Below are 56145 nucleotides of genomic sequence, written 5' to 3' on the forward strand. Positions count from 1 at the left end.
CCGGCAACAACGGCTCCAGACGCGCCCACTCGGCGTCGGTCAGATCGTGACGATCCAGCACCACACCTGCCTACCGCATCCGACACCCAAGATCCACGGGACACGCTCTAGGGTCGCGTGGTTCAGGTCTCGGTGAGCCTGCCCGCGGTCACCACCCAGTGCCGGGTGGCCCGGACGGTGTCGAGCATCCGGCGGTCGTGGGTGACGAGCAGCACGGTCCCGGGGAAGCTGTCCAGTGCCTGCTCGAGCTGTTCGATCGCCGGAAGGTCGAGGTGATTCGTCGGCTCGTCCAGGACGAGCAGGTTGACCTCGCGCGCCTGCAGCAGCGCCAGCGCGGCCCGGGTCCGCTCGCCCGGTGACAGCGACGCTCCTGGTCGTCGGACGTGTGCGGCGGTCAGGCCGAACTTGGCCAGCAGGGTTCGCACCTGCGACTCCGGCCAGTCCGGTACCGCCTCGCCGAACGCGCGGGCCAACGGCACATCGTCGAGGTACAGCCGCCGTGCCTGGTCGATCTCGCCGACCCGCACCCCGGCTCCCAGCCCGGCGCTGCCCTGGTCGACCGGGATACGCCCGAGCAGGGCGCCGAGCAGCGTCGATTTGCCCGCGCCGTTCGCCCCGGTGATGACGACGCGGTCGGCCCAGTCGACCTGCGCGGTGATCGGGCCGAGGGTGAACTCGCCGCGGCGTACCACCGCCGCGTTCAGGCCGGCGGCGACGGTTCCGGAGCGCGGCGCCGCGGCAATGGTCATCCGCAGTTCCCATTCCTTGCGCGGCTCCTCGACGACCGCGAGCCGCTCGATCATCCGCTGCGTCTGGCGGGCCTTGGCGGCTTGCTTCTCGCTGGTCTCGGCGCGTGTCCTGCGGCTGATCTTGTCGTTGTCGGTGGCCTTCCGGCGGGCGTTGCGGACGCCGTGGCTCATCCAGTTGCGCTGCATGACTGCGCGTTTGCGGAGGCTGTCGAGCGTGTCGGCGTACTCCTCGTAGGCCTCGCGCGCGTGCCTGCGCGCGATCTCGCGCTCTGCGCGGTAGCTGTCGTAGCCGCCGTCATAGACACCGACCTGCTGCTGGGCCAGATCCAGCTCGACGACCCGGTTCACCGTGCGGGCCAGGAACTCGCGGTCGTGGCTGACGATCATCGCAGGCGACCGCAGGCCCTGCACGAAGCGCTCGAGCCGGGTGAGGCCGTCGAGGTCGAGGTCGTTGGTGGGCTCGTCGAGCAGCAGCACGTCGTAGCGGGACAGCAGCAGGGCGGCCAACCCCGCCCGGGCGGCCTGGCCGCCGGACAGGGCCATCATCGGGGTGGCCAGGTCGACTCCGAGACCCACCTCGGCAGCCACCTCGTCGGCCCGCTCCTCGAAGTCGGCGCCACCGAGGGCGAGCCAGCGGTCGAGCGCGGCGGCATAGGCGTCGTCGGCCCCGGCGAGACCCGCTGCGAGAGCGGTCGCGGACTTGTCCATCGTGGACTGTGCGGCGGCCACTCCGGTGCGCCGGGCGAGGAACTGCGCGACGCACTCGCCGGGACGCCGGTCGGGCTCCTGCGGCAGGTGCCCGACCGTGGCCGTGGGCGGGCTGACGGCGATCTCCCCGGCCTCCGGAACCAGCTCGCCCGCCAGCAGCCGAAGCAACGTGGACTTGCCGGCTCCGTTGGCTCCGACGAGGCCGACGATGTCGCCGGGGGCGACGACGAGATCGAATCCGGAGAACAGCACGCGTTCGCCGTGGCCCGCGGCGAGGTCGGTGGCCTGGAGGGTGGCGCTCATCTCGGTACAGACCCTAGAGGATCGACCAGATCGACCAGATCGACCAAGGCGAGCGAGGTCGTGGGTAGTGTCGGCATCAATTGCCGCTTGCTGCTCGCGCCCGTCCTCACAGTGCGCGGCGGAACCGATTGCCTCGTCCTGCCCGGGCGTGACGAACGGCAACCGAACCCGTCCGACGGTGACAGGGCGCGGGAAACGATCGGGAGGTCGCCCCGCATGCCCGAGCACTACGCCCCGATGCCCACCGACTGGACCCGCGCGCTCGCCGTCGTCGCCCATCCGGATGACCTGGAGTACGGCGGGTCGGGCGCGGTCGCACGCTGGACCGCCGAGGGGCGCAGCGTCGCCTACCTGCTGGCCACCCGTGGGGAGGCGGGCATCGATGCGATGCCGCCCGAGGAGTGCGGCCCGCTGCGAGAGGCGGAGCAGCGGGCCGCGGCCGCGGAGGTCGGGGTGTCGGTGGTGGAGTTCCTCGACCATCCCGATGGGTTGATCGAGTACGGCGTCCGGTTGCGTCGTGACATCGCCGAGGCGATCCGGCGGCACCGCCCGGAACTCGTGGTGACCAGCAACCACCGGGAGCACTGGCCGAGCGGCGGGCTGAACATGGCGGACCATCGCGCCGTCGGGCTCGCCGTGCTCGACGCCGTGCGCGACGCCGCCAACCGGTGGTTGTTCCCCGAGGTCGGTGAGCCCTGGAGTGGCGTCCGCTGGGTGGCGATCGCGGCGTCCCCACTGGCAGGCCACGCCGTGGATATCACCGCGACGTTCGATCGCGCGGTGGCCTCGCTGCGTGCGCACCGGGCCTATCTCGCCGGATTGAGTGGCGCGATGGCTGACCCCGAGGCGTTCCTGCGGCCGGCGGCTGAGGCCGTCGGCGCTCGGCTGGCTGGGGCCAAGCTGGGTGTGGCGTTCGAGCTGATTGAGCTGTGACCCTTCCGCCGCAGGTCACGAAGCCCCGTGAGTGCGTAACAGTGTTAGAACACTGTTACGCACTCACAGCGGGTTCTAGGCTGCGGGAGTGAACCCCTCGACCGTGCAGGCGACGGTGATCGTCGACGAGCTGGTGCGGACCGGTGTCACCGATGCGGTGCTGTGCCCCGGCTCGCGCAACGCCGCGCTCGCCTTTGCGCTGCACGCCGCCGACGCCGCCGGGCGGTTGCGGCTGCACGTGCGGATCGACGAGCGGACCGGGGGGTTCCTCGCGCTCGGCCTGGCCCTGCGCTCGGGACGACCGGTGCCGGTCTGCACGACGTCGGGCACCGCGGTGGCGAACCTGCATCCGGCGGTGCTGGAGGCGGCGCACGCCCACGTGCCGCTCATCGCGCTCACCGCCGACCGTCCGCCGCAGCTCATCGGGACCGGCGCCAGCCAGACGATCACGCAGCCCGGGATCTTCGGCGCCGCGGTCCGGCTCGCCGCGTCCGCCGCCATGCCGACCCGGTCCATCGGCGACCAGGCGCACTGGCGGTCGGTGGTCGACCGGGTCGTCGCGGCCGCCGCGGGTGCGTTCGGCGGCCCGCCCGGACCGGTGCATCTCAACGTGCCGTTCGCTGAACCGCTCGTGCCGGACGGCGCGCCGGAAGCCCTCGCGGGACGCGCCGACGGCGCCCCGTGGACGGCCGCGGCCCCGGGGCGGCGCAGCGCGCCCGTGCTCCCGCTCGACCCGGCCGCCGCCACGCTGGTGGTGGCCGGGCACGGCGCGCCCCCCGGGCTCGACCTCGGCGGCGCCCCGGTGATCGCTGAGCCGTCCTCGGGCTACTGGGCCGAGGGGTTGCGCGCGGGCCCGTGGTTGCTCGGTGCGCCGGCCGCGGCCCCGCTGCGCCCGGCCCAGGTGGTCGTGCTCGGGCGCCCGACGCTGCACCGTTCGGTCCAGCGCCTGCTGGCCGACCCGACGGTCGAGGTGTTCGCGGTCGATGATCCGGCGGGCGCGCCGTGGACCGACGTCGCCGCCACCCTGCGCGCGACGGGCTCGTTGCCCGCGCTCCGCCCGCCCCGGGAGTGGACCGGTCGCTGGCACGCCGCCGACGCCGCCGCCGCGGCCGCCCTCGACACGCAGTTGGACGGCGCGACGGCGCCGGGTGGGCTGCGGCTGGCCCGGGCGCTGCTCGCGAGTCTGCCCGATGGTGCGGTGCTGGTGCTCGGTTCGTCGAACCCGATCCGCGACGTCGCGCTCGCCGCCGTCCCCCGCACCGGGGTCCGGCTGATGTCCAACCGTGGGGTGGCCGGCATCGACGGCGTCGTGTCGACGGCCGTCGGCGTCGCGCTCGCCGGCCGCGGCCGGGCCTACGCGCTGCTCGGCGACCTCACGCTGCTGCACGACACGACGGGGCTGGTCATCGGGCCCGACGAACCCCGCCCGGACCTCACCCTGGTCGTGCTGAACGACCGCGGTGGGGGCATCTTCAGCCTGCTGGAACAGGGTGCGCCTGAGCACGCCGGCGCCTTCGAGCGGGTCTTCGGCACCCCGCATCCGGTCGATCTCGCGGCCTTCTGCGCCGCGCTGGGCGTCGCTCATACCCACGTCGAGGACCTCGCGGGCCTGCCCGCCGCGGTGGCGCCGGGGCCCGGTCTGCGGATGGTCGAGGTCCGGGCCGACCGGGCCGTCCTGCGGTCAGGACACGCCGCGTTGCGGGCGGCGGTCAACACCGCGGTCGGTCGCGTCGTCGCCGAGGCGGCCTGAGCGAGGGTGGCCACGCCGGGTCCGATAGAGAGGAGTATTTTCCGGTCAATCAGGGTCCGGGAGAGTCGGGACGAGAGGTGCGCGGTGGGAGTTCCGGCCGGGAGCACGCGGGTCGTGCTGCCGTTCGCGCTGATCGGCACCGCGTGCGTGGTCGCGGGCGGTCTGCTGGCCGCGGTGACCGCCTCGGCGCCGTCTCAGCAGGCCTCGTGGGCGTCGGCCTACCTGGTGCTGGTCGGCGGTGTCGCCCAGATCGGGCTGGGCGCCGGTCAGGCGATATTCGCCCCGCGGACCTCGGCGCGGTTCCTGACGGCGCAGGTCATCGGCTGGAACGGGGGCAACGCCGCGGTGCTGCTGGGGACGCTGCTCGGTGTCCTCCCGCTGGTCGACGTCGGCGGCGTCCTGCTGGTGGTGGCCTTGGCCCTGTTCGTGCACCGGGTGCGGGCCGACGCCGTGCCGCGAGCGGCCGGGCTGAACCGATGGCTGCTGCGCGGCTACCGGTTGCTGGTGCTGATCGTGCTGGTGAGCATCCCCATCGGGCTGGTGCTCGCCCGGCTGCGGTCCTGACCGGGCCGCGTGCGGCACGCTGCCGGCGAGCCGATCAGGCCGGGCCGGCCGCCTCCAGCGCTTCGCGCACCGCGAGGAGCTTGGCGGCGGCCTCCCGGACCTCGGTGTCCGGGTCGGAGTCGGCGACGATGCCGCACCCGGCGAACAACCGGGCGGTACAGCCGTCGAGCTGGGCGCAGCGCAGCGCGATACCGAACTCGCCGTCACCGGTGGCGTCGACCCAGCCGACCGGCCCGGCGTAGCGGCCCCGGTCCATGCCCTCCAGCTCGGCGATGAGCGCCAGGGCCCGGTCGCGGGGGGTCCCGCCGACGGCGGCGGTCGGGTGCACCGCCTCGGCCAGCCGCAGCAGCGTGGCAGGGGAGCGCGGGTCGAGCCGGCCGGTGACGTCACTGGCCAGGTGGGAGACGTTGGGCAGGGTGAGGGTCGAGGGCACCTTCGGCGCGACCAGGTCGATGCAGTGCGGGCGCAACGCGTCGGTCAGCGAGTCCACGGCGAGGGCGTGCTCCCACCGATCCTTGGCGGAGGTGAGCAGAGCGCCGTCGAGATCGGCGTCCTCCCCGGGCCAGATCGTGCCGGCCAGCACCCGCGAGGACACGACGTCGCCCGTCCGGCGCAACAGCAGTTCCGGTGTCGCGCCGACCAGGCCGTCGACGGCGAACGCCCAGCAGGTCGGATACCGTCGGGCCAGCCCGCCCAGCAGGAACCGGGCATCGAGTGGCTGCTCGCCGACGGCCAGCAGGTCGTGCGCCAGCGCGGCCTTCTCCAACTCGCCCGCGCGCATCCGGCGCACGGCCTCGGCGACCGCGCCGCGGTAGCGGTCGACCGGCAGCAGCCCGTCGCCGTAGCGCAGGGTGCCGCTCGCCCGCACCGGGACGACCGAACGCACCGGGGGTGTCGCGCCCCCCGTGCCGAACTCGGTGATCCACGCCTGTCCGCCGCGGCGTCCGACGACGATCCTGGGCACCACCAGCACCGACCCGAGCGAGAGGTCGCTGAAGGTGAAGCTCGCGAAGGCGACCGCCCCGGTCCCGGGCCGGCGTACCTCGTCCTGCACCTCGAGCCGGTCGGTGAAGGTGCGCCACCATGCGTCGGCGGCGGCGAACCGCTGCGGCCCCGCGGCGGTGAAGCGGGCGACCTCGCCCCACCCCACGAGACCGTCGGATCCGCGGACCCACGAGAGCGGGCCGCGGTCGTCGGGGAGCAGGTCGAGCAGCCGGCCCGGGTCCTCCACCGTGCGCGTCCGCACGCGCAGCCCAGCCGGCAGCGGGGCGATGGTCACGATTCCGAGGGTAGGGAACCCGCTGGAGGCGCGCGCGTTCACCCCGGTCGGTGCTGGTCACACCCTCGCTAGACTCACCCGCCGTGACCAGCAGCGCCGGTGAGCTGATCGACGAACTCGCAGGGTCGGCCCGGACCGCCCTGCGGGTCCTGCGCTACCGGCTCCCTGAGCTTGTCGTCGGCCTCGGGGTGCTGATCACGGCGCTCGCCGCGCTGGCGCTGGCCGGTTCCGCGCTCGACGACCGTTCGATCGACGCCCACCGCGCGGTCACCACGGCGGAGGTGCTGGAGGGGTCGAGCTTCGGCCGGACCCTCGTGCGGTTCACGTTGCCGAACGGGCAGGCCGTGGTACCCGAGCGCGGGGTGCTGCACCCGCGCGGAGTGCCGGTGGGGGGCTCGATCCTCGTCGAGTACGACGCGGCCAAACCGGACCTGGTCCGGGTCGCGGGCCGCAGCACCCTCGACGGCCTGGGAACGACCGGCGCGGGCTTGCTGGGGGTCTGGGCGGTGCTGGGGACGACGGCGGTGTGGCTGCGCCGCCGCCGAGCCGAACGCGAGCGGTTCGCTCAGCGCGACGGCTCGGACGCCGGTTCAGCCGACTGAGCGCCCCGGCCCGCGGCCAGCGCCACCCCGAGGACGGTGACCGCCATCCCGGTGAGCTCGACCCAGCCCAGTCGCTCGCCGAACAGCCCGAAGGCCATCAGCGCGGTGATCCCGGGGACCAGATAGAAGTAGCTGGTGACCTGGGTTGCCGCGCCCCGGCGCAGCATGAGGAACAGCAGTGAGATCCCGCCGCCGGTGAGCACCAGGATCGACCAGGCGAGCGCCCCGGCCAACTGGGGAGTCCACGTCACCCGGAATGACTCGAACGCGACGACGAACGGCGCGGTCACCGCGATCGACGCGGTGAACTGCACGACCTGGCCGGTACGCAGGTCGAACTCCGGGCAGAACCGCTTCTGGTACAGCGTCCCGGCGGTGATCGCGACGAGTGCCAGCGTGGTCAGCCCGACGGTGAGCACCGACAGCCCGCTGGTGGTCAGCTTGGCCGAGACGACGAGCGCCACGCCGAGAAACCCGAGCACCAGACCGATCACCCGGCGCGCGCCCAGCCGCTCGCCGAGCAGCCACCCGACGACGGCCGTGAGCACCGGTTGCAGGTTCACCACCAGGGCCGCCACGCCGGCGGGCATCCCGGCCGCGATCGCCGCCCACACCCCGCCGAGATAACCGGCCTGGATCCCGATGCCGGCGATCGCCAGATGCCCGGCCTGGCGCCACCCGGGCCAGGTGGCGCGCGCGAGCAGCGCGAGGGCGCCCATCAGGACGACCACGCCCGCGTAGCGCAGCAGCAGGAAACTCAGCGGCTCGGCGTAGGGGGCGGCGACCTTCGCGACGACGAAGCCGGACGCCCAGATGAGGACGAACAGGAACGGCGTTGCCCGGACGGCGACGGTGCCGCGGCCGGGTGCCGTGGATCTGGTGGGGGTCGTCGAGGCCGTGGCGATGGGTCGACCGTAGGCGAGCGACGGCCGGGTCCGCGAGGGCGGGTCCGCTCAGCCGGCGGCCCACCACCCGTGCACCCGCTGCGCCACTCCGGGCGCGGCAACCAGCAGCCCGCCTGCGGGCAGCGGGTCGGGCCTGCCGTCGCGGCCGACGACGACCGCGCCCGCCTCCAGGGCGAGCCCGAGGGCGCCGGCGACGTCCCATTCGTGGTAGCTGTCCAGCACCGTCGCGACGGCGTGGCCGAGGGCAACCTGGGTGATGGCCAGCGCGGCCGACCCGAGAACCCGCACCCCGGCGTGCGCGGCGCCGGCCCGGCGCAGCAGCCCCGCGGTCGCAGGCTCCAGGCACAGCAGCCCACCCGAGGGCGAGGTGCGCGGCGGGACCCGCAGCGTCACGCCGTCGGCCCGGGCCCCGTGCCCGCGGGCGGCCGCGTAGAGCCTGCCCCGGGCCGGATCGGCGACCACGCCGACCACCGGCCCGTGCGGGTCGACCAGAGCCAGGCTGTAGGCGCACCAGGGAAAGCCCGCGACGTAGTTGGCGGTGCCGTCGACGGGGTCGACGACCCAGCGGTACTCGGCGTCGGCGGCGCCGTCGTCCGCGCCGTACTCCTCACCGACCACGGGAATCCCGGGGAACTCCGCGGCCAGGATCCGGCGAGAGTGCCGCTCCAGGGTGCGGTCGGTGTCGGTCACCCAGTCGAACGGGTTCGCCTTGGAGGTGCTCCCGGGCGGCGCCGCACCGGCCCACCGGTCCCGGCCCGACGTCGCCGTGATCACCTCGGTGGCGTCGGAGGCCAGCCGGCTCGCAACATCCAGGGCGCGGGTCACCAACCGTGGGTCCACCGGTGGCGCCGGAGGCATCCGGGATGCGGCGGCATCCGTCGTGGGACTCGAACGAGGCAGGACCGTCATGGCGCCCACCGTCGGTGCACCGCGTGTCCCGGGTAGGACCCGCGGGTGACGGGCGGTGGAGCACCGGGAGACAACTGCGGTCGAGACCCCGCCATCGGGTGGGCGTGCGGAGTTGTTGGGTTCGTGTTTCGTCGGGCGTCGATCGGCTGTCGGTTCCTCGGACCGTGGTTGCGGCACGGTCGGCGATGTGCGCGTGGCGATCGTGTCCGAGTGCTTCCTGCCCGTCGTCAACGGGGTGACCAACTCGGTGCTGCAGGTGCTCACACATCTCACCGCGGCCGGGCACCAGGTGCTGATCATCGCCCCCGGCACGGAGGAGGCAACCTCGTACAACGGGGTTCCGGTGGTCCGGGTGCCCGCGTTCGACCTACCCGTGGTCAACTCGATGCCGGTCGGGGTGCCGACCCGGCGGGTGCTCACCGCGCTGCGCCGCTTCGTCCCCGATGTGGTGCATCTCGCGGCGCCGTTCGTCGTCGGCGCTCGCGGGCTCGCCGCCGCGCGCCGCCTCGGCGTCCCCACGGTCGCGGTGTACCAGACCGATGTCGCCGGGTTCGCCGCGTCCTACGGCCTCGGGCTGACGGCGCGCGCGGCGTGGCGCTGGACGTGCCGGCTGCACTGCCATGCCCACCGCACGCTCGCTCCGTCGAGCTGGGCGGCCGACGCGTTGCGGGCGCGGGGGGTGCCGAGGGTGTACCAGTGGGCGCGCGGGGTCGACACCCGGCGGTTCACCCCGGCGCGCCGCTCGGCGCGGCTGCGTGCCGAGCTCGCTCCCGGTGGGGAGGTGCTCGTCGGGTATGTCGGCAGGCTGGCACCGGAGAAGCAGGTCGAGCGGCTGGCCGCGCTGGCCGGGATGCCGGGGATCCGGATGGTCGTGGTGGGGGCGGGGCCGAGTCAGCAGCGGCTGCGCACGCTGCTGCCCGGTGCGACGTTCCTCGGTTTCCGCGGCGGGGACGAACTGGCCGAGATCTATGCTTCGCTCGACGTGTTCGTGCACACCGGGCCCTCGGAGACGTTCTGTCAGGCCGTGCAGGAGGCGCTGGCGTCGGGGCTACCGGTGGTCGCCCCGGATGCGGGCGGACCCCGGGACCTGGTGCTGCCCGGCCGCACCGGCTGGTTGGTGCCGCCCCGGCCCGACGGCGCCGAGCCCGGCGATCCCACGGCCGAGGCCGCCGACGCGGCGCTGCGCGCGGCGGTGGCGAGCCTGCGCGATCCGGCGCGGCGGGCCCGGTTCGGCGCGGCCGCGCGCCGGTCGGTGCTGCACCGCACCTGGTCCACCGTGTGCGATGAGCTCCTCGGCCACTACGCCGAGGTGATCGGTGCGGCGAGCCGTGCGGCATGAGAATCGTCCAGCTGGCCAACTTCTACGGCCCGCGTTCGGGTGGACTGCGCACCGCGCTGCACCACCTCGGTGCGGGCTACGCCGGACGTGGCCACGAGGTCGTGCTGGTCGTGCCGGGGCCCCGGGCGGCCGACGAACTGCTGCCCAGCGGTGTGCGGCGGGTGACCGTCCCGGCGCCGCTGCTGCCCGGCGCCGGCGGGTACCGCGTGGTCGATCCGTGGCGCGTGCGGCGGCTGCTGACGCGGCTGCGCCCGGACTCGATCGAGGTGTCCGACCGGTTCACCCTGCGCGGGCTGGGGAGGTGGGCGCGCCGGCGCGGGATACCGAGCGTGGTGATCTCCCATGAGCGGCTCGACCGGCTGCTGGCGCAGTTCCTGCTGCCCGCGCGGCGGCGCACCGCGTGGCCGACCTCGCGAACGCCCGGATGGCGGCGGCCTACGACACGGTCGTGTGCACCACCGCGTTCGCCCGCGCGGAGTTCGACCGGGTCGGCGCGGCCAACGTGCGCCAGGTGCCGCTCGGGGTCGACCTCGCGACGTTCGCTCCCGCGCGCCGCGACCTCGGCCTGCGTTCGCAGCTCGCCCGCGGCGCGGACGCGCTGTTGCTGCACTGCGGACGGCTCTCTGCGGAGAAGCACCCGGAACGCAGCATCGACACCGTGGCCGCGCTGCGGGCGTCCGGGGCGCGGATCCGGCTGGTGGTGGTCGGTGACGGCCCGCGGCGGGCGGCGCTGGAGCGCCGCGCGGCCGGGTTGCCGGTGACCTTCGTCGACTTCGTGCCGGACCGGGCCCGGCTCGCGACGCTGCTGGCCTCGGCGGACGTCTCACTGGCGCCGGGGCCGCACGAGACCTTCGGGTTGGCCGCGCTGGAGGCGCTGGCCAGCGGGACGCCGGTGGTGGTGTCGGCGTCCTCGGCGCTGCCCGAGATCGTGGGGGAGCGGGGCGGTGCCAGCGCTGCCGACGACCCCGCCGCGTTCGCCGCCGGGGTCCTCGGGCTGCTGTCCGGGGACCGAGCCGCGCACAGCGCCGCGGCGCGCAGGCGGGCCGAGCAGTTCAGCTGGTCCGCCTCGGTGGACCGGATGCTGGCCGTCCTGTCCCGGGCCTGACGCGCCTGCTGCCGCGGCGGCCGGGTCGAGCGGTAGTCCGTTGTCCTGCCGGCCCGCCCGGCTTTCGACCGGTGCCATCGGGGGCCGGCGGCGGTGCGCGTAGCGTTTCGGCCGGGTGGCGGGTCGCCGCGGGGCAGCGAGCCCGTCCGCCCCGACGACGAGTACGAGGAGACCAGTGAGCCGGGCCGATCTCGACAAGCATCCCGACGACGTCGCCGCGATGTTCGACGGCGTCGCGCGGCGTTACGACCTCACCAACACGGTGCTCACCGGCGGCCAGGACCGGCGCTGGCGGGCGCTGACCCGCAAGGCGCTGCGGCTGCGTCCCGGCGAGCGGGTGCTCGACCTGGCCGCGGGCACCGCGGTTTCGACGGTCGAGCTGGCCCGTTCCGGCGCCTGGTGCGTCGCGGCCGACTTCTCGCTGGGGATGTTGCGGGCCGGAGCGCGCCGCGAGGTCCCGAAGGTCGCGGCCGATGCGCTGCGCCTGCCGTTCCGGGACGGCGTCTTCGACGCGGTGACGATCGCGTTCGGCCTGCGCAACGTCGCCGACCCGGATCTGGCGCTGGCCGAGCTCGCCAGGGTCACCCGGCCCGGGGGGCGGCTCGTGATCTGTGAGTTCGGAACGCCGACCTGGGCCCCGTTCCGCGCCGTCTACCACGATGTGGTGCTCGGTCACCTGCTGCCCGCGGTCGCGCGGTGGGTCTCGTCCAACCCGCAGGCCTACACCTACCTATCCGACTCGATCCGGGACTGGCCCACGCAGCCGGAGCTCGCGGAGCGGATCGCGAAGGCCGGTTGGGTCGATGTCGCCTGGCGCAACCTCACGGGTGGCGCCGTCGCGCTGCACCGCGCCCATCGGCCCTGATCGACCGGTTCCGCACCGATTCCGTGCCGGATGTCACCTCGATCCGCCTACCGGGCGCGCACGGGTGGGACGCGCGTCCTAGACTCGGTGCCGACTTCGTGAATCTGTTCACAAGGAGCCGAATGGCCGCGCCCGAACCCACCAGCGGCTCCGGGACCCGACGCCCGGATGCCGACGCGGATGTCATCGTCGTCGGGGCGGGCCCTGCGGGCTCGACCGCCGCGACGTATCTCGCCCGTGCGGGACTCGACGTCCTGCTGCTCGAGAAGACGCGATTCCCGCGCCCCAAGGTCTGCGGCGACGGGTTCACCCCGCGCGGCATGAAGCAGATCATCGACCTCGGCATCGACTGCTCCGAGCAGAACGGCTGGCTGCACAACCGGGGCCTTCGGGTGCTCGGTGGCGGGGTGAGCCTCGAGCTGGAGTGGCCGACCTTGGCGAGCTTCCCCGACTACGGGGCCGTGCGCCCGCGTCAGGACTTCGACGAGCTGCTGGCCCGCAACGCCGTGAAGGCGGGTGCGCGGCTGCACGAGGAGACCTCGATCACCGAGGCGGTGACCGACGAGCGGACCGGCCGGGTCACGGGCGTCGCCGGATACGTCGGCCGGGGCAAGGACCGCCGTCCGGTCAGCTTTCGTGCCCCGTTGACCCTGGCCTGTGACGGGGTGTCGGCGCGGGTGGCGCTGTCGCTGGGCATCGCCAAGCGTGACGACCGCCCGATGGGGGTCGCGGTGCGCCGCTACTACACCAGCCCGCGCACGAACGACGACTTCCTCGAGTCGCACCTGGAACTGTGGGACCGCTCCGACCCGGCGCACCCGAAGCTGCTGTCCGGCTACGGCTGGATCTTCGGGATGGGTGACGGCACGTCGAACGTCGGGCTCGGCATCCTGTCCACCAGCCGCGCGTTCGGCTCGACCGACTACCGCGCGCTGCTCAAGTCGTGGCTGGACGGGACGCCGCAGGAGTGGGGCTACCGCGACGAGAACGCGGTCGGTCCCGTCGGCGGCGCCGCGTTGCCGATGGGCTTCAACCGGACGCCGCATTACCGGCCGGGCGTGTTGCTCGTCGGTGACGCCGGCGGCACGGTGAACCCCTTCAACGGTGAGGGCATCGCCTACGCGATGGAGTCGGCCCAGATCGCGGCGCGGTGCGCGATCCAGGGGCTGGCTCGTTCGGGCGGCTCGCGGGAGGCGGCGCTGGCGGCCTATCCGGCGCAGCTGAGCCAGGCGCTGGGCGGCTATTACCGGATCGGTAACGTCTTCTCGCGGCTCATCGGCAATCCCACGATCATGCGCTTGGCCACTCGGCACGGCCTGCCGCGCAAGACCCTGATGGCGTTCCTGCTCAAGCTGCTGGCGAATCTGTACGACCCGAAGGAAGGAGACGTGAGCGACCGGGTCATCACCGCGATGACCCGGCTCGCACCGAGTGTGTAGTAAGGCTGTCCTGATCCCGCTGCGGCTGCTGCCCGCGCCTAGGGTCGGCCGCCGTATCGAATCCGAAGAACTGACCGCACTCACGACGAGGGTGTGCCCGAATGCTCGATCCATATCTCCCGCTGGTGCTGTTGTTCGCGCTGGCCGGCGCGTTCGCGCTGTTCTCCGTGACGGCGGCGCCCTATGTGGGGCCGCGTCGGTACAACCGCGCCAAGCTCGACTCCTACGAGTGCGGGATCGAGCCGTCGCCGCAGCCGGTTGTCGGCGCGGGCCGCATGCCGATCGCCTACTACCTGACGGCCATGCTGTTCATCCTCTTCGACATCGAGATGGTCTTCCTCTACCCGTTCGCGGTCAGCGCCGATCTGCTCGGGCTCTTCGGGTTGGTGGAGATCGTGCTGTTCATCGTCGTGGTCGGTTTCGCCTACATCTATGTATGGCGGCGCGGCGGCCTGGACTGGAATTAGAGGAGCGCGCGGATGGGCCTGGAAGAGCACCTGCCCAATGGCGTCCTGTTGACCAGCGTGGAAAAGCTGGTGAACTGGACCCGCAAGTCGTCGCTGTGGCCCGCCACCTTCGGGCTGGCGTGCTGCGCGATCGAGATGATGACGACCGGTGCGCCGCGGTACGACCTGGCGCGCTTCGGCATGGAGGTCTTTCGCGCCTCGCCGCGGCAGGCCGACCTGATGATCGTGGCGGGCCGGGTCAGCAACAAGATGGCCCCGGTCCTGCGCCAGATCTACGACCAGATGCCCGAGCCGAAGTGGGTGCTGGCGATGGGTGTCTGCGCCTCCTCGGGCGGGATGTTCAACAACTACGCGGTGGTCCAGGGCGTTGATCACGTGGTTCCGGTCGATATGTACCTGCCGGGTTGCCCACCGCGGCCGGAAATGCTGATGGACGCCATTCTCAAGATCCACGCCAAGATCATGGACGAGCCGCTCGGCGCGAAGCGGGCCGCGGCACTGGCGGCCAGCGGTCACAAGACCGAGCTCATCCCGTCCTCGATCAAGTACGCGCCGAAGAAGAAGACGGCGGGGATGAAGTAGATGAGCGAGCCAACCGATGGCGGCAACGGCCGGACCGCGCGGCCCGGCGAGATCGAGCGGATCTCGGGCAACGGCGAACTGACGCCCGAACACGGCACCCGCCTCGCCGGACCCGCCGGTCGTGCCCGCTCGGGCATGTTCGGCGTGCCTGACGGCGGGGACACGACCGGGTTCGGTGGGCTGCGGTTGCCCGCCTACTTCCCGGCCCCGGCCCAGCGGCCGTTCGGCGGCTGGTTCGACGACTTCGCCGACGACTTCGCCGACGCGCTCGACGAGCGCGGCATTCCGCGCGCCGCCGTCCAGCAGGTCACGGTCGACCGCGGCGAGATCACCTGTTACGTCGAGCGCGAGCGGATCCGCGACCTGTGCCGGACGCTGCGCGACGAGGAGACGCTGCGCTTCGAGCTGTGCTCGAGCGTGTCCGGTGTCGACTACGGCGTGGACGTGCCGCAGCGCCTGCACGTCGTCTACCACCTGCTGTCGATGACCTACCGGAGGCGGATCCGGCTCGAGGTCGCCGTCGACGTCGAGGACCCGCATGTGCCCAGCGTGGTCGAGGTGTATCCCACGGCCGACTGGCACGAGCGAGAGACATGGGACATGTTCGGGGTGATCTTCGACGGTCACCCGGCGCTGACCCGGATCCTCATGCCCGACGACTGGGACGGTCACCCCCAGCGCAAGGACTATCCGCTCGGCGGGATCCCCGTGGAGTACAAGGGCGCGGAGATCCCACCGCCCGACGAGAGGCGGGCCTACTCATGAGCAGCGATACGTACGACGCCTACGCCCCGGCCCGGGAGACCACCGAGGGCACGGTCTTCACCGTCACCGGTGGCGACTGGGACTCGCTGGTCGACTCCGAGCACGACGACCGGATCGTCATCAACATGGGTCCGCAGCACCCGTCGACGCACGGGGTGCTGCGGCTGGTGCTCGAGCTGGAGGGCGAGAGCGTCACCCAGGCCCGGTCGGTGATCGGCTACCTGCACACCGGTATCGAGAAGAACTGCGAGTACCGGACCTGGACCCAGGGCGTCACCTTCGTGACCCGGGCCGACTACCTGTCGCCGCTGTTCAACGAGGCCGCGTACTGCCTGGGCGTGGAGCGGCTGCTCGGCATCGAGGTACCCCGTCGCGCGCAGGTCGGCCGGGTGCTGCTGATGGAGATCAACCGGATCGGTTCGCATCTGGTGTGCATCGCCACCGGCGGCATGGAGCTGGGCGCGCTGACCGGTATGACCGCCGGCTTCCGGGAGCGCGAGGAGGTGCTCCACCTGCTGGAGTACCTGACCGGTCTGCGGATGAACCACGCGTTCATCCGGCCCGGTGGCCTCGCCCAGGACTTCCCGGAGGACTGGAAGGAGAAGGTCACCGACTTCGTCGCGCTGATGCGCAAGCGATTGCCGGACTATGACAACCTGCTCACCGGTCAGCCGATCTGGAAGCGGCGCCTCGAGGGCGTCGGCTACCTCCCGCTCGATGGCTGCCTCGCGCTCGGCGTGACCGGCCCGATCCTGCGCTCGGCGGGCCTGCCCTGGGACATGCGCAAGGTCGAGCCGTACCTGGGCTACGAGGAGTACGACTTCGAGGTCCCGACGGCGACCGAGGCGGACTGCTACGCCCGCTACCGGCTGCGGGTGGCCGAGATGCACGAGTCGCTCAAGATCATCGAGCAGGCCGTGGCGAAGATGGAGCCGGGCCCGGTGATGGTCGCCGACGGCAAGATCGCCTGGCCCGCGCAGCTGTCGATCGGCTCGGACGGCATGGGCAACACCCTCGAGCACGTTCGCAAGATCATGGGTCAGTCGATGGAGTCGCTGATCCACCACTTCAAGCTGGTCACCGAGGGGTTCCGGGTTCCGCCGGGCCAGGTCTACGCGGCGGTGGAGTCGCCGCGCGGCGAGCTGGGCTGCCACCTCGTCTCCGACGGTGGCACGCGGCCGGTCCGCGTCCATCTGCGCGATCCCAGCTTCGTCAACCTGCAGACCATGCCCGCGATGTGCGAGGGCGGCATGGTCGCCGACGTCATCGCCGCCGTCGCCAGCATCGACCCGGTCATGGGAGGTGTCGATCGATGACGTTGCCCGAGGGCACGCCGGAGACCAACAGCGCCGCGGCCGCGGCACCCGGCGAGCCGACCCGGAAGCCGGTCGCCGAGGCGGGTTCGCCCGGCTCACCGGTGTTCGACGAGCTGACCCGCCAGCGCACCAAGGAGATCATCTCCCGGTATCCGCAGCCGCGTTCGGCGCTGCTGCCCCTGCTGCACCTGGTGCAGTCGGTCCAGGGCCACGTCAGCCAGGACGGGATCCGCTACTGTGCCGAGGCGCTGGAGCTGAGCACCGCGGAGGTCGCGGCCGTCGTGACCTTCTACACGATGTACAAACGCAGCCCGTGCGGCCAGCACCTGGTGAGCGTGTGCACGAACACGCTCTGCGCGGCGCTCGGCGGCGACGCGATCTACCAGCGACTGTCGGAGCGGCTGGGGGTCGGTCACGAGGGGACGGCGGGCGAACCGGGCACGACCGGCTCCATCACCCTGGAACACGCCGAATGCCTCGCGGCCTGCGATCTGGGCCCGGTCGTCCAGGTCAACTACGAGTACTTCGACAACCAGACGACCGAGTCGGCGACCGAGCTGGTCGAGGCCCTGCAGCGGGGCGAGAAGCCGCACCCCACCCGGGGCGCCCCGTTGACCGACTTCAGGACCGCCGAGCTCGAGCTGGCCGGGTTCTACGGCGACCTGGAGCAGTCGGTGGAGGGGCCGTCGGCCGCGGAGGAGACACTGCGCGGCGTGCACCTGGCCGCCGAGTACGGCTGGGCCGCCCCACCACTGCCGGCCGAACCGCCGACCCTGCCGCCCCTGCCGGAGAAGAAGTGAGGTCATGACGACTCCCGATCCGCTCACCCCGGTCCTCACCCGGCGTTGGGGTCTCCCGCGCTCCTGGTCGCTGCAGACCTACGAGGAGCACGACGGGTACACGGCGCTGCGCGCAGCCCTCGCCGCACATCCCGACCAGGTCATCCAGCTCGTCAAGGACGCCGGGCTGCGCGGCCGCGGCGGCGCGGGCTTCCCGACGGGCATGAAGTGGTCGTTCATCCCGCAGGGCCCCGACGGCCCCGGTGCCAAGCCGAAGTACCTGGTGATCAACGCCGACGAGGGCGAGCCGGGTACCTGCAAGGACATCCCGACGATGATGGCCGACCCGCATTCGCTGATCGAGGGCTGCATCATCACCGGCTACGCGATCCGCGCGAACTTCTGCGCGATCTACGTGCGCGGCGAGGCGCTGCACTGCATCCGCCGGGTCCAGGGCGCGGTGAACGAGGCCTACGCCAAGGGTTATCTCGGCCGCAACATCCTCGGCTCCGGATACGACCTGGACATCGTGGTGCACGCCGGGGCGGGTGCCTACATCTGTGGCGAGGAGACCGCGCTGCTGGACTCGCTCGAGGGTCGTCGCGGTCAACCTCGGCTCAAACCTCCCTTCCCGGCCACGTCCGGGTTGTATGCCTCACCCACCGTGGTGAACAACGTCGAGACGATCGCGACGGTTCCCGCGATCGTCGCCGGCGGTTCGGACTGGTTCCGCGCGATGGGCACCGAACGCAGCCCGGGCCCGAAGATCTACTCGATCTCCGGGCACGTCGAGCGGCCCGGCCAGTACGAGGCCCCGCTGGGCATCACGCTGCGCCGGCTACTGGAGATGGCCGGTGGGATGAAGGACGGGGTCCCGCTGAAGTTCTGGACCCCGGGGGGATCGTCCACCCCGCTGTTCACCGCCGAGCACCTCGACGTTCCGCTGGACTTCGAGGGCGCGGCCGCGGCCGGCTCGATGCTGGGCACCACGGCGGTGATGGTCTTCAACGAGACCGTCTCGGTGCCGTGGGCGGTGATGAAGTGGACCGAGTTCTACAAGCACGAGTCCTGCGGCAAGTGCACCCCGTGCCGCGAGGGCACGTACTGGCTCGAGCACATCCTGCACCGGATGCTGGCCGGCCAGGGCACCCCGGAGGACGTGGACACGATGCTCGACGTCTGCGACAACATCCTGGGCCGCGCGTTCTGTGCCCTCGGCGACGGCGCGACCAGCCCGATCACCAGCGGAATCAAGTATTTCCGCCAGGAGTTCCTCGACCTGTGCGCCGCGCAACCGGGAGCGGACGCGGCGCGGCGGGGGACGCTGGCCGAGTTGACCGGAGTGTCCGTATGACCGCCGATGTACTCGTTCCCGCGGAGGCGGCGAGATGACACAGTCTCTCGAGAAGCCCGACGCCCGGCCGGTGCCCGAGGGACATGTCCGGCTGACGATCGACGGGATCGAGGTCGACGCCCCCAAGGGTGAGATCCTCATCCGCACCTGTGAGCGGCTCGGCATCATCGTCCCGCGATTCTGCGACCACCCGCTGCTGGACCCGGCGGGCGCCTGCCGCCAGTGCCTGGTCGAGGTGGAGATGGGCGGACGGCCCATGCCCAAGCCGCAGGCCAGCTGCACGATGACCGTCGCCGACGGGATGGTCGTCAAGACCCAGCACACCTCACCGGTGGCCGACAAGGCGCAGCACGGCGTCATGGAGCTGCTGCTGATCAACCACCCGCTGGACTGCCCCATCTGCGACAAGGGCGGCGAATGCCCGCTGCAGAACCAGGCGATGTCGAACGGGCGGGTGGACTCCCGCTTCGTCGACCCCAAGCGGACCTTCCCCAAGCCGCTGCCGATCTCCACCCAGGTCCTGCTCGACCGCGAGCGTTGCATCCTCTGCCAGCGCTGCACCCGCTTCTCCGAGCAGATCGCCGGTGACCCGTTCATCGACCTGCTCGAGCGCGGCGCGCAACAGCAGATCGGGGTGGCCCAGGACAAGCCGTTCCAGTCCTACTTCTCCGGCAACACCATCCAGATCTGCCCGGTCGGGGCCCTGACCAGCGCGGCCTACCGGTTCCGCGCCCGCCCGTTCGACCTGGTGTCCACCCCGGGGGTGTGCGAGCACTGCGCCTCGGGCTGCGCGCAGCGCAACGACACCCGGCGCGGCACCGTGATGCGCAGGCTCGCGGGTAACGACCCCGAGGTGAACGAGGAGTGGAACTGCGACAAGGGCCGCTTCGCGTTCCGCTACCTGACCTCGAAGGAGCGGATCGTCCGGCCGATGGTCCGCGGCGCCGACGGCAAGCTCGTCGAGACCTCCTGGACCGACGCGATGCGGGTCGCGGCGGAGGGGCTGCTCGCGGCCAGGTCCGCGGGTGGCATCGGGGTGCTGACCGGCGGGCGGCTCACCGTGGAGGACGCCTACGCCTACGCGAAGTTCGCCAGGGTCGCGGCGCACACCAATGACATCGACTTCCGGGCGCGCCCGCATTCGGCCGAGGAGCTCGACTTCCTCGCCGCGCACGTCGCCGGCACCGGGCCGGAGACCCTCGACTACGCCCGCCTCGAGGCCGCGCCCGCGGTGTTGTGCGTGGCGTTCGAGCCGGAGGAGGAGTCGCCGATCGTCTTCCTGCGGCTGCGCAAGGCGGCCCGCAAGCACGGCCAGAAGGTGTTCCACCTCGGCCAGTGGACGACGCCCGCGGTGCGGCGCACGGCCTCCTCGACCGGGGTCGCGGCGCCCGCGGCCCGCGACAACCTGATCCGCGCGGTCCCCGGGGCGGAGGCCGCGGTGCTCGCCGAGCTGGCCGAGACGGCGCCGCACGTCATCGAGGCGCTGTCCGGCGGCGTCGACGGGCCTGCCGCCGACCCGTCGCGCCGCGGCGTCATCCTCGTCGGTGAACGGGCCGCGGAGGTTCCCGGCCTGTACACGGCGGTGGCGGCCCTGGCGCAGCGCACGGGCGCGGCGCTCGGCTGGGTGCCGCGCCGCGCCGGAGACCGCGGCGCGCTCGAGGCCGGTGCGGTGCCGACGCTGCTGCCGGGCGGGCGTCCGGTCACCGACGCCGCCGCGCGGGCCGAGATCGAGCGGGTCTGGGGGCTGGCCCCGGGCACGATCCCGGCCGGCCCGGGGCGCGCCACCGACGACATCCTCGGCGCGGCCGCGATGGGCGACGTGGCGGCGCTCGTGGTCGGCGGGTTCGATCCCGACGACATGACCGATCCGGTCGCCGCGCGCAACGCGCTGCGCGAGGTCGGCTTCCTGGTCAGTCTCGAACTGCACGCCTCGGCCGTCACCGAGGTCGCCGACGTGGTGCTCCCGGTGGCGCCCGACGCGCAGCGCGCGGGCAGCTACCTGAACTGGGAGGGCCGCCGCCGCGAGTTCGGGGTGGCGCTGGACGCCAGCGGCGTGCTGCCCGACTGCCGGGTGCTCGACACGCTGGCCGTGGAGATGGACGTCGAGCGTGTCGACCCCGCTCGTGGGGTGGTCATCGGGCTGGGCACCCAGACTCCGGCCGCCGCGGCGAGCGAGCTCGCCGGGCTCGGCCGGTTCGCCCGGTCGCAGCGGCCCGGCCCGGCGGCGCAGCCGTTGCCGACCCGCAGGCCTGCCTACGGACAGGCGGTGCTCGCCACCTGGCGGCAGCTGGTGGACCTCAGCACCTTCGCGATCGACGAACCCGCGCTGGCCGGCACCGCCCGCCCCGGCTACGTGCGGGTCAACGCCGCGACCGCGGAACGGCTGGGGCTCACCGAGGGGCTGATGGCGACGGTGCGCACCGAGCGCGGTGCGATCACGCTGCCGGTCGGCATCGCCGATCTGCCCGATGGCGTTGTCTGGCTGCCGGCGAACTCCGCAGGTTCGCAGGTGCGGGTCACCCTCGGCGCCGGGCACGGTGATCTGGTGGGTGTCAGTGCCGGGACCGGCGCGGTGGACGGGAACGGAGAGACGGCATGAACGCGGCGCTCGCGCAGGCGGTGCTGGCCCAGGGTGACGGGATGACCCGAACCCAGCAGCTGCTGGCCGACGACCCGATCTGGCTGATCCTGCTCAAGGTCGTCGCATTGTTCGGGATCGGCGTCGTGCTGACCCTGTTCATGATCAACTGGGAGCGCAAGGTCGTGGCCAGGATGCAGCAGCGTCCCGGGCCGAACCGGGTGGGCCCGGGCGGCTGGCTGCAGTCGCTGGCCGACGGACTGAAGCTGGCCTTCAAAGAGGACATCATGCCGGCCCACGCCGACAAGAAGGTCTACTTCATCGCCCCGGTGATCTCGACGATCCCCGCGTTCGTCGCACTGTCGGTGATCCCGTTCGGCGGTGAGGTCTCGATCTTCGGTGAGCGCACGGTGCTGCAGCTCGTCGACCTGCCGGTCGGGGTGCTGGTCGTGCTCGCGTGCAGCTCGATCGGGGTCTACGGCATCGTGCTCGGTGGCTGGGCCTCCGGATCGCCGTACTCGCTGCTCGGTGCGCTGCGCTCGGCGGCACAGGTGATCTCCTACGAGATCGCGCTCGGCCTCTCGATCGTCGCGGTGATCCTGTTCACCGGGACGATGTCGACCGCCGACATCGTCGGGGCGCAGCTGTCCGGTTGGTTCGCCTGGATCCTCGTCCCGAGTTTCGTCGTCTTCGTGATCTCGATGGTCGGTGAGACCAACCGCGCCCCGTTCGACCTCCCCGAGGCGGAGTCCGAGCTGGTCGGCGGTTTCCACACCGAGTACTCGTCGCTGAAGTTCGCGCTGTTCTTCCTGGCCGAGTACGTGAACATGGTGACGGTCTCGGCGATGGCCACGACACTGTTCCTCGGGGGCGGGCTGTGGCCGTGGCCGCTGTCGTTCCTCAACGGCAACGGCTGGCTGCAGATGGTGGCCTTCCTGATCAAGACCCTGGTCTTCCTGTTCATCTTCATCTGGCTGCGCGGCACCCTGCCCCGGTTCCGCTACGACCAGTTCATGAGGCTGGGCTGGAAGGTGCTGGTACCGATCAGCCTGCTGTGGATCCTGGCGATCTTCGCGATCCGCACCTACCGCACGAGCGCGGGCGGCGACCTCACCACGCTGCTGGTCACCCTCGGCATCCTGCTCGCCGTCGTGGTCGTGATCGCGTTCCTGGTACCGGAGAGACGCCAGGCCGAGACCGAGGTCGAGTTGGCGTCGGACTATCCGGTGCCCCCGCTCGACCTGGCCGTGCCGACCCCCCCGCGGCACCGGCTGCGGCGTCGCACGGCCGAGCCCGTCGGGCGCGAACCGGCCGGCGCGCTCAGCGGCCCCCGGAAGGAGACCGAGGATGTTTGATTTCTTCAAGGGCTTCGGTGTCACCTTCTCGACGATGTTCCGCAAGGTCGTCACCGAGGAGTACCCCGAGGACTTCCCGCCCGCCGCGCCCCGCTACCACGGCCGCCACCAGCTCAACCGGCATCCGGACGGGCTGGAGAAGTGCGTCGGATGTGAGCTGTGCGCCTGGGCCTGTCCCGCCGACGCGATCTACGTCGAGGGCGGCGACAACACCGAAGCGGAGCGCTACTCCCCGGGGGAGCGCTACGGCGCGATCTACCAGATCAACTACCTGCGCTGCATCGGCTGCGGGCTGTGCATCGAGGCCTGTCCGACCCGCTCGCTCACGATGACCAACTTCTACGAGCTCGCCGACGACAACCGCCAGGACCTGATCTACACCAAGGAACAGCTGCTGGCGCCGCTGCTGCCGGGCATGGAGGCCCCGCCGCACCCGATGCGCCTCGGCGACGACGAGCAGGACTACTACGTGCTCGGCCCTGAGCTCGCCCGGGCCTCCGCGGCGGGCGAGCGGGCCGAGCAGGATCCGGTCCGGGAGCAGGTTCGATGATCGCCACGCTGGCTCAGGCCGTGACGGACGGCGCCGGCGCCGTCACCACCGGCGAGGCCGTCGCCTTCTGGATCCTCGGCCCGATCGCACTGGCCGGGGCGCTGGGCATGGTGCTTGCCCGCAACGCGGTGCATTCGGCGCTGTTCCTGGCGTCCACGATGCTCAGCCTCGGCATCCTCTACGTCGTGCAGCAGGCGCCGTTCCTCGGCTTCGTGCAGATCATCGTCTACACCGGCGCCGTGATGATGCTGTTCCTGTTCGTGCTCATGCTGGTGGGCCGGGACAGCTCGGACTCGATCGTCGAGGTCCTGCGCGGCCAGCGGTTCGCCGCGATGCTGCTGGGCATCGGCCTGGCCGGCCTGCTCGTCGGCGCGATCGGCAGGGCGTTCCTCGACGTCACCCCGGTCGGGCTGGCCCGCGACGCCGCGGGGAGCAACGGCAACATGCCCGGCCTGGGCAGGCTGATCTTCACCGACTACCTGTTGCCGTTCGAGCTCACCTCCGCGCTGCTCATCACCGCGGCGCTCGCGGCGATCGTGCTGACCCACGCGCAGTCCACCGCGCACGCCAAGCGCGGCCAGCGGGCGACGGTGATCGACCGGCTGCGCGGCGAGCACGCCCGGATCTCCCCGCTGCCCGGGCCGGGGGTCTTCGCCACCGGCGACTCGGTGGCCGTGCCCGCGGTGCTGCCGGACGGCTCCATCGCCCCGGAGTCGCTGTCGGAGATCATCGAGTCCACCCCGATTCGGGAGGTCGAGCCACCCCGGCCCGACCCGCATGCGCTCACCGGCGGCACACCCAGGCAGGACGGTAACCAGTGAGTCCCACGTACTACCTGCTCTTGTCGGCGCTGCTGTTCTCCATCGGAGCGGTCGGCGTCCTGGTCCGACGCAACGCGATCGTCGTGTTCATGTGCATCGAGTTGATGCTCAACGCCGTCAACCTCTCCCTGGTCACGTTCTCGCGGATCAACGGTGCGCTGGACGGCCAGGTGATGGCGTTCTTCGTGATGGTCGTTGCCGCCGCTGAGGTGGTTGTCGGGCTTGCCATCATCATGTCGATCTTCCGCACCCGTCGGTCCGCCTCGGTGGACGACGCGAACCTGCTCAAGTACTAGGAGCGCCCCCCGTGCCTACCGAGCTCCCCGCCACGGGTGCCGTTGGTCCAGTGACCGGCGTCGCGTCGCTGGCCTGGCTGCTGTTCGCGCTGCCCGCGGCGAGCGCTGTGATCCTCTTCGTCGCCGGACGGCGGGCGAACCGCTGGGGCCACTGGCTCGGCGTGCTGTCCGTCACCGCCGCCTTCGTCATCGGCGCGTTGATCTTCGTGCAGACCCTCGGGCTGGATCCCGCGCAGCGCACCCGCGAGATCTCGCTCTACGAGTGGATGCCGGTCGCCGGGCTGAACGTCGACTTCGGGTTCCGGCTCGATCCGCTGTCGCTGACGTTCGTGATGCTGATCACCGGGGTCGGCGGGCTGATCCACCTCTACTCGGTCGGATACATGGCCCCGCACAGCGGTGGCTCGGACGACTCGAGCAGGCGCCGGTTCTTCGCCCAGCTGAACCTGTTCATCGCGGCCATGTTGCTGCTGGTCCTCGGCAACAACTTCGTGCTGCTGTACCTGGGCTGGGAGGGCGTCGGCCTGGCGTCCTACCTGCTGATCGGCTTCTACCAGGACCGCCCGTCCGCGGCGACCGCCGCGAAGAAGGCGTTCCTGATGAACCGGGTCGGTGACGTCGGGCTCGCGCTGGCGATCTTCCTGATCTGGATGGAGCTGGGCACCGTCGGCTACACCGAGGTGTTCGCCCGGATCGGCGAGGTGTCCGGCGGCACCCTCCTCGCCATCACCCTCCTGCTGCTGCTCGGGGCGTGCGGCAAGTCCGGCCAGTTCCCGCTCCAGGCGTGGTTGCCCGACGCGATGGAGGGTCCGACCCCGGTCTCGGCGCTGATCCACGCGGCGACGATGGTCACCGCCGGTGTCTTCCTCGTCGCCCGCACGAACCCGATCTACAACATCACCGAGACCGGGCGCCTCGTCGTCGCGATCATCGGCGTGATCACGCTGCTCATCGGCGCGATCATCGGCTGTGCCTACGACGACATCAAGAAGGTGCTCGCGTACTCGACGGTCAGCCAGATCGGTTACATGATCCTCGCGGTCGGGCTCGGTCCGGCCGGCTACGCGCTGGGCATCGCACACCTGCTGGCCCACGGGTTCTTCAAGGCCGGGCTCTTCCTGGGCGCCGGATCGGTCATGCACGCCATGCACGACGAGGTGGACATGCGCCGGTTCGGTGGCCTGGCGCGGTACATGCCGATCACCACGGTGACGTTCGGGCTCGGCTACCTCGCGATCATCGGGTTCCCGTTCCTGTCCGGGTACTACACCAAGGACGCGATCATCGCGGCCACCTTCGGACAAGGCGGCTGGCAGGGCGCCGTGTTCGGCGGGGTGGCGGTGCTCGCGGCGGGGCTCACCGCCTTCTACATGACCCGGCTGGTGCTCATGACGTTCTTCGGCGAGAAACGCTGGCAGAAGCTGCGCGTCGGGGACACCCCGGACGGCGCGCAGTACCATCCGCACGAGTCCCCCGCGGTGATGACCATCCCGATGATCGTCCTTGCGTTCGGGTCGGTGGCGGCGGGATTCCTGCTGACCTGGGACGACACTCTCGCACGCTGGCTGCAACCCTCGCTCGGCCCGCTCGAGGAGAGCGTGGCGGGGCCGTTGTCGCACGGCGCCGTTGCGGTCCTGACCGTGGCCGTCTCCGCGTTCGGCGCGCTCGTCGCCTACCTGGTGGTCGGGCGCAGGCCGGTGCCGGTGGAGCGGCCGGAGCCGGTCTCGTTCCCGGTGCGCGCCGCGCGCCGCGACCTCTACGCCAACGCGATCAACGAGGCGCTCATCGCCCGGCCGGGGATCTGGTTGTCCCGCGCGCTGGTCTACATCGACAACCGCGGGGTGGATGGGCTGGTCAACGGCACCGCCGCCCTGCTCGGTGGCACATCGGGCCGGCTGCGCAGGCTGCAGACCGGATTCGTCCGGTCCTATGCGCTGAGCATGCTCGGTGGGTCGGTCCTGGTCATCGCCGCATTACTGGCGGTGAGGTTCGCGTGAGCCGCGCCGTCCCGGTCGAGGTATCGCCATGAACACTGGGGGCTCCGTGCTTCTCCTCGTCCTACTCCTGGTGCCGTTGGTCGGCTCCCTGGTGGTCGCGCCGCTGCGCGGCGACGACCGCGCGGCGCGGCGCGTTGCGATCGGGATCGCGCTGGTCGAGCTCGTCCTGGCCGGCGTGGCCTGGGCGATGTACTCGGTGGCCGACGCGGCCGGCGGGACCCGGTTCCAGCTCGAGTTCAGCTATCCGTGGATCCCGGCCTTCGGCACGAGTTTCGCCCTGGGCGTCGACGGCATCGCACTGGTCATGATCGCGCTGACCGCCGTGCTGGTGCCGATCGTGATGGGGTTCTCCTGGGAGGAGAAGCTCCCCGAGGGCCGCAGCGCCGCAAGCTTCTTCTCGCTGCTGCTGGCCACCGAGGCCCTGTTGATCGGCGTCTTCGCGGCGACCGACGTCTTCCTGTTCTACGTGTTCTTCGAGGCCATGCTGGTCCCCATGTACTTCCTGATCGGCCGGTTCGGTGGGCCGCGCAGGCAGTACGCCGCGGTCAAGTTCTTCCTGTACTCGCTGCTCGGCGGCCTGGTGATGCTCGCATCGGTGATCGGGCTGTTCGTCGTCAGCAGCGAGAAGCTGGGAACGGGCACCTTCACGTGGGCCGAGCTGCAACGGATCGCGTCCGGGGTGCCCGAGTCCACCCAGATCTGGCTGTTCCTCGGCTTCTTCCTCGCCTTCGCGATCAAGGCGCCGCTGGTGCCGTTCCACACCTGGCTGCCCGACGCCGGTGCCGAGGCCCCCATCGGGGTCGGCGTGTTGCTCGTCGGCGTGCTCGACAAGGTCGGGACGTTCGGGTTCCTGCGCTACTGCCTGCCGCTGTTCCCGGCGGCGTCCAAGGCCCTCGCGCCACTGGTGCTGATCCTCGCGGTGATCGGAGTGCTCTACGGCGCGCTGCTCGCCGCCGCCCAGAGCGACCTGAAGCGGTTCGTCTCCTACACCTCGATCGCCCACTTCGGGTACATCGCGCTGGGCATCTTCGCGTTCTCCACGCAGGCGTTCGCCGGGTCCGTGCTCTACATGGTCAACCACGGGATCACCACCGGGATGCTGTTCATCGTGGTCGGCATGCTGATCGTCCGCGGTGGTTCGAGGCTGATCGGCGACTACGGTGGGGTCTCGAAACTCGCTCCGCTGCTGGCGGGGACGTTCCTGCTCGCAGGCATGGCCTCGCTGGCGCTGCCGGGCACGAACTCGTTCGTCAGCGAGTTCCTGGTGCTGATCGGTTCGTTCCCGCGCGAGCCCGTCTACACGATCCTGGCCACGGTCGGGATCATCTTCGCGGCGCTCTACATCCTGTGGGTGTACCAGCGGACCATGCAGGGGCCGGTGCGCGGCACCGCCGTGCTGGCCGCCCTCGGTGCTCCGGGCGACGGGCCCGGCACCATGCTCGACCCGGCCGTCGCGGTGAAACGCGGCGCGACCGGCTTCCCCGACCTGTCCAAACGGGAGATCGCGGTGCTGACGCCGCTGATCGTGTTGATCGTGCTGCTCGGGTTCTTCCCCGGCCCCGTGCTCGACGTGATCAACCCGTCGGTGGCCGCCACGATGTCGGAGGTCGGCTTGACCAACCTGGTTGGAGGGGTGTCGCAGTGACCGCGGTTCTCTTGGCCCAGGCGCCCGCGATCCAGGCACCGCCGATCGACTACGCGGCGATCGCACCGGTGCTCATCGTGCTCGGCGGGGCGTGCGTGTCGGTGTTGGTCGAGGCGTTCCTGCCGCGCCACCAGCGGTGGCCGGTGCAGGTCCTGCTCACCCTGGTGGTGCTGGCCTGCGCGGGGATCACGCTCGGCGTGTACGCGGGCGGTAATCCGGCCGGGATCACCACCCTCGGCGACACGCTGGCCGTCGACCGGCCCACGCTGTTCCTGTGGGGCACGCTGCTGTTCCTCGGTCTGGGCAGCGTGCTGGTGCTGGCCGACCGGTCCGTCGAGCCGGGCGGGGCGTTCCTCGCCACGGCGGTGGCCCGGGCGCGGGCGGCGGTCGGGGGCGGCGCCACCGGCGGCCCTGGCGGGGCCGGTGGCGAGGGTGGTCCCGAGGACCGCGACTACGGCCGTCCCGGCGAGGCACCCACCATGCAGACCGAGATCTTCGCCTTCGCGCTGTTCGCGCTCGGCGGAATGATGGTCTTCTGCGCGGCGAACGACCTGCTGACGATGTTCATCGCGCTCGAGGTGCTCTCGCTGCCGCTGTACATCATGTGTGGACTCGGCCGGCGCCGTCGGCTGCTCTCCCAGGAGGCGGCCGTCAAGTACTTCCTGCTGGGTGCGTTCGCCTCGGCGTTCTTCCTCTACGGGCTGGCGCTGCTGTACGGCTATGCGGGCTCGGTGCGCCTGTCCGCGATCGCCGAGGTCGCCGCCGGTTCGAACCGGTCCGACGCGTTGCTGTTCGGCGGGCTTGCGCTGCTCGTGGTCGGCCTGATGTTCAAGGGCTCGGTCGCCCCGTTCCACACCTGGACCCCCGACGTGTACCAGGGCGCGCCGACCCCGGTCACCGCGTTCATGGCGACCTGCACCAAGGTCGCCGCGTTCGGCGCCATCATGCGGGTGCTCTACGTGGCCTTCGGCAGCACCCGCTGGGAGTGGCGCGGGGTGCTGTGGGCCATCGTGATCGTGTCGATGGTCGTCGGTGCGGTGCTCGGTCTGACCCAGACCGACATCAAGCGGATGATCGCCTACTCCTCGATCGCACACGCGGGCTTCCTGCTGCTCGGGGCGATAACGATCACCGAGGCCGGTACCGCGGGCACGCTGTTCTACCTGCTCGCCTACGGGTTCACCACACTGGCGGTGTTCGCCGTGATCTCGCTGGTGCGCACCGCCGACGGGGAGGCGGGGCACCTGTCGCAGTGGGCCGGCCTTGCGCGGCGCTCGCCGCTGCTGGCCGGGGTCATGACGTTCCTGCTGCTCGCCCTGGCCGGCATCCCGTTGACCAGCGGGTTCACCGCGAAGTTCGCGGTGTTCTCGGCGGCCCTGGACGACGGGATGGCGCCGCTGGTCGTGATCGCGCTGATCGCGAGCGCCGTCGCCGCGTTCTACTACGTCCGCGTGATCGTGCTGATGTACTTCAGCGATCCGGCCCCGGACGGACCGACCGTGACGGTGCCGGGGGCCTTCACGACCGTGGCGATCACCCTCGGCGTCCTCATCACGCTGCTGCTCGGCATCGTTCCGTCGCTGGCCTTGGACTGGGCCGGCGGAGGCACCTTCGTAGGCTGATCGAGTGGACACGTACAGCGTCGCCGGTGTGGAGCTCGGCGACCCCGATCTGGCGGCGGCGACCACCGACGCCCTCAAACGCGTCGAGGATCTGCTGCACCGCGAGGTGCACAGCGACTACCGGTTCGTCACCGAGACCTCGTTGCATCTCATCGACGCGGGCGGCAAGCGGTTCCGGCCGCTGTTCACGCTGCTCGGGGCGAGTATCGGGCCGCGGCCCGATACCGACGACGTGGTCACCGCGGCGGCGGTTGTCGAGCTGATTCACCTCGCGACGCTGTACCACGACGACGTCATGGACTCTGCGACGATGCGCCGTGGTGCGGAGAGCGCCAACACCCGGTGGGACAACACCGTCGCGATCCTGACCGGGGACTTCCTGTTCGCGCACGCGTCACGGCTCGTGGCCGACCTCGGGCCGGAGGCGGTGCGGATCATCGCCGAGACCTTCGCCGAGCTGGTCACCGGACAGATGCGTGAGACCCGCGGCCCCGGGCCGGACGACGACCCGGTGGAGCACTATCTCACCGTCGTCGCGGAGAAGACCGGCTCGCTCATCGCGACCGCCGGTCGTTACGGCGGCATGTTCTCCGGCTGCACCGCGGACCAGGTGGACTCGCTGCGTCGGTTCGGCGCGACGATCGGGACCGCGTTCCAGATCTCCGACGACATCATCGATATCGCCTCGCCGTCGGACAGCTCCGGAAAGACGCCCGGCACCGACCTGCGCGAGGGTGTGCACACCCTGCCGATGCTCTACGCGCTGCAGGGGAGCGGTCCCGACGCCGATCGGCTGCGGGTGCTGCTGGCCCGTCCGATCACCGACGACGCCGAGGTCGAGGAAGCTCTCGGACTGCTGCACGCCGGTTCTGGGCTGGTCCGCGCCCGGCAGACGCTGGCCGATTTCGCGGCCGTGGCGAGAGCCGAGCTGGCGAAGCTGCCCGGCTGCCCGGCCACGTCCGCGCTGGCGGCGCTGACGTCCTACGTGGTCGACCGCACCGGCTGACGCCAGGAAAGGTGGCCGCCCGCCGCGTCATGCGGCCGGGTGGGCCTCCCGATAGGCAGCGACAATTCTGGCGGGGATGCGGCCCCGGTCGGAAACCTCGTGACCCATCCGGATCGCCCACTCCCGGATTTCGGCGCTGCGCCTTCGGTCGCTGCTGGCCCGCCGGGGAGTGGTCCGCCGGGCGTTGCCGGGTACGCGGCGGCCGGATTTCACGAACGGTTCGAGTGCATTGCGCAGGCGCGCCGCGTTCGTACTCGACAGGTCGATCTCGTATACCTTGCCATCGATCGCGAAGCCGATCGTTTCCGACGCCTTCTCGCCATCGAGATCGTCAATGAGGATGACCTCTTCAATGCGTGCCATACGGCCACCGCCTTTCACTCGCGAATAGACGCTGGAAAGGCCACGATAGGCGATATTGCACGCTCAGGCGAACAGAAACGCTGTGGCGGTGCGAACTACGGCAACAGCGACGTAGTTTCTGGGACCAACGGCCCTACCGCAGCGCGGTCCACGATGACGCGAGCGCCCGCGATACTCGGACTCCGAGCATCGCGGGCGCGGCCGATCGCGGAAATACCCCGACTCGGTCGCGGAAATACCGCGACTCGCGGGGTGAGGCGGGGCTCAGCCCGCAATCGTCCAGGTGTCGCGACCATTGAGCAGGGCCTGCAGGTCGGCGGCGGTGTTCCGCTTCGCCTCGTCCACCTGGTGGCGAGCGGCGTCGTCGTAGGTGGTCCGGGTGGTGTTGCGGAAGATCCCGGTGACCGTGTGGTTGAGGTCCTGGTCGGACAGCCGCGACAGGGCGAAGGCCAGATTGTGGTCGGTCTGGTCGTGAACCACGATCTGCGCCGGGTCGATCTCGTCGGTCTTGGCCACGGCCAGCCCGAACCCGTCCTGGACCACGGCATAGGAGCCGAGCCCGTCCTCGGCGGCCGGGCCGAAGCGGATCGGCTGGCCGTGGGTCAGCGCGATGAGCCGCTGGTCCTTGGTCTCGGGCTTGCGGAGCAGGTCGAAGCTGCCGTCGTTGAAGATCGGGCAGTCCTGGAAGATCTCGACCAGGGCGGCGCCGCGGTGCTGGGCGGCCGCGGTGAGCACCTCGGTGAGGTGGCGGCGGTCGGAGTCCAGCGCCCGGCCGACGAACGTGGCCTCGGCGCCCAGCGCGAGGGAGACGGGGTTGAAGGGCTGGTCGATCGAGCCCACCGGAGTGGACTTTGTGATTTTCCCGACCTCGCTGGTGGGGGAGTACTGGCCCTTGGTCAACCCATAGATCCGGTTGTTGAACAGCAGGATCTTGAGGTTGATGTTGCGGCGCAGCGCATGGATGAGGTGGTTTCCGCCGATCGAGAGCGAGTCGCCGTCCCCGGTGACCACCCACACCGACAGGTCCGGGCGGGTGATCGCGAGCCCGGTGGCGATGGTCGGGGCGCGCCCGTGGATGGAGTGCATCCCGTAGGTGTTGAGGTAGTACGGGAACCGCGAGGAACAGCCGATTCCGGAGACGAAGACCGTGTTCTCCCGGCGGATGCCCAGGGAGGGCAGGAACGACCGGACGGCGGCGAGCACCGCATAGTCACCGCAGCCGGGGCACCACCGCACCTCCTGGTCGCTGGTGTAGTCCTTGGCGGTCTGCCGTTCTTCGGTGGTCGGGACGCCGTCGAGCCCGCCGAGGTGGGGCAGGCCCAGATCGAGGGCGCTCACGATTCCTCCTCCACGATTACAGATGCGTCGCTCACGATGCCGTGTGGGCGGGAGAATGTGCGTCGGTGGCTCATGCCGGCACTTCCTGCTTGCCGTTGACGCTGCCGAACCGGGCCGGGGTGTGGCCGTCGAGGTGGCTCAGGATCACCTGCTGCAACTCCTCGGCCCTGAACGGGAGCCCGGCGACCTTGGTGTAGGACGCGGCGTCGACGAGATAGCGGGCGCGCAGCAGCATCGCCAGCTGCCCCAGGTTCATCTCCGGAACCAGCACGCGCCGGTAGCGCGTCAGCACCGCACCGAGGTTGGCGGGCATCGGGTTGAGATGGCGCAGATTCGCGGTCGCGACCCGCCGGCCCAGGCCGCGCACGCGGCGGGCGGCGGCACCGATCGGCCCGTAGGTCGACCCCCAGCCGATCACCAGCAGCTCGGCGTCCCCGGTCGGATCATCGACCTCGAGGTCGGGCACCGGGATGTGGTCGATCTTGGCTTGGCGGAGCCGGACCATCCGGTCGTGGTTGTCGGGGTCGTAGGAGATCGTGCCGCGGCCGTCGGCCTTCTCCAGGCCACCGAGCCGGTGTTCGAGTCCGGGGGTGCCGGGCAGCGCCCACGGCCGGGCGTGCGTCTCGGGATCGCGCAGGTACGGCCAGAACTCGCCGGAGCCGTCGGGGGCGTTGGGCTCGGTCGCGAAGCCCGGGTCCACCGTGGGCAGCGTGGCTGCGTCGGGGACCTTCCACGGCTCCGACCCGTTGGCCAGCGAGCCATCCGAGAGCAGGATCACCGGCGTTCGGTAGGTCACCGCGATCCGGGCCGCCTCCAGCACGGCGTCGAAGCAGTCTCCGGGCGAGCGCGGGGCGATGACCGGCACCGGGGCCTCGCCGTTGCGCCCATACATGGCCTGCAGCAGGTCCGCCTGCTCGGTCTTGGTCGGCAACCCGGTGGACGGGCCGCCGCGCTGCACGTCGATCACCAGCAACGGCAGCTCCAGGGCGACGGCCAGGCCGATCGTCTCCGACTTCAGGCTGATGCCGGGGCCGCTGGTGGTGGTCACCCCGAGCGCCCCGCCGAAGGCCGCACCCAGCGCGGCGCCCACGCCGGCGATCTCGTCCTCGGCCTGGAAGGTGGTCACACCGAAGGCCTTGTGCCTGGCCAGCTCGTGCAGGATGTCGCTGGCCGGGGTGATTGGGTAGGAGCCGAGGAACACCGGCAGCCCGGTGCTGTGCCCGGCCGCCACGATCCCGTAGGCCAACGCGGTGTTCCCGGTGATCTGCCGGTAGGTACCGACCTCCAGCTTGGCCGGGGCCACCTCGTAGGTGGCCGCGAAGCTCTCGGTGGTCTCCCCGTAGGCATGCCCGGCCCGGAAGGCCAGGATGTTGGCCTCGGCCAGCTCCGGGCGCCGCGCGAACTTCTCCCGCAGGAACCGCTCGGTGCTCTCGCCCGGCCGGTGGTACATCCAGGACAGCAGCCCGAGGGCGAACATGTTCTTCGCCCGTTCGGCGTCCTTCTTGGTCAACCCGGTCTCGGCCAGCGCCCCGCGGGCGAGGGTTGCCATCGGGACCGAATGCACCTGGTACTCGGTCAGCGAGCCGTCCTCCAACGGGTTGGACTCGTAGCCGACCTTGGCCAGGTTCCGCTTGGTGAACTCGTCGGTGTTGGCGATCAGCACCCCGCCCGCGGCGAGATCGGCGATGTTCGCCTTCAATGCCGCCGGGTTCATCGCCACCAGTACGTCCGGGCGGTCACCGGGGGTGAGGATGTCGTAGTCCGCGAAGTGCAGCTGGAACGACGACACCCCGGGTAACGTGCCGGCAGGCGCCCTGATCTCGGCGGGAAAGCTCGGCAGCGTCGACAGATCGTTGCCGAACGCCGCCGTCTCCGCAGTGAACCTGTCTCCCGTGAGCTGCATCCCGTCGCCGGAGTCGCCGGCGAACCGGATGACCACCCTGTCGCGCTTCTGGACCGTCCGCCCCGTGGCGGGGGTACCCGCCGCTGAATGATCGACGGCGGTGTCGCTAGAGGTCATGTCGAGGTCAGTCCCTCGGTTCCACAGTAGGAAGGAGCCAACATGGCGAGGTTAACTCCCGGTGTCTTGTAGTGTCTTCGTACCCTGCCAGAGGTCACAGCGAACCGTTCGGCCCAACGGAACGTCATCGCCTGCTGATCTGCTTCTGCAGCTCGGCGACCCGTTCTTGGAAGGCCGCCGACCGGACGGACGCGGCCTGCGCGCGCACCTCGAGTTCGGTGGCGTCGGCGTGGGCGGACATCGCGGCGGTGATCCGCATGCTCGCCTTCGTCGCCATGATCAGGTCTCGCGGCGCCGCGGCGGCGCGGGCGGCCAGGGTCAGCGCGCCGGTCCGCAGCGCTTCGTCGTCGGCGAAGGCGCGCCAGACCAGGCCCACCCGTTCGGCCTCCGCCGCGTCGAGGACGTCACAGAACAGGGTCATCGCGGCGGCCCCCTGCGGACCGAGCACCCGGTCGATCATCCAGGTGTAGCCGCCGCCCGGGTGCAAGCCGAGCTGCATGAACCGCGTATCGAACCGGGCGGACGGCCCGGCGAGCCGAATGTCGCAGGCCAGCGCGAGGTTGAGCCCGGCACCGACGGCAGGCCCGTTCACCGCGGCGATCGTGGGCAGCGGGAAGTTCGCGACCTCGAGGAAACCCGCGTACACCGACTTGAGCTCGGCGGGGCCGGCGTTCTGCAGTTCGGACAGGTCACCACCCGCGCAGAAGGCCGGCGGCTCCCCGGTGAGGACGACCGCGCCGACGCCGTCGTCGGTGGCGGCGGCCTGCAGTGCGGCGACGAGCATCGCCGACAGCTCCAGGTCCATCGCGTTTCGTCGCTGCGGGTTCGACAGGGTCACCAGCGCGACGCCGTCGCTGATCTCGGTGTGGACCTCGGCGCTCATGAGGCGCCCCCGGGGAGCAGGTCTGCAGTGGCCATGCGGTCATCCTGCCCGCTCGACTACCGTCGGCCGGGTGTCAGGTTCGATCTCACAGGCCGCGGCTGCGGCGTCTCTCGACGGTGCCCGGCCGGTCCCGCATCCCGATGCGCCAGCACCCGGCACGGCGCTCGGCCAGCACTATGCCCGCTGCTTCGGTTGCGGCGACCTCGAACACGGCCTGCGGATGCGTTTCGTCGTCGGTGAGGATCTGAGCCTGACCGGCACCTTCACGGTCGAGCCGGAGCACCAGGGCGCCCCGGGCCTGGCCCACGGTGGCCTGCTCACCACGGCGTTCGACGAGGCGCTCGGCGCGTTGCAGGTGTTCTTCCGGGAGCCCGCGGTGACCGCGGAGCTGCGGACGCAGTTCCGCCGCCCGGTACCCGTCGGGTCGACGCTGCACATCGCGGCGCGGGTGGATCGCAAGGAGGGGCGCAAGCTCTGGGGGAGCGCGACCGGCAGGCTCGACGCCCTCGACGGTCCGCTCGCGGCGGAGTCCAGCGCGCTGTTCGTCGTCGTGCCCGCCGAGCATTTCGTCCGCCACGGCCGGGCTGCGGAGGTGGCGGCCGCGATGGCGAACCCGGCGCTGGCAGGCAACCCCTACGTCGAGGTCAACCCCTGACCAGGAACACCGGCCGCTGGTGACTCGTTCACCCGATGGGACCGAGGGTGGGTCCCGGAAGGACGGAGTCTCCGGTGCACAGGCACGTGAACGGGCTGAAGACGGCCCTGCTGCTCGGCGGAATGAGTGCGCTGGTGGTGGGGATCGGGTCGCTGTTCGGCCGGAGCGGATTGATCATTGCGGTGGTCGTCGCGCTGGGTATGAACGGCTACGCCTACTTCAACTCGGCGAAACTCGCGCTGCGCGCGATGCGCGCGCGGCCGATCACCGAGGCCGAGCACCCGGGGATGTACCGGGTGGTGCGTGAGCTGAGCCAGGCGGCTCGCCAGCCGATGCCGCAGCTCTACATCAGCCCCACCAACGCGCCCAACGCGTTCGCCACCGGTCGCAACCCGCGCAACGCCGCGGTCTGTGCGACCACCGGCTTGCTGGACATCCTCGACGAGCGCGAGCTGCGCGCCGTGCTCGGACACGAGCTCAGCCACGTCTACAACCGCGACATCCTGATCTCCTCCGTGGCCGGCGCGATGGCCACGATGGTGAGTTTCCTGGCCAACATGGCGATGTTCGCCGGACTGTTCGGGGGCGGCGACGAGGAGCGGCCCAATCCGATCGCCCTGCTCCTGATCGCGTTGCTCGGGCCGATCGCGGCCGGCGTGGTGCAGATGGCGGTCAGCCGTTCGCGGGAGTACCAGGCCGACGCCTCGGGTGCCCGGCTCACCGGCGACCCGCTCGCGCTCGCCTCGGCGCTGCGCAAGCTGCAGCGCGGTACGCGGCTTGCGCCGCTTCCGCCGGAACCGCAGCTGGTGTCGCAGTCGCATCTGATGATCGCCAACCCGTTCCGGCCCGGCGAGCAGATGGCGCGGTTGTTCTCCACGCACCCGCCGATCGAGGAGCGGATCCGCCGCCTGGAACACATGGCCTGATCGTCGGTGCGCTGCGCGATCCTGTCAGCGTGCAGATGACGCCGACGACCAGCGAGTACGGCCTTCTCGGCGGGCGGGATCCCGGCCACCGGCTCGACCGGTTCGCTCCAGCGGCCGACCTCGCGCCGTTGGTCGAGCGGCATTGGCTGGTCAGCTGGGAGCTGCCCGAGGGACGGACCGGTTCGGTCACGGTGCTGCCGCACCCCTGCGTGAACCTGGTGCTCGACCGGGGACGCCTTGCGGTCGCCGGTGTCGGGCTCGACCGGTTCACCTACTCCTGCCGGGGCAGCGGTTGGGTGTTCGGCACGAAGTTCCGGCCCGGATCCTTCCGGGGGTTCCTCGCCGCGCCGGTCGCCGGGCTGACGGGGACGGTGCTGCCTGCCGAGCAGCTGTGGGGGCCGCCGGCCGCCGCGCTGGCGGCGTCGATGAACGGGCCGGTCGAGGACCTGATCGCGCGGGTCGAGGCGTTTCTGCGGGCCCGCATGCCCCCGCCGGATCCGAACGTGGAGCTGGTCGGCCGCATCGTCGCGGCGTTGCTGTACGACCGCACGATCACCCGCGTGGACGAGGTGACGGCGCGTTTCGGGATGGCCCCGCGGACCCTGCAGCGGCTGTTCGCGCGCTACGTCGGAGTCAGCCCGAAATGGGTGCTTCGCCGGTACCGGTTGCACGAGGCGGCGGCCCGGCTGGCCGAGGAGCACGACCGGCCCTGGGCCGAGGTCGCCGCCGAGCTGGGCTACTTCGACCAGCCGCATTTCATCCGGGACTTCACCGCCGCCGTCGGGCTCACCCCGGCCGCCTATGCGCAGCGGTGCCGCCGGGAACACGCGCCGGTGCGGGCCTGAACGCGCCCCCCGGTTGCGGCAGGGGCGAGCCCGGGGCCGAGGGAGCCGGGGGCCTGTCCGCTCGGCGCTGCGGTTCCTGCCTGGTCAGCGGTAGTTGACGAACTGCAGCGCGATCCCGAAGTCCTTGCTCTTGAGCAGGGCGATGACCGCCTGCAGGTCGTCCTTCTTCTTCCCCGAGACGCGCAGCTGGTCCCCCTGGATCTGGGCCTGCACGCCCTTGAGCTTCTCGTCGCGAATGACCTTGCTGATCTCCTTGGCCTTGTCCGAGGCGATTCCCTGCACGATCGTGCCGCTGACCTTGTAGGTCTTGCCCGAGATCGTGGGGTCACCCGCCTCGAAGGCCTTCAGCGAGATGCCCCGCTTGATCAACTTCTCCTTGAAGACGTCGACGGCCGCCTTCGCCCGCTCCTCGGTCCCGGACTCGATCGTGATCGCCGCCTCGCCGGACCAGGAGATGGAGGTGTCGGTGCCGCGGAAGTCGAAGCGCTGCGAGAGCTCCTTCGACGCCTGGTTGAGGGCATTGTCGACCTCCTGCCGATCGACCTTGCTCACCACGTCGAACGACGGGTCGGCCATGTTCTCCTCCTCTGACCGGGCCCCGAGTGAGCCCGGATCCTCGGCTGTCGTATCCTTGCTCCCGCGCCAAGCGCACCCCGGCAGGTTGCCCGAGTGGCCAAAGGGAGCGGACTGTAAATCCGTCGGCTTAGCCTACGAAGGTTCGAATCCTTCACCTGCCACACCCAGGGAGAACGGCCCCTGAACTGCGGAAACGCGGTCCAGGGGCCGTTTTCGCCTCGTCTGGTTGTGTCCGGCTCCAGACCGCTGATCATGGGTGTTCACGGACCATGCACGGACCGATCTTGGGCGGGCCCACCGAGCTGCCTGAGCGAAGCGCGTCCTCGACCCGGCGCCGGGCGGCGTCCTCTTGGCCGGCGAGCCCGGCTTGCCGCGCACGCAGCTCGAGAACCAGGAACGCCAAGACCCTGCCATTCAGCCAGGCAGCACACCGACCAGCACGAGCGGTGCGGACCTGCTGGCACCATGCACGGATGCTCGACGACGCCCAGGACTACGACGCCGTAGCCGCCCTGTTGCTGCACCCGCCGAAGCTCTGGACGCGCGCCGAGGTGCTCGTCCGTCCGACGCCCGTCCCCGCCGAACCCGGCATCTACGGCTGGCATTTCACCACCGCGCCCAGTCCCGAACTCGACGCCGGGCGACTGCTCTACGTCGGCATCGCCCCGAAGCACATGAGTAACCGCACCAGCAAGACCCACCTGCGCCAGCGCGTCCGCTACCACTTCAACGGCAACGCCGAAGGCTCCACACTGCGGCTCACGCTCGGCTGTCTGCTCGGCCTGCAACTGCGCCGCGTCGGCAGCGGCAAACGCATGACCTTCGGCCCTCACGGGGAAAAGCAGCTCAACGATTGGATGCAGGACAACGCCCGCGTCTGCTGGCAGCCCTGCCCCGAACCCTGGATCGTCGAGTCCGCGGTCATCGGCAAGACCGACCTTCCGCTCAACCTCGACCAGAACCGAGACCATCCCTTCCGCGCTCGGCTCGCCACACTGCGCCGCCAGGCCAAGCAACGAGCCCGCGAACTCCCGATCCTGACCTGAGCCTGGACCAGAAGGGCAAGAAACGACGCGGGGGCTCCGCCCCCACACCCCCGGCGCCGCTCGGAGATCAAGGGAAAGTGCGGAACGGTGGTGTTCTCCTCACGGACGCGCCCAACGGCAGCCAGACCGCCCGCACCAGGTCCAGGACAACACCGCTGCGCGGTGCCTTCGGCATCCTGGACCCGGCACGAACGGCCCGGCAGGGACAAGCCCGCATCCGCGAGGAGATCACCACCGGGACCCCGGCGTGCGAGGACAACAATGACCCGCGCGGACTATGCACGGACGCGAGGCGGGGGAGCAGGGTATCGGCATAGGTCAGAGCAAAGATGCCAGCCCACTGTAAATCCGTGTGGTCCGGCTGTGTCCAGCTCCCGACCGCTGATCATGGGTGTTCACGGACCATGCACGGACACGATCATGAACCGCCATCGCCGAGCGCTTCCTCGATCCGACGGCGGGCAACGTCGTTCTGGCCGGCGATGCACTTCGCGTAGACCCGGAACAGGACGTCGACGCTGTGGCCGGCGCGGCCGGCCACCCGGGCCAGTCCCAAGTGGGACACAAGTCCTCTGAGCACGATCGGGCGTTTCGGATCTCGATCGCCCGTGACGCCGGTAGTGTCCGCCTTCCGAAGCGGCTAAAGGCAGCCCTGCTGCGAGCGCAGGCCGACGTCAGCTCATGACAACCGCGGGGTGGCTGGCTCACGCTGTGGCGACCACCGTAAACCGGACCGCTGCTGATGTCTGGCGGCTCGCGCGGGCCCAGCTCCCCGGCACGACAGATCGCGCCGATCACCGCTCGCGAGGCTACGGCACATATACGGCGTGAGCGCGACGAGAAGCACCTCGCATCGAGGCCGGGGTTGGGTGGAGCCACATATCCGCGTAGCGAGATCCTGACTGCTCCGGCCCTCGGCAGCGTGGGCCCGACCAGGATCCGCATGGTGGTTACGGGCGCGGCCGGCGGGCGACGACGAAGATTCGCCGACTATGGACGAGGTAGTCCACGCCGTCGGTCAGGCCGAGGTTGCCCTTCGCCTCGAACATGAGCCGGCTCGTCGCCTCGTGGCCCACTTCGAGTTTCAGGGTCTCCTCGGCGGCCACGATGCGCTTGTAGAAGATCCGCCGCAGCCGCTCGGCTGCGGGGTCGACGTTGTAGTGCTCGACGACGAAGCCGGCATGCGCAAGCAGCGGGCGGTGGTCGCCCACCGCTGGGGCGAGGGCGCCGGGCGGGGTCCGGTCGCGGTCCCAGCTGGTGAGGACGAAGCGGGCTCCCGGTTTGAGGATCCGCGCCGCCTCGCACAGCGCGCCGGCCTTGTCCGGCACCGCCCACAGGACATCAATGCTCATGGCGGCGTCGAATGTGGCGTCCGGCAGGCCGGTCGCCACGATGTCGCCGACGGAAAAGCGCGCGCGATCGGCCAGGCCGAGCTCCGCGGCGCGGCGAGCGGCGCTGGCAATTGCGTGGTCCGACAGATCGATTCCGAGCAGGCCCGCGCCCGTCTGACGCGCCGCCCAGAGACCGGGACCGCCCTGACCGCAGCCGAGGTCGACGATCTGGTTTCCGGGCCCGACCCGGAGTTCCTGCGCCAGCCGGCGCAGCTGGCTGCGGGTGACGAAACTGCGCGGGTCGACGTCCTCCGGGTACTCGCTGCCGTAGACCTCCCGGCGAATCCGTCGGCGCGTCGCACTGTCGACGTGCGAGGCGTACGTCGCGCTGTACGGGTCGTGCGGCGGGCTCCTTCCGGTGTCCGGTAGGAGGTCGTCCGGCGATGAATCGATCACTTCGTGGCTCCGACGTTTCAGCCTGGGCTGACGAGAACGCCTGACCGACCGGCATGGACCCCACCCATCATGGCACCCGCCCCTCCTACCCGAGGCGGCCCAACGCCACCCGAAACAGAGCCGACGACAGCAGGGATGACAGCTGGTTGCCTCCTCCACCTGCCGCGATTCACTGACGCCCGATCGCCGAACGTGAGCGCTGCTCTACCCCAGGCCTGCCCGGCACGGCCAGCTCAGGCCCGTTCCCGGTGCCCGCCAGGGCGACGCTCTCCCGCACGCCCCGCCGCGCCGAGCGCTGCCGCTTACCTCACATGGTCCGATCTGGGCGATGTGCTCACCGGTCGCACCCGGTTTCGTGCACGGCTGGTGCACTCGGCGGCGGACGTCGGGACGATCCGGCCCTCGCGACCGCGGTGCGGGAAGGAGCAGGCCATGAGCCGGTCGTCGCCTCTGACCGGGACCGGGGCCGCCCGGCCGGGACTCCCCTTTCGGTGGGCGAGTGCCGCCAGATAGATCCCGACCGGCCACCCTCCCGTGTGCGCGGTGAGGTCGGCCACCTGCCGGGGAGTCAGGTCCACACCGGCGGCCCGGAGCAGGTCAGCGGCGTTCAGCGCGTTCATCCGTAGTTCGGTCACACCGACGTCGAGCACCCTGCCCTCGGCCCGCAGGCGAGCCAAGGGCAGCGTCGGCTCGGTGCGACCGGCCAGCGCGAGCTGACAGCCCGGGGGAAGGTTCGCCGCGAGCGTCTCGACGCTGCGGAGGTTCTCCGGATCGGTGAGGCGATGGCAGTCGTCGATCGCCAGGACGAAGGGGTGCGGAGCGGAGGCGACCGAAACGGCCAGGCCCGCCAGGGCTCGTCGTCGCGCCGGGGAATCGGGTACCTCGAGATCCCGCAGCACCGCCGCCTCCACCGGAACGGCACGCGCGACGGCCGCGGCCAGGCAGGTCAGCAGGACCGCCGGGTCGTCCGTGCCCTCGTCCAGGGAGACCCAGCCGAAGCGGCGGGCGTCCCGCCTCCGCCACTGAGCCAACAGTGTGGTCTTCCCGTACCCGGCCGGTGCGATGAGCGCGACGACCGGGATGTCGGCCGACGCGGTGAGGTGCCGCAGGACCGCGGCCCGGGGGACGAGTCCCGGACGCAACAGCGGAGGCGCCAGCCGCGACGGGAGCACGGCCTCGGACTGCTCCCTGGGCCATTCCCCACTGTGCCGGGCCATACTGTGCCGGGCCATGTCCGTCACCTTGGCGATCCGCGCCCCACGAGGTCAACCGCTCCGGCGGTGGCGAGCGCGCGGCGAGCCACACCGCACCCGGCCCGGCCATCGAACCGTGCATGCCGCTCAGGTACCGCGCACGGGCGTCGCCCCGGCCCATCGCCCCGATGGGCCGACACGCCCGGTCGGGACGACATGAGGAGGCAAGCCCGTGGCGACGATTCATCCGGCGCCGGAAGCGATGCAGGCCCTCAACCGGGCGGTGCCCGACGACCAGCCCATCGTGCTACTCAACCTGCTGCGCTATCGCGAGTGGACGCAGCACCGAGGCGAGTGGATCTCCGGTCGCGAGTGCTACGCGCGCTACGCGAACGCGCTGCTGCCGATCCTCATGCGCGTCGGCGGCCGGCTCCTGTGGCGCGGACAGGTCGGGCACGTGCTGGTCGGGCCGCCGGACGAGACCTGGCACGAGGCGGTGCTCGTCGGCTACCCGTCGCGCAGCGCGTTCGCGCGAATGCTGGCCGACCCCGTCTACCGGTCCTGCGCGCAGCTGCGCACGGACGCGCTCGAGGACTCCCGCCTGATCGTCGCCGTCGCACCGCGGCGAATCGGCCCGCTGGCCTGGACAACCCTCAGGCTCGCCACCCGCCTGGTTGCGATCAAGACCACGAGGAGTCGCAAGGGGCGAGCTTGCCCAACCGGGCCCCGCTGAGCTGCTCGCAGCCGCGCTCTCGCCTCTGGCTGGGCGGGTTCGGCTCCCTGCCGCAACCCGAGAGAACGGCCTCTGAACTGCGAAAACGCGGCTCAGGGGCCGTCCTGCATCCGGTCCGGGGGTGTCCGGCTGTGGGTCCCTGTTCGGGCGGGGCCTATCGCCGGCCGTCGAAGGCGGCCATCCTGCCTGGGTCCCGGAATCTCGGACAAGGAGACCGTCATGGTCGAGACCCGCTTCACCCGGCTCGTCGGTTGCTCGGTTCCGGTCCAGCAGGCGCCGATGGGACCCGTGTCCCCACCCGGCCTCGCTCTTGCCGTCGCGGCGGCGGGCGGGCTGGGAACCCTGCATGCCATGCATTCCGCAGCGGAGGTGGAAGCGGCCTGCGGGCTTCTCCCCGAGCAGACGCCCGGGGCTCTGGCGCTCAACGTGCTCGTCCCGTTCGTCGATCGCCCGACGCTCGAGCTCGCGGCTCGGCGGTGCCGGGTCATCGACTTCTTCTGGGGTCCCCCCGACCCGCAGCTCGTCGAGCTGGCCCACCGGAGCGGCGCCCTCGCCGGCTGGCAGGTCGGGTCCATCGAGAGCGCCCGGGCGGCGGCGGATGCGGGATGTGATCTGGTGACCGCCCAGGGCGTCGAGGCCGGCGGCCACCACGACGGGCGCAGCGCGCTGATGCCGCTCCTGGAGGCGTGCCGCCGCGAGCTCGACGTCCCCGTGCTCGCGGCGGGCGGCATCGGCGGGGCCGAGGATGTCGAGCGGGTGATGGCCGCCGGTGCGGACGGGGTGCGGGTGGGCACCCGTTTCATCGCCACCGACGAGTCCGGCGCCCACCCCCGCTATCAGCAGGCCCTCATCACCGCCCAGGCGGAGGACGCCGTGGAAACCGACCGGTTCTCCATCGACTGCCCGCTCTGCCCGTCCCACCACGGGGTGCTGCGGCGCTCCCTCGAGGCCGCCGAGGTCCGCCGGGGTCAGGTCGTGGCACGCCTCGGCGAGAACGGGATCCCGGCATTCGCCGGGATGCCTCCGCTGGCTCAGATGGAGGGTGAGCTGGAAGCCATGTGCATGTACGCCGGCCGCGGTGTGGCCGCGGTCCGGGCGGTCCAGCCTGCCGCAGCGGTGGTGGCGGAGCTGGCCGAGGGGGCCGCCCGGGCCTCGAGTCGGGGCGCCGCGCGCCGGTGAGACGGTCCGGACCCGCTGCCGGGACCGTGCGCAGACGGCGCCTCCCACGCAGAGCTGCCGGTCAGCGCCGGCTCGTCAGCTCACTCGGGCTTTCGGGCCAGCAGCACGCTGCGGTCGCCGGCGGCGGGCCGGTGCTCGACGTCGACGAACCCGACCCGTTCGGCCGTCTCGGCCAGCTCGCCGACCGACCAGCACTTTCCCGGCGTCGAGTGCATCAGCAGCACCGAGTACTCGGCGACCGGCAGCGGGCCGCGCTTGTCCGCGTCCACATGGGTGTCGTGGTCGATGAGCCAGCCCCCGGCCGGCAACGAGGCGAAGGAGGCGGCGAGCAGCTGCGCCACCCGGGCCCCATCCCAGTCGTGCAGGACATGTGAGTACAGGTGAACGTCGAACCCGGCGGGTAGGGGATCGGCGAACATGTCCCCGGTGATGACCTCGATCCGGTCGGCCAGTCCGCGAGTGCGCAGGAGCGTGCGCGCGGCGATGTCCACGGGTGCCCGTTCGAAGACCGCGGCCCGCGCGTCCGGGCGGTCGCGCAGCACCGCCGCCGCGTAGACCCCCGAGCTTCCGCCCACATCGAGCAGACCGGTCACCGGGATGTCCGCGACGGTGTCCGCGAGGACCGGACCGAGGAAGGCCCCCCGGGCGTCCATCGCGGCCGTGATCCGCTCCGCGAACGCGGCGTCGCCCAGTCGGCCCGACCAGTCCGTCGGCTGGTCACCGGCCGTGGCGCCGGCGCCGGCCCATGCGGCCTGCCCGTCCGTCCGAAGGACGTCGACCAGCTCCCGAGCAGCCGGTCGCTCGGCGAGTGAGCCGAAGTACGAGCGCAGGTCGAACGGCGAGCCGGCGGCGAGGTGCCGGCGGCCGAGTCCGGTGAGGCCGACGACGTCACCGGCCTCGATGTCGCGATCGATCAGACCCAGCGCGGCGCAGTAGGTCAGCAGGACGTCGGCCGGGCGTTCGGCGAGACCGAGGTCCGCACGAAGATCGGCCGACGGGAGCGGGCCGTTGACCGCCAGCCAGGAGAACAGGTCGAACTCCGCGACGGCGGCGATGAGCAGGTCGGCCGCGAAGACGCCGTCGCGGATGCGGTAGAGGACGGTGGGGTCCGGGACGTCCGCGGCCTTGATCACACCGTGCACGGTAGGCGAAGGAACCGCTCCCGACCACGAGCGCGGCGGGCGGCGCCTCGGGCCGCGGACCCGGTGAGTCAGCTGCCACCGGTGCGGTGCCGCGTCGAGCCGTTCCGGCCGGGCCACCGACCGATGGCGATGGTGGCGTCCAGCTCCGCGCAGCAGGTGATCCGCGGCGCCAGCCCGCTGCGGGCCATGGCCTCGGCGGTCCGCGGCGCCTGACTCCCGCTGGTCTCGATGAGAAGCGAACCACCCGGCGCCAGCCAGCGCGGCGCTGCGGTGATCACCCGCCGCTGGACGTCGAGCCCGTCCGCGCCGCCGTCGAGTGCCACCGACGGTTCGTGCACGCGCGCCTCCGGGGGCAGCAGGCCGAGTTCCTCCGTCGGCACATAGGGGGCGTTGGCGACCAGCACGTCGACGCGGCCGCGCAAGGCGGCGGGCAGTGGAGCGTCGAGGTCACCCTCGTACACCTGGGCGCCGGTGCGCGCGAGGTTGCGGCGCGCGCACCGCACCGCGGCGGGGTCGATGTCCACGGCCCACAGCTCGATCCGGTCGCCCGCCGTGGCGAGCGCGGCACCCACCGCACCCGAGCCACAGCACAGGTCGACGACGATCGCGTTGGGTCGCAGGAGGTCGGCGGCCTCGCGGACGAGGAACTCGGTGCGGCGACGGGGGACGAAGACTCCCTCGTCCACGGCGATCCGTATCCCGCAGAACTGCGCCCAGCCGAGGATCTGTTCGAGGGGGAACCCGGTGATCCGCCGGTCCACCATGGTTTCGAGGTCGGACGGTGTGCGCGCCGCGGCCACGAGCAGCCGCGCCTCCTCCTCGGCGAAGACGCAGCCGGCGGCGCGAAGCCGGGAGACGATGGACCGCGGATGATCCGACGGGAGGGCGGACATGCGAGCCTCACCTCTGAAGACGGGCGGCCGGTGGTCCTGGCCGCCGGTGGCGGCTCGTGGGTGGTGCGGGACGCCGCCCGGTGTCATGCGCTCACGGGTGGCACAGCCGCGAGGGCGGCGACGGCGGCCTCGTAGCCGAACCGGACCGCTCGCTCCACCCGCGGCACGTCGATGGTCAACCCACGGACCCCGGCGGTGCGGGTCGGTGTGATCGCCAGCAGGTGCGCCCCGTCGCGGTCGGGATGCGCGGCGTCGGACAGCAGCGCGAGGCTGTCGGCGTGCCTGCGGACGTCCTGGGTCATCGCCCCCAGCCCCGGGACGATCACGTCGAGCGAACGGGCCCACAGCGGGGCCCGCTCGCCCGGTTCGGACCGGCGTAGCTCCGGGACCGTGCGGGTGAGCAGCGCGAGGACGTGGGTCGCCCCGTCGCGCAACGCCCGCAGCACCGGAAGCGGGTCGCTGACCGAGCCGTCGATCCAGCGGCGACCCTGGAGTTCGACGGGCGGGCCCGCGAGCCACGGGATGGTCGCGGTGGCGCGCATCGCCCGCTTCCAGGTGAGCACACTCGGCAGCCGTTCGAACACGTGCGGGCGCATGTCATCGGCGTCGGTGACGACGATGCGCACCGGCACCGGGCTCTCGAGCAGGGCGTCCCAGTCGGCGGGCTTGGTATGCACGAGGACCTCGTCGATGAGGTAGTCGAGCGAGACCATCGGCCCGCGGGTGCCCAGCCGGCGCGGGTCGATGAACTGCTTGCACGCCATGTCGTCGGGGAAGATCCGGGCGGCATCACGGCCGCGTCCGAGGACGAGTGCCGAGCCGACGAACGCACCGGCTGAGGCGCCGTAGACGACGTCGAAGCACTCCGCCAGCCCGGCCTCCTGCAGCGCCTGCACCATGCCGCCCGCGTAGGCCCCCCGCATTCCACCGCCCCCCACGACCAGCGCGATCCGGTGGGGGTCGGTACGGGCGCCGGGACGGCTACCGGCCGCGCGGCGGCACAGCAGCGCATGCAGCACCTCGGCGTCACCCGACAGTGCGGCGTCCGCCTGTCGGGCGGGTTCCGAATTCGGTGCTGCGGAGCTCATGGGTTCGATTCTGACGGCGACTCGATCCGCCGCATGACCGGGGAGGCGGCCGGGCCGGTCGGCCGAGATCACCACGCACGGATCGATCACCGGTAGGGTCGCATCCGTGGCGGTGCTCAAGGTGGAAGCCGAACCTGGGGAGGTCGGGTTCGACCCCGATCGGCTGGCTCGGATCGACACGCATTTCCAGCGTTATGTGGACGACGGCAGGCTGGCCGGATGGTCGATCGCGCTCGCCCGGCGCGGCCGCCTCGCTCACGTGAGCCATTACGGCAGGCGCGATCTCGAGACCGGCCTGCCCGTCGACGGGGACACCCTGTGGCGCATCTACTCGATGACCAAGCCGGTCACCTCCGTGGCCGCGCTGATGCTCTACGAGCGGGGCGCGCTGGAACTGACCGACCCGGTGTCGCGCTACATCCCGTCGTTCGCTGACCTGCGGGTGTACCAGGCCGGTTCGGCGCTCAAGCCGGCGACCGTGCCTGCCGTCGAGCCGGTCCGGATCTGGCATCTGCTCACCCATACCGCCGGACTGACCTACGGGTTCCACCACGCCCATCCCGTGGACGAGATGTACCGGGCCAAGGGGTTCGAGTTCGCTGCGCCGCGGGGGATGGACCTCGCGGCGGCCTGCGATGCCTGGGCCGCGCTGCCGCTGCTGTTCCAGCCGGGCGCCGAATGGAACTACTCGGTCGCCACCGACGTACTGGGCCGGGTCGTCGAGGTCGCCTCGGGACAGTCGCTCGACGAGTTCTTCGCCGAACACATCTTCGGCCCGCTCGACATGACCGAGACAGGCTTCGCGGTGCCCCCGGAGGACCTCGATCGGCTCGCCGCGCTCTACACACCCAACCCGACGGGCGGACTGATCCGCAACACGTCCCTCGGGGAGGCCATCACCCGGCCTCCGTCGATGCTCTCCGGTGGCGGCGGGCTCGTCTCCACCCTGCACGACTACCACCGCTTCACCCAGATGCTGGCCGGCGGCGGCCAGCTCAACGGCGAGCGGCTGCTCGGCACCCGGACGCTGCGCTACGCCACGCGCAACCACCTGCCCGGCAACGCCGACCTCGACGCGTTCGGCAGGCCGATCTCCGCCGAGTCGGCGTTCGCGGGGATCGGCTTCGGCCTCGGCTTCTCGGTGGTCGTCGACGAGCTGGCGGGTAAGGTCCTCACCAGCCCGGGCGAGTTCGCCTGGGGCGGGCTGGCCAGCACGTCGTTCTACGTCGACCCGGTCGAGGACCTCACGGTGGTGTTCATGACCCAGCTCCTGCCCTCGAGCACCTACCCGATCCGCCCGCAGCTGCGGGCACTGGTCGCCCAGGCCGTGGTGGACTGATGCCGAACGCACTCGCACTCGCCATTCGGGTCGCGGTCGTCGCGCTCGCGCTGTGGGTCGCGACGCTGCTGATCGGCGGGATCGAGCTGGGCGCCGGCCCCGCGAGCAGCCGGATCGGCACCCTCGTCGTCGTCGCGGTCATCTTCGGCCTGGTGAACGCGGTGCTCAAACCGCTGATCAAGATCGTCGGCTGTCCCCTGTACATCCTGACGCTCGGCCTGATCAGCCTGGTGGTGAACGCCCTGCTGTTCATGCTCGTCGGGGCGATCGCCTCCGGGGTCGGGCTGCCGTTCACCGTCACCGGATTCTGGGCGGCCTTCTGGGGCGCGATCGTGGTCGGGGTCGTCGGCTTCCTCCTGCATCTGGTCATCCCGGACCGTCTCGACCAGCGCTGATGCCATCGGTGCGCGGGTAGGGCGCTTCAGCACCACCACCCGCGCACGGGGTGCCTACACGGGCCAGGACTCGCGGCGGTACCCGGCGTCCCAGAACATCCACTCGTACCGCGAGGTCGTGGTGAAGTGCTCGCGGACCAGATCCAGCTCGCGGGCGGCCAGCTCGGCGCCGATCCGCTCGGTCACCGCCAGCACCTCGTCGACGACGGCCTGGAAGTCGCTGCCGCCATACATCGCGATCCAGCGCGCGTAAAGGGGATCGGGTGAGCTGCGGGCCAGCAGCTCCTCGCCGACCTTCGCGTAGATCCAGTAGCAGGGCAGCACCGCTCCGACACCCTCGGCGTACGACCCGCCGTGGGTCGTGGCGAGCAGATAGCTCAGGTAGGCGCGGGTCGTCGGGGCGACCGGCTCGGCGGCGGCGGCCTCCGCGGAACTGCCCATCGCCGCCATCAGCTCGGCGTGCAGCGCCTGTTCGGCCGCGATCGCGCCCGCGGCATGCCGGGCGAACATCGCCGTCTCACCCTGGTTCGGTGCCTTCGCCGCGCACACGGCGAGCGCTCGGGCGTAGCCACGCAGGTAGTGCGCGTCCTGGATGATGTAGTGGCGAAACGACTCGCGCGGCAGCGTGCCGTCGGTCAGCCCGGCGAGGAACGGATGCGCCAGCACCTTCGCGTAGATCTCGGTGATGTCGGACCACAGCAGTTTCGTGATGCTCACGGTGTCGGCCATCACGTGAGGCTAACCCGGCCCACGGGTGTGACTGCCGCGCTGCACGGGTACCAGATCGACGGTGTCCGGGGGTTGGACGCGGCCCGGCGCGCCCCCGCCGAGCGGCAGCGGTTGGTGAGAATCTCGTCACTCTTGGGATAGGCGGCGGCGGAGCCACCAACGGAGTAGTTCACGATGGTGTATCCGAGATGCGTCTCAGCGTCGAGCCGCGTCGGCCCGCATTCCTGACGCGGAGGTTGTCCGACAGTGAGCCCTGTTCCCATGGACCACCACGAGAAGATGCGCCTGAGGGCGGCCGCCTTCAGAGTGACCCGCCTCTACCCCGGCCCGGTCGGCGAGGTGCTCTCGCGCGAGCTGCTGAGCTGGGAGGAGTTCGGCTATCGGCTGGGCGGCAGCCAACTGGTCATGCGCCTGGTCGAGCACGTGCTCTCCACACCGCTCGCGCCGAACGACGCGGCGGCCTGAGGCCGGTGTCCGGCGGAGCGGTCCTCAGCCCCCGGCCAGCCGCTCCCTCAGCTCACGCTTGAGCACCTTCCCCGCCGCCGACACCGGAATCTCGTCGACCAGCACGATCTCACGCAGCCGCTGGTACGGCGTCAGCGTCGAGTTGACGGTCGCCATCAGGGCCTGTGCGCCCGACTCGTCGAGGCCCGGGGCCACGACGAAGGCGACCGGCAGCTCCCCGACGTGCGGATCCCGGCGGCCCACCACCGCGGCGCCGACCACCCCGTCCTGGGCGAACAGCGCCTCCTCCAGCCGGCGCGGGTAGACGTTGTACCCCTTGTAGATCAGCATGTCCTTCTTGCGGTCGACGATGCTGAGGTAGCCGTCCTGGTCGAGAACACCGATATCGCCGGTGTGCAGCCAGCCGCCGGCCAGTACCGCCGAGGTCTCCTCCGGCCGGTTGTGGTAGCCGCTCATCACCTGAGGGCCGCGGACACACACCTCGCCCGGCTCCGGGCTGGGCAGCTCACGCCCGTCCTCGTCGAGGATGCGCACCTCGGTGCCGTGGACCGGGACGCCGACGGTGCCGGGCTTGCGCACCGCCGAGCGCGCCGCCGGGCCGATCGTCACCCCCATCGTCGCCTCGGTCAGACCGTAGCCCTCGGTGATCACGACGTCGTCACCGAACCGCCGCTGCAGCGCACGGATCAGCTCCACCGGCAGCGGCGCGGCACCCGAGCTGATGCCCCGCACCGAGGAGAGATCCCGCGTCGTGAACTCGGGGTGCCGGACCAGCGCCGCGAACAGCGGCGGCGCCCCGGACATCCCCGTCACCCGGAACCGTTCCGCGTCGGCGAGGTATGCGCCGGCGTCGAAGCGGTCGTGCAGCACGGTCGTCGACCCGGTGAGCATCGGCAGGTTCAGCCCCCCGATCGTGCCCATCGCGTGGAACCAGGGGGTCAGGTTGATCGCGACTCCGGTGCCCAGCCGCACCGGGTACTCCACCGCAGGCTCGACCTGATCGAGCCGCAGCCCGCCCGCGTCGTCGAGTACCGGTACGGAGCCGCTGCTCCAGCAGGAGAACTGCAGGGTGTTCACGACGACGTTGCGGTGGGACAGCCGCACGCCCTTGGACCGGCCCGTGGTGCCGCCGGTGTATGCCAGATGGGCGAGGTCCTGTTCGACGTCGATCTCGACGGCGGGAGCGCGTGCGGGTGTCGTCGCGTGGAACGACTCGAAGTCCCGCGCGCCGGGCAGGGCACCGAGGTCGACCGGGTGCGCCAGGTCGAGGGCCTGCTGCCGGTCGGTGACCAGCAGCAGTCGTACCGGTGTGCGGTCCTGCACCGCGGCCAGCACAGCTGCCGGACCGGGGCCCGCCGCGGCGGGGAGCACCCAGCTGACCGCCGCGACGGCGCCGGAGTCGGTCAGCTGCGCGGCGAGCTCGGCGGGCGGCAGCAGCGGACTGGCGGGGGTGAATGTGGCTCCCGCCAGCAGGATCCCGAAATAGGCGACGGCGTACTGCGGACAGTTGGGCAGGTGGACGGCGACGACGTCGCCGCGGCCGATCCCGGCGCCGTTCAGCGCGGTGGCGAACGCGCAGGCTCGCCCGTACAGCTGGGCGAAGCTCAGCGTCCGGCCGTGGTAGTGCAGCGCCGTCCGGTCGCCGAACCGGCGCGCGGCGCCCGCCAGGACCGCTCCTACCGGGACGGCCGGGTAGGGCGGATTCGGTGCGGCCCGGAAGCCGTCGATGTCGGACAGGTTCTCAGTCGGCGTCATTGCCGTGCCTCCCCGTCGATCCGACCGGTCACGGCCGAGCGTAGCGATCGTTCGGTGGGTTGTGATCGCGATTGCGGCTGGGACGCCGACCAGATCGCACGATCATTCCGATGGAGTACGCCAGCGCTGGCGAAGGGCCGTTCAGCCCGCGCCGAGCAGCAGCCCGCGAGCGTAGGCGATCGACACCGCCTCGGTGCGGCTTCCCGCGCCGAGTTTGGCCATCACCCGCGACAGGTGGACGCTCACGGTCTTCTCGCTGATGAAGAGCTCCGCGCCGACCTGCCTGTTCGTCCGTCCCTCGGCAACGAGGGCGAGTACCGACCGCTCCCGCGGGGTGAGCGGATCGGAGGCGGCGGCCGGACGGCGGACCGGTTCCGCATCGGCGAGGCCGAGCCCGGCGCGTTCGGCCAGCGCCCGCACGGCGGCGGCCAGCGGCGCCGCGCCGAGGGACTCCGCGACGGCCATGGCCGTGCGAAGCTCCGCCGTGGACTCGGCGCGGGTGGCGCCCGTCGGCGCCTCGGTGCTCCCGACGAGCAGGGCCTCGGCGCGACGCCACCGCGCCAACGCCTGCCGGTAGCCGTCCCCGTATCCGTAGCCCTCGACGACCCGCCCCCAGGCCCGTGGATCCGAGTGACCCCGGGCCCGGGAGAGTTCGGCGTCGATGCGGTGCAGCCAGGCCCTCCCCTCGACGCCCAGGGCGGCGCCGCGCGGCCTGCCTTTCGCGGCGATGTCGTGCCCGTCCGCAGCCAGCGCCTCCGCGGCCGCCACCGCCTGCTCGCGGGCCACGGCACCCCCGGTAGCCAGCTCGGCCTGAGCCGCGACACCCAGGGCGCAGAGCATGATTCCAGCCAGGTGATGGGGATCCCAGGCGCGCACCCCGCGCAGCGCCTCGTCGATCCGCGCCGCTGCCAACTCCGGCCTTCCCTGCCACAGCGCCGCCTCCGCCCCGGCCTGCCCGATGAGCAGGATCATCTGGTCGTCCGTCGGTGTGGCGGCGACGAGTTGGGCGAGGCGGTCCTCGGCGGCCTCGAGGCGACCGCGACCCACCATGACGAGCAGCTCGGCGGCGGCGACCCGCCCGGCGACCGTCGCCGACACCGCCGCTCCGCCGAGCTCCGCAGCGGCCTCGGCGTCGTCCCAGGCGCCGCGCCGGAAATCCGCGAGCACATGCGCGACGCGCAGCTCGAGGCCGTATCCGCTCCAGGTCGTCCCGGTGGCGACGGCGCGCGCCTCGCCCGCGGCGAACTCGGCCGCGGCTTCGGCCAGCCGTCCGGCATCGAGCAGCGAGATTCCGGTGTTGAAGAACGAGCGCAGCTCGACGGCGAGGTTGCCCGACGCGCGGGCCAGCTGCTTCGCCTCGGCGAACCGGGCCCTGGCCTGCCGGTCGTAACCGAGGCTCGCCGCGCACCCGGCGAGCGTGACCAGAGCATCGGCCTCGGCGCCGAGCGCATCGTGGTGGTGGTCGGCCCCCGGCGCGGGTGCGTGGGCCGATCCCACCGAGCGGGCCGTGCGCAGGGCCAGCTCGGCGCCGCGGCCGGCCTCGGCGATCTCGTCGAGGTTGAGCATCACCCGGGCCGCGACCGCGCGAGCCCAGGCCAGCTCGGCGGACTCGGGGAACCTCTCGAGCACGGACAGCGACTGCTGGATCACCGGCAGGGCCGCCTCGGCGCGGCCGAGCTCGATCAGCTGGATCGCGTAGCGGATCCGCAGGTCGGCGGCGAGCCGCGGATCGGCCCGTTGATCGGCCAGCTCCAGCGCGCGACGGGCGAGCGCCACGCCGCGATCGGGGTCGCCGGTGGCGCTGGCGGCCCAGGCCGCCCACCGGGTGACGAGGGCCTCGGTGACGCCGGCCACCCCCTCGGCGTCGGGCACCGCGGGCCACAGGTCCAGCGCTCGCTCGGCGTGCAGCAGCACCTCGCCGGGACCGCCGCGCCGGTCGGCCTCGTCGACGGCGCGCACCGACGCCGACAGGGCCAACGGCAGGTCGTGTGCGGCGAGTGCGTGGTGGGCGAGCTCGGCGACGCTGCCGGGCTCGTCGGCGGCCTCGGCCAGCAGCGCGGCGTAGACCCCGTGCAGCCTGCTGCGTTCACCGGGCAGCAGATCCTGGTAGACGGCCTCGTGCAGCAGCGCATGCCGGAACAGGTAGGCGTCGTCGGCGCCGGGGGAGTCGGGAACGAGCACGTGGTGGGCCACCGCGTCGCGCAGCGCCTGTTCGAGCTCGTCGGTGCCGAGCCCGGCCACCGCGGCCAGCCGATCGTGCCGCACCCGGCGGCCGGCGACGGCGGCGAGCCGCAGTACCCGCTGTGCCGTCGCGGGCAGCCGTTCGAGCCGGGCCAGCAGCACCTCGGCCAGCCCGTCGGGGACGGCGTCGCCGGACGCCGAGACCAGCTCCTCGGCGAAGAACGCATTGCCCTCGCTCCGCCGGGCGATGCGCCGCAGCGCCTGCTCGTCGAGGCCGCCGTCGGCGAGGCCACGCACGAGCGAGAGCGCCTCGCTCTGCCCCAGCGGGGCCAGCTCGAGCCGCTCGACGGCCGGCAGCCGCACCAGCTCGGCGAGCAGCGGCCGCAGGGGATGCCTGCGGTGCAGATCGTCGTCGCGGTAGCTGGCGAGCACCGCCAGCCGCTGCCCGCCGAGCCGGGACAGCAGGAAGACCAGCAGGTCGCGGCTGGAGCGGTCGGCCCAGTGCAGATCCTCCAGCACGAGCAGGACGGGGGCCTCGGCCGCCAGCTCGGCGAGCCCGGACAGCACCGCGTCGAACACACGGAGCTGGCCGAGATCGCGATCACCGGCCAGCGGCTCCGCCCGCGGCCGCCCGCCCGGCAGCAGCCTGCGCAGCTCGGGATGCGCCGCGACCAGCTCGGGCCGGTCCGCGGCGAGCCGGCCGAGCGCCTCGGCGAACGGAAGGTACGGCAGTGACGACTCGCCCGTGTCGAGGCAGCGGCCGGTGAGCACGGCGAAACCCGCGGCGGTGGCCTGCTCGGCGGCCTCGGTGACCAGCCGGGTCTTGCCGACGCCCGCCTCGCCGGACAGCAGCACGGCGCGGGCGGAACCGGCCGCCGCCCGATCGAGCGCTGCGGCCAGCACCCGGACCTCGTCTCGGCGGCCGACCAGGGGGATCCCGAAACCCAGCCGCGCCACGCCGGTCATGCTCGCACGGCACTCCGACCATCTGCGTCGGCATGTCGCACCGCGGTGGGGAGTGCTGCGGGGCGCCGCGAGGTCGCTCGCCGGTCGGCCCGACTGCCGGTCCGGGCCAGCCGGGCCGTCCGGGTCCGTTCGGCCTCGGCCAGCAACCGATCGCGGTGGGCGTTGACCTCCAGGTCGAGGGGGTATGGGGCGAACACGATGTCGAGGATCGTGCTGAGGCCTCGGCGCCGGCATCGGACGATCGCGTCGCTTTCGCCGCCGTCCAGGCCCACGACCCCTTACCCCGCCGCCGGCATCGGCGACCGGCCGGGGCCGGATTCACCCCGATGATCGTTGCGCGGCCCGGTCCGTTCTGCGCCAGGATGACTCGATATCACGCCGAGTTCGGAAAGGAGCAGCCGAGCGATGCCCGGTCCCGCCCGCAAGCCGATGCGCGCTCCGAAGCGCAAGGCCAACCCGCTGCGCGTCAAACGGATCGAGGAGGTCGACTGGAAGGACGTCGCGCTGCTGCGCACGTTCATCTCCGATCGCGGCAAGATCCGGTCCAGGCGCGTCACCGGGTTGACGCCCAAACAGCAGCGCGAGGTCGCCGTCGCGATCAAGAACGCCCGGGAGATGGCCCTGCTGCCGTACCCCAAGTCCGGGCGGGCCTGAACTCGGCCACGGGTCGCTGCCACTCGGCCGCGGCCGACCCCCGGGTTTCGCCCGCCGGGAAGGGGTTGTGTAACATCGTGCAGGCCCGCCGGGAAGCCGCGCTGCGACTCCCGAAGGGTGGTGCCGCCCCTTTAGCTCAGTCGGCAGAGCGTCTCCATGGTAAGGAGAAGGTCTACGGTTCGATTCCGTAAAGGGGCTCGAGCGAGGTGTTGTGACCGGCCTCGCGAGGCGGTGTAGCTCAGTCGGTAGAGCAAGCGGCTCATAATCGCTGTGTCGCCGGTTCAAGTCCGGCCACCGCTACCAGACTGACGAGAACCCGAGGCAAAGCAGGAGGCAGCCGCGATGGCCAAGGCCACCGACGTACGGCCGAAGATCACGCTGGCGTGCGAGCAGTGCAAGCACCGGAACTAC

General features: G+C 71.6%; 51 protein-coding genes, 3 tRNA genes and 1 pseudogene (1 of these 55 only partly in view). 37 read left to right on the forward strand and 18 right to left on the reverse strand.

All coding sequences use genetic code 11. The annotated features are described in order from the left end of the window. Positions 1 to 122: 122 nt before the first annotated feature. Complete coding sequence (locus ACFQE5_RS00005) at positions 123 to 1760, reverse strand: ABC-F family ATP-binding cassette domain-containing protein (RefSeq protein ID WP_379581311.1); 1638 nt, start codon at positions 1758 to 1760, stop codon at positions 123 to 125. Positions 1761 to 1976: 216 nt separating this feature from the next. On the opposite strand from ACFQE5_RS00005, the gene ACFQE5_RS00010 reads away from it, so the two are divergent. The 3 genes from ACFQE5_RS00010 (at position 1977) to ACFQE5_RS00020 (ending at position 5007) form a co-directional block, all read left to right on the forward strand. Next, positions 1977 to 2693, forward strand: coding sequence for a PIG-L deacetylase family protein (locus tag ACFQE5_RS00010; protein ID WP_379581313.1), 717 nt, complete (start codon positions 1977 to 1979; stop codon positions 2691 to 2693). Positions 2694 to 2781: 88 nt separating this feature from the next. Then, positions 2782 to 4443 carry a 2-succinyl-5-enolpyruvyl-6-hydroxy-3-cyclohexene-1-carboxylic-acid synthase gene (menD, locus tag ACFQE5_RS00015; RefSeq protein ID WP_379581315.1) on the forward strand — a complete coding sequence of 554 codons (1662 nt, stop codon included), beginning with the start codon at positions 2782 to 2784 and terminating at the stop codon, positions 4441 to 4443. Between the two features lie 84 nt (positions 4444 to 4527). After that, the gene (locus ACFQE5_RS00020; RefSeq protein ID WP_379581317.1) at positions 4528 to 5007 is read left to right on the forward strand and encodes a hypothetical protein; all 480 of its coding nucleotides are present in this window, start codon (positions 4528 to 4530) and stop codon (positions 5005 to 5007) included. Positions 5008 to 5041: 34 nt separating this feature from the next. On the opposite strand, the gene ACFQE5_RS00025 is transcribed toward ACFQE5_RS00020, so the two are convergent. Then, positions 5042 to 6286 carry an isochorismate synthase gene (locus ACFQE5_RS00025; RefSeq protein ID WP_379581319.1) on the reverse strand — a complete coding sequence of 415 codons (1245 nt, stop codon included), beginning with the start codon at positions 6284 to 6286 and terminating at the stop codon, positions 5042 to 5044. Between the two features lie 83 nt (positions 6287 to 6369). Here ACFQE5_RS00025 and ACFQE5_RS00030 point away from each other — a divergent pair, with 83 nt between their 5' ends. After that, positions 6370 to 6888 carry a hypothetical protein gene (locus ACFQE5_RS00030; protein ID WP_379581321.1) on the forward strand — a complete coding sequence of 173 codons (519 nt, stop codon included), beginning with the start codon at positions 6370 to 6372 and terminating at the stop codon, positions 6886 to 6888. Here ACFQE5_RS00030 and ACFQE5_RS00035 read toward each other — a convergent pair. Both ACFQE5_RS00035 and ACFQE5_RS00040 read right to left on the reverse strand, forming a co-directional pair. Then, positions 6852 to 7793 (reverse strand): DMT family transporter, encoded by a 942-nt coding sequence (locus tag ACFQE5_RS00035; protein ID WP_379581786.1) that lies wholly within the window; start codon positions 7791 to 7793, stop codon positions 6852 to 6854. The genes ACFQE5_RS00030 and ACFQE5_RS00035 overlap by 37 nt on opposite strands. A gap of 48 nt (positions 7794 to 7841) precedes the next feature. Next, positions 7842 to 8651: an inositol monophosphatase family protein gene (locus ACFQE5_RS00040; protein ID WP_379581788.1), complete on the reverse strand. Its 810-nt coding sequence runs from the start codon at positions 8649 to 8651 to the stop codon at positions 7842 to 7844. A 238-nt stretch (positions 8652 to 8889) separates the two neighbouring features. Between ACFQE5_RS00040 and ACFQE5_RS00045 the strand changes: the two genes are divergently transcribed. The 19 genes and pseudogenes from ACFQE5_RS00045 to ACFQE5_RS00135 all read left to right on the forward strand — a co-directional run bounded on the left by ACFQE5_RS00045 (position 8890) and on the right by ACFQE5_RS00135 (position 30583). Further along, positions 8890 to 10041 (forward strand): glycosyltransferase family 4 protein, encoded by a 1152-nt coding sequence (locus tag ACFQE5_RS00045; protein WP_379581323.1) that lies wholly within the window; start codon positions 8890 to 8892, stop codon positions 10039 to 10041. Next, positions 10038 to 11146: pseudogene (locus ACFQE5_RS00050) on the forward strand (glycosyltransferase). Before ACFQE5_RS00045 ends, ACFQE5_RS00050 begins: the two are co-directional and overlap by 4 nt. Before the next feature lie 175 nt (positions 11147 to 11321). After that, positions 11322 to 12011 carry a demethylmenaquinone methyltransferase gene (locus ACFQE5_RS00055; protein WP_379581325.1) on the forward strand — a complete coding sequence of 230 codons (690 nt, stop codon included), beginning with the start codon at positions 11322 to 11324 and terminating at the stop codon, positions 12009 to 12011. 122 nt (positions 12012 to 12133) lie between these two features. Continuing rightward, complete coding sequence (locus ACFQE5_RS00060) at positions 12134 to 13450, forward strand: geranylgeranyl reductase family protein (RefSeq protein ID WP_379581327.1); 1317 nt, start codon at positions 12134 to 12136, stop codon at positions 13448 to 13450. Between the two features lie 101 nt (positions 13451 to 13551). After that, the gene (locus tag ACFQE5_RS00065) at positions 13552 to 13917 is read left to right on the forward strand and encodes an NADH-quinone oxidoreductase subunit A (RefSeq protein ID WP_379581329.1); all 366 of its coding nucleotides are present in this window, start codon (positions 13552 to 13554) and stop codon (positions 13915 to 13917) included. Positions 13918 to 13929: 12 nt separating this feature from the next. Then, entirely contained in the window at positions 13930 to 14499 is a 570-nt protein-coding gene (locus ACFQE5_RS00070; protein ID WP_379581332.1) for a NuoB/complex I 20 kDa subunit family protein, read from the forward strand. Then, positions 14500 to 15264 (forward strand): NADH-quinone oxidoreductase subunit C, encoded by a 765-nt coding sequence (locus tag ACFQE5_RS00075; RefSeq protein ID WP_379581335.1) that lies wholly within the window; start codon positions 14500 to 14502, stop codon positions 15262 to 15264. It begins immediately after the preceding gene. Beyond that, positions 15261 to 16580, forward strand: a complete 1320-nt coding sequence (locus tag ACFQE5_RS00080; protein WP_379581337.1) for an NADH-quinone oxidoreductase subunit D — start codon at positions 15261 to 15263, stop codon at positions 16578 to 16580. Before ACFQE5_RS00075 ends, ACFQE5_RS00080 begins: the two co-directional genes overlap by 4 nt. After that, positions 16577 to 17380, forward strand: coding sequence for an NADH-quinone oxidoreductase subunit NuoE (gene nuoE / locus ACFQE5_RS00085; protein ID WP_379581339.1), 804 nt, complete (start codon positions 16577 to 16579; stop codon positions 17378 to 17380). Before ACFQE5_RS00080 ends, nuoE begins: the two co-directional genes overlap by 4 nt. 4 nt (positions 17381 to 17384) lie before the next feature. Further along, positions 17385 to 18713 carry an NADH-quinone oxidoreductase subunit NuoF gene (nuoF, locus tag ACFQE5_RS00090; RefSeq protein ID WP_379581341.1) on the forward strand — a complete coding sequence of 443 codons (1329 nt, stop codon included), beginning with the start codon at positions 17385 to 17387 and terminating at the stop codon, positions 18711 to 18713. Positions 18714 to 18747: 34 nt separating this feature from the next. Beyond that, the gene (locus tag ACFQE5_RS00095) at positions 18748 to 21312 is read left to right on the forward strand and encodes an NADH-quinone oxidoreductase subunit G (protein ID WP_379581343.1); all 2565 of its coding nucleotides are present in this window, start codon (positions 18748 to 18750) and stop codon (positions 21310 to 21312) included. Between the two features lie 41 nt (positions 21313 to 21353). After that, a complete protein-coding gene (gene nuoH / locus ACFQE5_RS00100) occupies positions 21354 to 22646 on the forward strand; it encodes an NADH-quinone oxidoreductase subunit NuoH (protein ID WP_379581790.1) in 1293 nt (430 codons plus the stop codon). Further along, positions 22639 to 23196, forward strand: a complete 558-nt coding sequence (nuoI, locus tag ACFQE5_RS00105) for an NADH-quinone oxidoreductase subunit NuoI (RefSeq protein WP_379581345.1) — start codon at positions 22639 to 22641, stop codon at positions 23194 to 23196. Before nuoH ends, nuoI begins: the two co-directional genes overlap by 8 nt. Then, positions 23193 to 24017 carry an NADH-quinone oxidoreductase subunit J gene (locus tag ACFQE5_RS00110; RefSeq protein WP_379581347.1) on the forward strand — a complete coding sequence of 275 codons (825 nt, stop codon included), beginning with the start codon at positions 23193 to 23195 and terminating at the stop codon, positions 24015 to 24017. Before nuoI ends, ACFQE5_RS00110 begins: the two co-directional genes overlap by 4 nt. Next, entirely contained in the window at positions 24014 to 24313 is a 300-nt protein-coding gene (gene nuoK, locus ACFQE5_RS00115; RefSeq protein ID WP_379581349.1) for an NADH-quinone oxidoreductase subunit NuoK, read from the forward strand. The genes ACFQE5_RS00110 and nuoK overlap by 4 nt, the downstream gene beginning before the upstream one ends. A gap of 50 nt (positions 24314 to 24363) precedes the next feature. Further along, positions 24364 to 26310 (forward strand): NADH-quinone oxidoreductase subunit L, encoded by a 1947-nt coding sequence (gene nuoL / locus ACFQE5_RS00120; RefSeq protein ID WP_379581351.1) that lies wholly within the window; start codon positions 24364 to 24366, stop codon positions 26308 to 26310. A 28-nt stretch (positions 26311 to 26338) separates the two neighbouring features. Beyond that, the gene (locus ACFQE5_RS00125) at positions 26339 to 27955 is read left to right on the forward strand and encodes an NADH-quinone oxidoreductase subunit M (protein ID WP_379581353.1); all 1617 of its coding nucleotides are present in this window, start codon (positions 26339 to 26341) and stop codon (positions 27953 to 27955) included. Beyond that, positions 27952 to 29577 (forward strand): NADH-quinone oxidoreductase subunit NuoN, encoded by a 1626-nt coding sequence (nuoN, locus tag ACFQE5_RS00130; RefSeq protein WP_379581355.1) that lies wholly within the window; start codon positions 27952 to 27954, stop codon positions 29575 to 29577. The genes ACFQE5_RS00125 and nuoN overlap by 4 nt, the downstream gene beginning before the upstream one ends. Positions 29578 to 29581: 4 nt before the next feature. Then, entirely contained in the window at positions 29582 to 30583 is a 1002-nt protein-coding gene (locus ACFQE5_RS00135) for a polyprenyl synthetase family protein (protein ID WP_379581357.1), read from the forward strand. Between the two features lie 27 nt (positions 30584 to 30610). Here the strand turns inward: ACFQE5_RS00135 and ACFQE5_RS00140 are convergent, their stop codons facing one another. The 4 genes from ACFQE5_RS00140 to ACFQE5_RS00155 all read right to left on the reverse strand — a co-directional run bounded on the left by ACFQE5_RS00140 (position 30611) and on the right by ACFQE5_RS00155 (position 35187). Continuing rightward, the gene (locus ACFQE5_RS00140) at positions 30611 to 30946 is read right to left on the reverse strand and encodes a histone-like nucleoid-structuring protein Lsr2 (RefSeq protein WP_379581360.1); all 336 of its coding nucleotides are present in this window, start codon (positions 30944 to 30946) and stop codon (positions 30611 to 30613) included. 264 nt (positions 30947 to 31210) lie between these two features. Then, positions 31211 to 32284 (reverse strand): 2-oxoacid:ferredoxin oxidoreductase subunit beta, encoded by a 1074-nt coding sequence (locus ACFQE5_RS00145; protein ID WP_379581363.1) that lies wholly within the window; start codon positions 32282 to 32284, stop codon positions 31211 to 31213. A gap of 70 nt (positions 32285 to 32354) precedes the next feature. Continuing rightward, positions 32355 to 34304: a 2-oxoacid:acceptor oxidoreductase subunit alpha gene (locus tag ACFQE5_RS00150; protein ID WP_379581365.1), complete on the reverse strand. Its 1950-nt coding sequence runs from the start codon at positions 34302 to 34304 to the stop codon at positions 32355 to 32357. 124 nt (positions 34305 to 34428) lie between these two features. Beyond that, the gene (locus ACFQE5_RS00155) at positions 34429 to 35187 is read right to left on the reverse strand and encodes an enoyl-CoA hydratase (RefSeq protein WP_379581367.1); all 759 of its coding nucleotides are present in this window, start codon (positions 35185 to 35187) and stop codon (positions 34429 to 34431) included. A gap of 70 nt (positions 35188 to 35257) precedes the next feature. Here ACFQE5_RS00155 and ACFQE5_RS00160 point away from each other — a divergent pair, with 70 nt between their 5' ends. The 3 genes from ACFQE5_RS00160 (at position 35258) to ACFQE5_RS00170 (ending at position 37613) form a co-directional block, all read left to right on the forward strand. Beyond that, positions 35258 to 35842 carry a PaaI family thioesterase gene (locus ACFQE5_RS00160; protein ID WP_379581369.1) on the forward strand — a complete coding sequence of 195 codons (585 nt, stop codon included), beginning with the start codon at positions 35258 to 35260 and terminating at the stop codon, positions 35840 to 35842. Positions 35843 to 35916: 74 nt separating this feature from the next. Beyond that, a complete protein-coding gene (htpX, locus tag ACFQE5_RS00165) occupies positions 35917 to 36768 on the forward strand; it encodes a zinc metalloprotease HtpX (protein ID WP_379581371.1) in 852 nt (283 codons plus the stop codon). Positions 36769 to 36803: 35 nt separating this feature from the next. Beyond that, positions 36804 to 37613 (forward strand): helix-turn-helix domain-containing protein, encoded by an 810-nt coding sequence (locus ACFQE5_RS00170; RefSeq protein WP_379581792.1) that lies wholly within the window; start codon positions 36804 to 36806, stop codon positions 37611 to 37613. A gap of 84 nt (positions 37614 to 37697) precedes the next feature. On the opposite strand, the gene ACFQE5_RS00175 is transcribed toward ACFQE5_RS00170, so the two are convergent. Continuing rightward, a complete protein-coding gene (locus ACFQE5_RS00175) occupies positions 37698 to 38189 on the reverse strand; it encodes a YajQ family cyclic di-GMP-binding protein (protein ID WP_379581373.1) in 492 nt (163 codons plus the stop codon). Positions 38190 to 38268: 79 nt separating this feature from the next. Between ACFQE5_RS00175 and ACFQE5_RS00180 the strand changes: the two genes are divergently transcribed. Next, positions 38269 to 38350 (forward strand) — tRNA-Tyr (locus ACFQE5_RS00180). Between the two features lie 312 nt (positions 38351 to 38662). Continuing rightward, a complete protein-coding gene (locus tag ACFQE5_RS00185; protein ID WP_379581375.1) occupies positions 38663 to 39235 on the forward strand; it encodes a GIY-YIG nuclease family protein in 573 nt (190 codons plus the stop codon). 418 nt (positions 39236 to 39653) lie between these two features. Here the strand turns inward: ACFQE5_RS00185 and ACFQE5_RS00190 are convergent, their stop codons facing one another. The 3 genes from ACFQE5_RS00190 to ACFQE5_RS00200 all read right to left on the reverse strand — a co-directional run bounded on the left by ACFQE5_RS00190 (position 39654) and on the right by ACFQE5_RS00200 (position 42254). Beyond that, a complete protein-coding gene (locus ACFQE5_RS00190; RefSeq protein WP_379581377.1) occupies positions 39654 to 39800 on the reverse strand; it encodes a hypothetical protein in 147 nt (48 codons plus the stop codon). A 385-nt stretch (positions 39801 to 40185) separates the two neighbouring features. Further along, complete coding sequence (locus ACFQE5_RS00195) at positions 40186 to 41022, reverse strand: class I SAM-dependent methyltransferase (protein ID WP_379581379.1); 837 nt, start codon at positions 41020 to 41022, stop codon at positions 40186 to 40188. Positions 41023 to 41324: 302 nt separating this feature from the next. Continuing rightward, positions 41325 to 42254 (reverse strand): hypothetical protein, encoded by a 930-nt coding sequence (locus tag ACFQE5_RS00200; RefSeq protein WP_379581381.1) that lies wholly within the window; start codon positions 42252 to 42254, stop codon positions 41325 to 41327. 193 nt (positions 42255 to 42447) lie between these two features. Here ACFQE5_RS00200 and ACFQE5_RS00205 point away from each other — a divergent pair, with 193 nt between their 5' ends. Together ACFQE5_RS00205 and ACFQE5_RS00210 are read left to right on the forward strand one after the other, a co-directional pair. Further along, the gene (locus ACFQE5_RS00205; protein WP_379581383.1) at positions 42448 to 42948 is read left to right on the forward strand and encodes a DUF1330 domain-containing protein; all 501 of its coding nucleotides are present in this window, start codon (positions 42448 to 42450) and stop codon (positions 42946 to 42948) included. 219 nt (positions 42949 to 43167) lie between these two features. Further along, on the forward strand, positions 43168 to 44127 hold the full coding sequence (locus ACFQE5_RS00210) for a nitronate monooxygenase (protein WP_379581385.1): 960 nt from the start codon (positions 43168 to 43170) through the stop codon (positions 44125 to 44127). A gap of 80 nt (positions 44128 to 44207) precedes the next feature. Here ACFQE5_RS00210 and ACFQE5_RS00215 read toward each other — a convergent pair whose 3' ends face one another. The 3 genes from ACFQE5_RS00215 to ACFQE5_RS00225 all read right to left on the reverse strand — a co-directional run bounded on the left by ACFQE5_RS00215 (position 44208) and on the right by ACFQE5_RS00225 (position 47250). Then, entirely contained in the window at positions 44208 to 45260 is a 1053-nt protein-coding gene (locus tag ACFQE5_RS00215; protein ID WP_379581387.1) for a methyltransferase, read from the reverse strand. Positions 45261 to 45337: 77 nt separating this feature from the next. Then, a complete protein-coding gene (locus ACFQE5_RS00220) occupies positions 45338 to 46162 on the reverse strand; it encodes a putative protein N(5)-glutamine methyltransferase (protein ID WP_379581389.1) in 825 nt (274 codons plus the stop codon). A gap of 83 nt (positions 46163 to 46245) precedes the next feature. Then, on the reverse strand, positions 46246 to 47250 hold the full coding sequence (locus tag ACFQE5_RS00225; protein ID WP_379581391.1) for a patatin-like phospholipase family protein: 1005 nt from the start codon (positions 47248 to 47250) through the stop codon (positions 46246 to 46248). 106 nt (positions 47251 to 47356) lie between these two features. On the opposite strand from ACFQE5_RS00225, the gene ACFQE5_RS00230 reads away from it, so the two are divergent. Beyond that, positions 47357 to 48589 carry a serine hydrolase domain-containing protein gene (locus ACFQE5_RS00230; protein WP_379581393.1) on the forward strand — a complete coding sequence of 411 codons (1233 nt, stop codon included), beginning with the start codon at positions 47357 to 47359 and terminating at the stop codon, positions 48587 to 48589. Then, positions 48589 to 48984 carry a phage holin family protein gene (locus ACFQE5_RS00235; protein ID WP_379581395.1) on the forward strand — a complete coding sequence of 132 codons (396 nt, stop codon included), beginning with the start codon at positions 48589 to 48591 and terminating at the stop codon, positions 48982 to 48984. Before ACFQE5_RS00230 ends, ACFQE5_RS00235 begins: the two co-directional genes overlap by 1 nt. Before the next feature lie 54 nt (positions 48985 to 49038). Here ACFQE5_RS00235 and tenA read toward each other — a convergent pair whose 3' ends face one another. Continuing rightward, entirely contained in the window at positions 49039 to 49713 is a 675-nt protein-coding gene (gene tenA / locus ACFQE5_RS00240) for a thiaminase II (protein WP_379581397.1), read from the reverse strand. A 246-nt stretch (positions 49714 to 49959) separates the two neighbouring features. Between tenA and ACFQE5_RS00245 the strand changes: the two genes are divergently transcribed. Further along, positions 49960 to 50178, forward strand: coding sequence for a hypothetical protein (locus ACFQE5_RS00245; protein ID WP_379581399.1), 219 nt, complete (start codon positions 49960 to 49962; stop codon positions 50176 to 50178). A gap of 24 nt (positions 50179 to 50202) precedes the next feature. Here the strand turns inward: ACFQE5_RS00245 and ACFQE5_RS00250 are convergent, their stop codons facing one another. Both ACFQE5_RS00250 and ACFQE5_RS00255 read right to left on the reverse strand, forming a co-directional pair. Beyond that, complete coding sequence (locus ACFQE5_RS00250; RefSeq protein ID WP_379581401.1) at positions 50203 to 51933, reverse strand: class I adenylate-forming enzyme family protein; 1731 nt, start codon at positions 51931 to 51933, stop codon at positions 50203 to 50205. A 141-nt stretch (positions 51934 to 52074) separates the two neighbouring features. Then, a complete protein-coding gene (locus ACFQE5_RS00255; RefSeq protein ID WP_379581403.1) occupies positions 52075 to 55080 on the reverse strand; it encodes a helix-turn-helix transcriptional regulator in 3006 nt (1001 codons plus the stop codon). 405 nt (positions 55081 to 55485) lie between these two features. Between ACFQE5_RS00255 and rpsR the strand changes: the two genes are divergently transcribed. The 4 genes from rpsR to rpmG form a co-directional block, all read left to right on the forward strand. Further along, on the forward strand, positions 55486 to 55734 hold the full coding sequence (gene rpsR, locus ACFQE5_RS00260) for a 30S ribosomal protein S18 (RefSeq protein ID WP_379581405.1): 249 nt from the start codon (positions 55486 to 55488) through the stop codon (positions 55732 to 55734). Positions 55735 to 55859: 125 nt separating this feature from the next. Then, a tRNA-Thr gene (locus ACFQE5_RS00265) sits at positions 55860 to 55932 on the forward strand. A gap of 29 nt (positions 55933 to 55961) precedes the next feature. Beyond that, positions 55962 to 56037, forward strand: a tRNA-Met gene (locus ACFQE5_RS00270). A gap of 39 nt (positions 56038 to 56076) precedes the next feature. Next, positions 56077 to 56145, forward strand: the start of a protein-coding gene (gene rpmG, locus ACFQE5_RS00275) for a 50S ribosomal protein L33 (protein ID WP_094926598.1). It continues 99 nt past the right edge of the window; only the first 69 of its 168 coding nucleotides appear in the window; the start codon lies at positions 56077 to 56079; the stop codon falls past the right edge of the window.

The organism is Pseudonocardia hispaniensis, assembly GCF_042658695.1.
GTDB lineage: Bacteria > Actinomycetota > Actinomycetes > Mycobacteriales > Pseudonocardiaceae > Pseudonocardia > Pseudonocardia hispaniensis.

Excerpts from the sequence above, each read along its gene's own strand:
- ACFQE5_RS00005 (WP_379581311.1), bottom strand. The coding sequence starts at position 1,760 with ATGAGCGCCACCCTCCAGGCCACCGACCTCGCCGCGGGCCACGGCGAA.
- ACFQE5_RS00010 (WP_379581313.1), top strand. The coding sequence starts at position 1,977 with ATGCCCGAGCACTACGCCCCGATGCCCACCGACTGGACCCGCGCGCTC.
- ACFQE5_RS00040 (WP_379581788.1), bottom strand. The coding sequence starts at position 8,651 with ATGCCTCCGGCGCCACCGGTGGACCCACGGTTGGTGACCCGCGCCCTG.
- ACFQE5_RS00060 (WP_379581327.1), top strand. The coding sequence starts at position 12,134 with ATGGCCGCGCCCGAACCCACCAGCGGCTCCGGGACCCGACGCCCGGAT.
- ACFQE5_RS00065 (WP_379581329.1), top strand. The coding sequence starts at position 13,552 with ATGCTCGATCCATATCTCCCGCTGGTGCTGTTGTTCGCGCTGGCCGGC.
- ACFQE5_RS00070 (WP_379581332.1), top strand. The coding sequence starts at position 13,930 with ATGGGCCTGGAAGAGCACCTGCCCAATGGCGTCCTGTTGACCAGCGTG.
- ACFQE5_RS00075 (WP_379581335.1), top strand. The coding sequence starts at position 14,500 with ATGAGCGAGCCAACCGATGGCGGCAACGGCCGGACCGCGCGGCCCGGC.
- ACFQE5_RS00080 (WP_379581337.1), top strand. The coding sequence starts at position 15,261 with ATGAGCAGCGATACGTACGACGCCTACGCCCCGGCCCGGGAGACCACC.
- nuoE (WP_379581339.1), top strand. The coding sequence starts at position 16,577 with ATGACGTTGCCCGAGGGCACGCCGGAGACCAACAGCGCCGCGGCCGCG.
- nuoF (WP_379581341.1), top strand. The coding sequence starts at position 17,385 with ATGACGACTCCCGATCCGCTCACCCCGGTCCTCACCCGGCGTTGGGGT.
- ACFQE5_RS00095 (WP_379581343.1), top strand. The coding sequence starts at position 18,748 with ATGACACAGTCTCTCGAGAAGCCCGACGCCCGGCCGGTGCCCGAGGGA.
- nuoH (WP_379581790.1), top strand. The coding sequence starts at position 21,354 with ATGACCCGAACCCAGCAGCTGCTGGCCGACGACCCGATCTGGCTGATC.
- nuoI (WP_379581345.1), top strand. The coding sequence starts at position 22,639 with ATGTTTGATTTCTTCAAGGGCTTCGGTGTCACCTTCTCGACGATGTTC.
- ACFQE5_RS00110 (WP_379581347.1), top strand. The coding sequence starts at position 23,193 with ATGATCGCCACGCTGGCTCAGGCCGTGACGGACGGCGCCGGCGCCGTC.
- ACFQE5_RS00125 (WP_379581353.1), top strand. The coding sequence starts at position 26,339 with ATGAACACTGGGGGCTCCGTGCTTCTCCTCGTCCTACTCCTGGTGCCG.
- ACFQE5_RS00140 (WP_379581360.1), bottom strand. The coding sequence starts at position 30,946 with ATGGCACGCATTGAAGAGGTCATCCTCATTGACGATCTCGATGGCGAG.
- ACFQE5_RS00150 (WP_379581365.1), bottom strand. The coding sequence starts at position 34,304 with ATGACCTCTAGCGACACCGCCGTCGATCATTCAGCGGCGGGTACCCCC.
- ACFQE5_RS00155 (WP_379581367.1), bottom strand. The coding sequence starts at position 35,187 with ATGAGCGCCGAGGTCCACACCGAGATCAGCGACGGCGTCGCGCTGGTG.
- ACFQE5_RS00170 (WP_379581792.1), top strand. The coding sequence starts at position 36,804 with ATGACGCCGACGACCAGCGAGTACGGCCTTCTCGGCGGGCGGGATCCC.
- ACFQE5_RS00175 (WP_379581373.1), bottom strand. The coding sequence starts at position 38,189 with ATGGCCGACCCGTCGTTCGACGTGGTGAGCAAGGTCGATCGGCAGGAG.
- ACFQE5_RS00185 (WP_379581375.1), top strand. The coding sequence starts at position 38,663 with ATGCTCGACGACGCCCAGGACTACGACGCCGTAGCCGCCCTGTTGCTG.
- ACFQE5_RS00200 (WP_379581381.1), bottom strand. The coding sequence starts at position 42,254 with ATGGCCCGGCACAGTATGGCCCGGCACAGTGGGGAATGGCCCAGGGAG.
- ACFQE5_RS00210 (WP_379581385.1), top strand. The coding sequence starts at position 43,168 with ATGGTCGAGACCCGCTTCACCCGGCTCGTCGGTTGCTCGGTTCCGGTC.
- ACFQE5_RS00220 (WP_379581389.1), bottom strand. The coding sequence starts at position 46,162 with ATGTCCGCCCTCCCGTCGGATCATCCGCGGTCCATCGTCTCCCGGCTT.
- ACFQE5_RS00225 (WP_379581391.1), bottom strand. The coding sequence starts at position 47,250 with ATGAGCTCCGCAGCACCGAATTCGGAACCCGCCCGACAGGCGGACGCC.
- ACFQE5_RS00235 (WP_379581395.1), top strand. The coding sequence starts at position 48,589 with ATGCCGAACGCACTCGCACTCGCCATTCGGGTCGCGGTCGTCGCGCTC.
- tenA (WP_379581397.1), bottom strand. The coding sequence starts at position 49,713 with ATGGCCGACACCGTGAGCATCACGAAACTGCTGTGGTCCGACATCACC.
- ACFQE5_RS00250 (WP_379581401.1), bottom strand. The coding sequence starts at position 51,933 with ATGACGCCGACTGAGAACCTGTCCGACATCGACGGCTTCCGGGCCGCA.
- ACFQE5_RS00255 (WP_379581403.1), bottom strand. The coding sequence starts at position 55,080 with ATGACCGGCGTGGCGCGGCTGGGTTTCGGGATCCCCCTGGTCGGCCGC.
- rpsR (WP_379581405.1), top strand. The coding sequence starts at position 55,486 with ATGCCCGGTCCCGCCCGCAAGCCGATGCGCGCTCCGAAGCGCAAGGCC.